Genomic DNA, 57671 nt, shown 5'->3' with positions numbered 1-57671 from the left:
CGCGACTGGCCGCAGCTCTCTGGTGGACAGCCGTTTGACTACTCCTTTCTGGATCAGGATCTGGAAGCCCGCTACCGGACGTACCGGCGCTGGATGACGCTGACCCAGCTGGCTACGGGCATTGCGCTGCTGATTGCGGCTTTGGGTCTGTTCGGGCTGGCCGGTATTCAGGCGGTGAACCGCATCCGGGAGGTGGGCATCCGGAAAGTGATGGGCGCCACCGTGGGGCAGCTGTGGCTGCTGCTGAATCGCCGGACGCTGACGCTGGTGGCCGCGGCCTTTGTGCTGGCCATTCCGCTGTCGACCTGGCTGATGAACCGCTGGCTGGAAAGTTTTGCCTACCGGATTCCGCTGACCTGGACCATCTTTGCGCTGGCGGGCGGTTTGGGCTTCTTCGTGGCGCTCGCGGCTGTCAGCTACCACTCGGTGCGGACGGCCCTGACGAATCCGGTGAAAAGCCTGCGGGCGGAATAAGACCAGGAAGGAGGAAAGGAAGAAGGGGTCATTCTCTCCTCCCTTATTCCCTTTCTCCCTTTATTCCCTTTCTCCTTTCATCCCTTCAACCTTCATTTCGTCCCCGCTTCGGCCAGCAGCACCAGCAGCACGTTTTGCAAACCGAGGTAGCCTTTGTCGTTCAGCCACCATTCGTTCAGGGCGTGGACATTGCCGCCAGTGCCTCCGCTGCCGATTGTGACGGCGGGAACACCCAGCGAAATCGGCGTGTTGGCGTTGGTCGATGAAACGTCCAGCCGGGGTTTGGCACCCAGGTAGGTGGAAACCGCCATCGCCCGCTGCACCAGCGGCATTGTCGGGTCGGTTTGGCCGGATGGGCGGTCGCCAATCTTTTTGACGTCGACGGTCAGATCCGGGCCGCTGCGTTTCAGGCGGTTTTCTTCCTGCAACGCCCGCTGAACGGCGGTTTTGAGTAACCGGTCGATGCCGTTGAGCCGCTCGGGGCTTTCGGAACGCATGTCAATTTCCATCCACGACTCAAACGGGATGGCGTTCACCGACGTGCCCCCGCCAAGGACGCTGACGCTGTAGGTGGTTTTGACGCCCTGCCGCGTGAAGGTGTCGGCTTCGCCCGTGAAGTAGTAAATGGCTTTGCCGAGTGCGCTGTGCGGGTTGACGATCCCGAACGCGCCGTAGGAATGCCCACCGGGCCCCCTGAACGTAATCCGGTAGCGGTAGGAGCCCAGCCCCCGGTGCACAATTTCGCTGATGCCGTCGCCGTCGACCGAGATGCAGGACGAAATCGTGGCCCGGTGCGTTTTAAACAGGTGTTTCATGCCGCGCAGATCGCCCAGCCCTTCTTCGCCCACGGTGCCCACAAACCAGACGTCGGCACTGGTTTCGATCTTTGCTTTCTCCAGTCCCCGCAAAACCGTCAGCAGCGCCACCAGCCCGCGGGTGTCGTCGCCCACGCCCGGGGCGTAGAGGGTGTCGCCTTTTTGCCTGACTTTCACGTCGGTGCCTTCCGGAAAAACCGTATCCAGGTGCGCTTCCACAACGACGGTTTTCTGCCCGGATTTTCCTTTGCGTTTGCCAATCACATTTCCCACTTCGTCGATCCAGACCGAATCAACCCCGGCTTCCTTCAGCATTGCGGCATATTTTCGGGCCTTCACGGCTTCCTTGAAGGGCGGAGCGGGCGTTTCGGTGAGCGTGATCAGGTCCTGTTTGGTCTGCGGTTCCAGTTCCGTGAACGTCTGAAAAACCGCCTTCACCGCCGGTCGATTCGCCAGCGTTTTGATTTCGTCCGTGTAGCGTTTATCGACGGCAGTGGCGTCCTGGGCGTATAGAGAGCGGACGAAAACAACAAGGAGTAGGAAACTAAAAACCGGTATATTGAGCCGTGGCGTCATGGAAGGAGTGATGAGGAAAACCGTAAGTACAGCCTAAAAATAGCGAATTGGCTCAGAAAGTTGCTAGGAATGCTCAATTCCGGCAACCCGATCGGCCGTTGACACCCGGTTTTCAGACGGTGTCCGAAAGTGAAAAAGAAAGCCGTCCGTTTGCGGACATAACCGCTTCCTTTGATAATTTAACCGGTTGGTAATCAATCGTGTGTTCTTTTTGGTATACCGTTTGGGATACGTTGTATACTGATTCGTGAACCTAAACGGCTATGTTAAAAAACTACATCAAAATTGCTTTTCGGAACCTGAGGAAAAACAAGATTTTTTCGGGTGTAAACATCGCCGGACTGGCGCTCGGCATCACGGCTTTCGGGCTGATTCTGGAATACATCAGTTTTGAGAAAAGTGTCAACGGTTTTCACCGAAACCTGCCCAGCCTGTACCGCATGGTTTGGGAGGGCAAAACCGGCGAGGTCTGGGCGGATATGCCCCCGGCCGCAGCGACCCTGATGAAGCAGCATTTTCCGGAAGTGAAAAAGTTCTGCCGGGTGGCCGATAACTCGATCTCGGGCATTGTCTCGACGGCCGAGCGGCAAAACCGCCAGGCTCCGAAAGCCTTTCGGGAAACCAGCATCGCCTATGCCGATGCGAGTTTCTTCACGCTGTTCACGTTTCCGCTCCGTCAGGGCGATGCGGCCACGGTGCTGACCCGGCCCAATACCGTGGCCATTTCCGAATCGTATGCCCGCAAATATTTTGGTGACGAGCCACCGTTGGGGCAAGTGCTGACCCTGAATAACCAGCTTGGCCAGACGGCGTATACGGTTACGGCGGTGTACGCCGATATGCCCCAACAGTCTGATTTGCAGTTTGGTCTGGTGTTTTCGTTGCAGACGCTGGCCAATCCGGCGAACCTGAACGGCAACGACTGGGCGCGGCTCGACGGTTTCGACGGAGGGTATCTGACGACATTTTTGCAACTGGCCGACGGAACGGACACGCGCCGGCTGGAGGAAAAATTTGATCAGCTAAAAAAGAAAATCCGTCCGCAGGGCGAAGAACGGATGCGGCTGCAACCGGCTGCCAACATTCACCTGGCCGCGTCGCTCAGCGACTCGTTTCCGACCACGGGCAACCTGAGTTTTGTGTATTTGCTGGGCGGTATTGCGGTGCTGATTCTGGCCATTGCCTGGTTCAATTACATCAATCTATCTACGGCGGGCGCGCTGAAACGGGCCAAAGAAGTGGGCGTCCGGAAGGTGGTCGGGGCTGGACAATGGCAGCTGGTCGGCCAGTTTCTGGGCGAATCGCTGCTTCTCAATCTGCTCGGTTTTGGGGTGGCGCTGCTCCTGATCAGCAGCCTTCAGGGCGCTTTCAATGCCCTGGTCGGTAAAGACCTGTCGCTGGGCCTTCTGTCCAATCCGGCCTGGCTGGCGGGGCTGGGCCTGCTGCTGGTTGGGGCGCTGGCGTCGGGTGGTTACACGGCTTTTGCGTTAGCCTCCTTCCGACCGGTTCAAACGGTAAAAAGAATGTTTGGGAGCCCGGCCACAGGCGGTTTGCTGCGGAAGTCGCTGGTGATCTTTCAGTTCAGCGTGTCGGTGGTCCTCCTGATCTGCACCTTTGTCCTGTACCGGCAACTGCGGTTTATGCAAAACCAGCGTCTGGGCGTCCGGCTGGAGCAACGGGTGGTGATTCACGGCCCGGAAGTGGGCAAAGACGACTCCTTTTCGTCGCGGACGGTGGCTTTTGAACACGATCTGGAGCAGCTTCCCTACGTGAAAAGCTTTTGCAACACGGGCACCGTGCCGGGAAATTATTACAATTTTTCCACCGATGGCATTACGCGGAACAACCCGCAGCCCGGTGAGAACAACAAAGTGTATTCGATTGGCTTCATCGACCACCGGTTTCTGGCAACCTACGGAATTTCGCTGGTGGCCGGTCGCAATTTTACCCGCCCCGAAGCGGAAGCCGGCTGGTCGGAAGGGACGCAGATGCTGCTCAACGAAACCGCCGTCCGGCACCTGGGCTTTGCGTCGGCTGCGGATGCGGTGGGCAAAACCGTCAACTGGGAAAAACCGTTTGAGGTGGTCGGCGTGGTGAAAGACTACCACCACCAGTCGCTGCGAGAAGCCATTGCCCCGCTTATTTTCATGCCCCAAAACCGGGGCAACTGGCTGACGGTCGAACTCACCACGGATCAGATACCGGCCCAGATGGCTGCGCTGGAGCGGCTCTACAAAGCCACGTATCCCGGCAATCCGTTCGAGTACTTTTTTGTGGATGAAAAGTACAACCAGCAATACCAGGCCGAGCAGCAGTATGGTCAGCTTTTCGTAACCGCGTCGCTGCTGGCGATTTTTATTGCCTGCCTGGGTCTGTTCGGACTGGCTACGTTCCTGACCGAGCAGCGCACGAAGGAAATTGGCGTCCGGAAAGTGCTGGGGGCCTCGGTGGGCAGCATTGTAACCCTGCTTTCGAAGGACTTTCTGAAACTGGTGCTGGTGGCGATTCTGGTGGCCGCACCGCTGGGGTGGTATGCCACCCGCCGGTGGTTGCAGAACTTCGCGTATCAGGTGGAACTGGAATGGTGGGTGTTTGCGCTGGCGGGCGGACTGGCGGTTTTGATCGCGCTGCTGACGATCTCGCTCCAAAGCATCAAAGCCGCTTTGGTAAACCCGGTTTCCTCGCTGCGCTCGGAATAAAAAGGGAAAAAGGGGCTCCGCCAACCGCCGGGCGGCCCCGGCTTCACTCTTAACGTTTTTTAACGCCCTGATTTTTCGGGTTGTCCGTACCTTGACGCGCAAATCATTGACGGATAATCATGCTACGAAATTACCTGAAAATCGCCTGGCGCAGCCTGCGGAAAAACCGGGGATTCAGCCTCATCAATATTCTGGGGCTGGCCGTCGGCATGGCCGTGGCCACGCTGATCGGCATCTGGGTCTGGGACGAACTGACCTTCGACCGGTTTTACGAAAATGAAGCGAACCTGTACCGGGTGATGCTGAACCGCACGGCCAACGGCGAAACCACCACCCAGTCCAACGCGGCCCTGCCGCTGCGGGAGGTGCTGAAAACCGAGGTTCCGGAAATCAAGCGGGTGGTGGAAACCTTGCCCACCCGGATGCAGAACGAAACGGCGCTCCAGGCGGGGGAACGAAAACTGCTGCGGACCGGTCAGAATGCCGGCGAAGACTTTCTGGCGATGTTTCAGTTGCCCATGCGGTCCGGCGACGGGCAGTCGGCCCTGCACGATCCCAATTCGGTGGTGCTGACCGAAGAAACCGCCCGGGCGCTTTTTGACGAAACCGATCCGGTCGGAAAAGTCGTACGGCTCGACAACCAGTTTGACCTGAAAGTCAGTGGCGTTTTGAAAAAGCTACCCGCCAACACCGCCTGGGACTTCGATTTTCTGGTTCCTTTCCGGCACCTCGAACTGAATCTGCCCTGGGTGCAGGACAGCCGTACCAACTGGAACAACAACCTGATTGAGTACCTGGTTGAACTGCACCCGAACGCCAACCGGGCCGCGGTGGATGCCAAACTGAAAGGCCTCATCAAACGCCATTATCCGGAATCGATCTTCGAGGCATTTCTGCATCCGGTGGCGAAATGGCATTTGTACGGCGAGTTTCAAAACGGAAAAAATACCGGCGGTTTTATCCGGTACGTGCGGCTGTTCGGGGTTGTGGGCCTGGCGGTGCTGCTCATTGCCTGCATCAATTTTATGAATCTGGCGACGGCCCGCTCCGAAAAACGGGCCAAAGAGGTGGGCGTCCGCAAGGCCGTGGGCTCCGTGCGCGCGCAGCTGGTCGGCCAGTTTCTGAGCGAATCGCTGCTGATTGCGGGCCTGGCCCTGGTCGTGTCGCTGGTGCTGGTGCTGGTGCTGCTGCCGGTTTTTAACGAAATCACGCAAAAGCAACTCGCCTTTCCCTGGCAGAAACCCGGTTTTTGGGGGCTGACGCTGGGATTCACGGTGCTGACGGGCGTTCTGGCGGGGAGTTATCCGGCTTTTTACCTTTCCGGTTTCAAAGCGGTTCGGGTGCTGAAAGGCCGGGTTCACGTCGGCCGGACGGCCAACTGGCCGCGTAAAGTGCTGGTGGTGGCGCAGTTTACGGCCTGCATTGCGTTCATCATCAGCGCCCTGCTGGTCTATCAGCAGATTCAGCACGCGAAAAACCGCCCGATGGGCTACAACCCGGACCGGCTGCTGACGGTTTCACTGACCAACGATCTGAGCCGGAATTACGAGGCCGTGCGCGACGAACTGCTTCGGTCGGGCGTGGTGGCCAGCGTTGCGAAAGCGTCCAGCCCGGCCACCACCATCACGGGCGACACGCGGGTGGACTGGTCGGGCAAAGCGCCCGACGAAATCATGCGCCTGAACCTGATTTCAGCGTCGCCGGAGTACCTGCAAACGATGGGCATCAACCTAAAAACCGGCCGTAATTTCAAGCCCGGCGGGGCCGATTCGCTGTCGGTGATTCTGAACGAAGCCGCCGTGCGGGCCATGCGCCTGAAGGAGCCGCTCAATCAGGAAATGAGTCTTGTCTGGGACCCGGGCCGGAAACTGCGGGTGGTGGGTGTGGTCGAAAACGCCATCATCGAATCGCCGTATACGCCCGTTCATCCGCTGCTGCTGCTGACGGGTTTGCCGTTCGAAAATTACCTGATTTTCCGGCTGGCGACCCGGACCAATACGGCGGAAGCGCTGGCCCGCATCGAACCGGTTTTTCAGAAGTTCAATCCGGCGTATCCCTTTGATTATCAATTTGTGGATGACGAATACAACCAAAAATTCAGGCAGGAAGAGCTGATTGGCAAGCTGGCGGGAATCTTTGCGGTTCTGGCGGTTTTTATCGCCTGTCTGGGCCTGTTCGGGCTGGCGGCTTCGCTGGCCGAACAACGGACGAAAGAAGTCGGGATCCGGAAGGTGCTCGGGGCCAGCGTCACGAGTCTGTGGGCCCTGCTCTCCCGCGAATTCCTGGGTCTGGTGGTCGTCTCCTGTCTGCTGGCCTCGCCCCTCACGGCGTATTTCCTGAGCGACTGGCTCCAGCAATTCGATTACCGCATCAGCCTGAGTATCTGGGTGTTTGTCCTGTCTGGCAGTTTGGCGATTTTAGTGGCGCTGGTGACGGTTTCGTTTCAAAGCATCAGAGCCGCCCTGATGAACCCGGTTTCCTCGCTGCGCTCGGAATGAGATAAGAGTTATGAGTGAGGAGTTCGGGAAGGCAATTGGTGGATCGCGCTTTTATTCGTACCTTTTCCCTGCACGAGCGGCCCGTCGAAAGCCTTACTTCACCAACGCAGGGGCGGCTCCGTCATAACGCATACCTTTTCACTGGTCTTATGAAAGCGCGGTGGTTGATTTGGGGAGTCGTGAGCCTGTTGATGGGACCTGTCGCCAACGGCCAGGTAAAGAAAATAAGGGCCAGCGGGCTGAAAGGCGAGTATTTCGACGGAACGAATTTCGAACGGAAAGTCTTTACGCGCATTGATCCGGCGGTCAATTTTGACTGGGAATACCGGGCAACGCCAGGACCGGGCATCGGGCGCTCGTTTTACTCCGTTCGCTGGACCGGAAAGCTGTACGCGCCCAAAACCGGGGTCTACAAATTTACGGCTACCGTTGACGATGGCATCCGGCTTTGGGTGGGCGGCAGGAAGGTCATGGATGTGTGGAGTCTCAACGATTCAAAGACGTTTCAGGGGCAAATTAGCCTGCGGGCGGGTCAGTACTACGACCTGCGGGTTGATTTTTTCAACGACATCTACGGCGGCAGCATCAACCTTTTCTGGGTGCCGCCCAACGAAACCGGCCCGGCGCCCCTGAGCGGTAATTTTTTATTTCAACCGGATCTGCCCCGGCCCGTACCGGCAAAAACCGCCCCGAAACCGGTTCCGCCGAAAACCGGGGGCCGTCCGCTGGTTGCCAAAACCGGGTTGAAGCCGAAGCCGGCAGCGGTGATCGCTGCGAAAGAAACGGTACCGATGAAAAGTCCGGAACGCTTTGCCGACCTGAAAACCGGCGATAAGCTGGTGCTGAACCAGGTTTTTTTCGAGCAAAGCGAGTACCGATTGCTGCCGGAATCGTACGCCGAACTGGACAAGCTGGTACGGGCGATGAGGCAAAATTCCGCCCTCCGGATTGAGATCAGCGGACACACCGACAACGTGGGCGACCCGCGCCTGAACCGGGCTCTGTCGGAAAACCGGGTCAGCGTGATTGCCAATTACCTGTACCGAAATGGGATTGAGAGTCAGCGCGTTGAAACAAAGGGCTACGGCGGCACACGGCCCGTGGCCGACAACACAACGGAAGCAGGCCGGTCGAAAAACCGCCGGGTCGAATTGATGGTCAAATGAAGTATGTCTTGATTCTGGTCCTTTTCGGTGTTAGCCCGCTCATCCGGGCGCAGCTACCGGCAAAACCGCTTGGGAAGACGCAATGGCCGGCGGGCGTTCCGGTGACCGGCGAACTGGTGAAAGCCCTGGGATGGAGCGATGCGTCGGGACGGCATTACGTGGTGGCCAGCACCACGGGGATTGAGGAAAAACCGGCGGCTGACGGCGAGGTTTACCGGTCGGCCCGGTTGTCGGTGAAGCAGTACCGGCAAAGCGGGGCGACAATGACGGTGGAGTGGGAGATCCGGGACGGTCTGGCGGATTGTCCGCTCGATGCCACGGCCCGGTTTGTGCCGGAGGCCATTCAGGTGACCGATCTCGACAAAAACGAGGTGCCCGAGGTGTGGGTCATGTACCGCACGGCCTGCCGGGGCGATGTGAGTCCGGCCACGCTGAAACTGATTCTGTACGAAGGGAAAACCAAATACGCCATGCGCGGAACGACGCGGGTTCCGGCGGGCGAAAACCGGTTTGTGGGGGGTAAGTACCGGTTCGATGCCGCGTTTGAACAGCGTCCGGCGGTTTTCAAAACCTTCGCGAAAAGCCTTTGGGCAAAATACCGGACCGATCCGCTGGACTAAAAACTTCGTTCTGCCTGTCCGCAAATGGCCGAAAAACCGTCCGTTTGCGGACATTTTATTTCATCAATGATAGGTTAAGATATTGATAGTTAATAGTTTGGTTTTTCTGGTATACCGTTTGGGAGGATAAGGTATAATCCTATTCTTCTTAACCATGCTCCAAAATTACATCAAGATTGCCTGGCGAAGTCTGCTAAAAAACAAGCTATATACTTTCATCAACATTTTCGGCCTGGCGCTGGGCATGTCGTGCAGCCTGCTGATTGGCCTCTGGGTGAAGGATGAATGGAGTTACGACCGGTTTTTTCCGCACCTCAACGACATCTTTTACGTACGGACCAACAGCGAATTCGAGGGGAAAATTTATACGGGAACGCTCACGCCCGGCCCGATGGCGGAGGTCCTGAAAAGCGATGTTCCGGAAGTTCAATACGCAACCAAGGTGCAATTTCCGGAGGAACTGCTGGTGAAGGTAGGCGAAAAATCGACGAAAGAACGCGGTTTTTACGCCACGAAGGATTTCTTTCTGGTGTTTGATTTTCCCGCGCTCGCGGGCAGTCCGCTCATGGCGCACACCAAACTCGACCAGATCATCATTACCCGAAAACTGGCGGAGAAGTATTTCGGAACTAGCAACGCGCTCGGAAAACGACTGCATTTCAACAACACGACCTTCTACACCGTCGGGGCCGTTCTGGAGGACATTCCCGGGAATTCGAGTTTTCAGTTCGACTGGATCATCAATTACGACGTTCAGGAACAGGACTGGAAAAAAACCTGGGGCAATAATTCGTTCATGACGTTTGTCCGGCTGGACGCCAGGGCCGAAGTGGCCAAAGCCGAGGCCAATATGAAGGGCATCTACCGCCGGAAGACCGATTGGAAAGAAGTGCCCACGCTGACGCTCCAGCCCGTGAAAGACATGTACTTGTACGCGGAGTATGAGAACGGAAAGGCCACTGGCGGGCGGATCGAGTACGTGCGGATTTTTGCCCTGGTGGCGGTTTTTGTTCTCCTGATTGCCTGCGTCAACTTCATGAATCTGGCGACGGCGCGCTCGGTCAAGCGGGCGAAGGAAGTGGGCGTCCGGAAAGTGGTGGGCGCGCTGCGCTCGTCGCTGATCGGGCAGTTTATGAGTGAGTCGATTCTGACGAGTTTGCTGGCGGTTTTTCTGGCGCTGGCCATCGTCGTGATGATTTTGCCGGTTTTCAATGCGGTTTTTATCAAGCAACTCAGTCTGAATCTGGCCGATCCAACGCTCTGGCTCGGCACGCTGGTGCTGGTGTTGATCACCGGCCTGATTTCGGGCAGTTACCCGGCCCTGTTTCTGTCGTCGCTGCAACCCATCCGCATTCTGAAAGGCACGCTGAAGTTCGGCGTCGGAGCCGCGCTATTCCGCCGGGCGCTGGTGATTTTTCAGTTTACGCTGTCGATTTTCCTGATCATCGGCATGCTCGCCGTGACCTATCAGATGGACTATATCCGCACCAAAAACTTAGGGCTCGACCGCGAAAACGTCCTCTACGTGCCGCTGGAGAGCGAAACCTACAACCGCATGGAAGCGTTTCGGCGGAATCTGATCCGCACACCGTCCATTGCGTCGGCGTCGGTCACGATGAGTTTGCCCATGAACATTCAGGGCACTTCCGGCGACCTGACCTGGCCCGGCAAGAAGCCCAACGCAAATGCCAACATTGCGACCATGTCGGTGGGGTACGATTTCATCAAAACCATGAACATTACCTTGGTGAACGGCCGGGATTTTTCGAGCGACCGGAAAGCCGATTCGGTTTCGTACATCATCAACGAAGCAGCCGCCAAAATGATGGGCATGAAAAATCCGGTGGGCCAGCAGGTCGGTTTCTGGATGGGCAAGGGGCCGATCATCGGGTTGATGAAAGATTTTCACCTGCAATCGCTGCACAGCCCGATCATGCCCCTGATTTTGACGCTTATTCCCGTGAATACGAGCTATTTGCTGGTGCGGACCGAGAAGGGAAAAACAACGGAAGCGCTCGACGAACTGGAACGACTTACCAAAGAATTTAATCCGAACTATCCGTTTGAATACCATTTTCTGGACGAAGCGCACGAGCGCATGTACCGCTCTGAGCAGCAGGTCAACACGCTTATCAACTACTTCGGAACGCTGGCGATTCTGATTTCGTGTCTGGGACTGTTTGCGCTGGCGGCTTTTACGGCCGAGCAGCGGATGAAAGAAATTGGGGTGCGGAAAGTGCTGGGAGCCTCGGTGGGCAGCCTGGTGAGCCTGATTTCCCGGGACTTTTTGAAACTGGTGCTGGTAGCGATGGTGCTGGCGTCTCCGCTGGCGTGGTGGGCCATTCAAAAGTGGCTGGAAACGTTTCAGTACCGGGTCGAACTGTCGTGGTGGCTGTTTGCCACGGCGGGTCTGCTGGCGGTTTTGATCGCGTTCCTGACCGTGAGCTATCAATCGGTCAAAGCGGCCCTGGCGAATCCCGTGAAGAGTTTACGAAGTGAATAACCGTCTTGAACTCGGATTCCACGGATTAAAGGATTTACGAAGAGGTCTACCGCAATCAGGCAATCTTTTGTATCCCCGTTAATCCTTTAATCCGTGGAATCCGAGTTCAAGACATTTATTACAATAACAACAATGCTGAAAAACTATCTCCTCACCGCTTTTCGGGCGTTTCGGCGCAACTGGAATTATTCCATCATCAACCTCATTGGCCTGACGCTCAGTCTGGCGTGTTGCCTGCTGCTGTTCGTGGTGATTCGTTACGAACTGAGCTTCGACCAGCACCACGCGAACGCCGACCGGACGTACCGGGTGATCCGGCACTTCACCAAACCGGAGGATGGCTACAATGTCGGAATGCCGCTGCCGGTTCTGGCCGCGATGCGCACCGATTTTCCCGAACTGAAACAGCAGGTGACGCTGATCAACGACATGCGAAATCCGGTGATAGCGACGGAAGATCGGCGGTTGAAGGGCAGCATCCGCCGGTTTCAGGAAGAGAACGGAGTCGTGGCGTTTGCCGGATCCGAATACTTCCGCCTGTTCGATTACGAATGGGTGAGCGGGGACCCGGCGACGGCGCTGAACCGCCCCGGCACGGTGGTGATTTCGGACGAAATGGCGCAGAAGTATTTCGGCGATGCCGAACCGGTGGGGCAAAGCATCCGGGTCAACAATAAGATGGATTTTCTGGTGACCGGCGTGGTGCAGAATCCGCCGGTGACGACCAGCGTCCCGTTTAAAATGCTGCTTTCACTGGCTTCCCTGAGGCAATACGGCGCCGAGACCAACTGGGACGACTGGGGCTCGTCGTACAGCGGGATGCAACTGTATCTGACGTTGCCAAAAAACGTGACGACGGCTGCGATGGAACAAAAACTGGTGGCGTTTCTCCGGAAATACGTCAGTGAAGAAGACGCCCGCGACCAGCGATACGAACTGCAACCGCTGACGGAAATTCATTACAATACCGACATGACGAACTACGCCGAACGCACCATCAGCAAACAGATGGTCTGGGCAATGGGGTTGATTGGCTTGTTTTTGCTGATTACGGCTTGCGTCAACTTCGTCAATCTGGCGACGGCGCAGGCCATTCGGCGGTCGAAGGAAGTGGGCGTCCGGAAAGTGCTGGGCAGTTCGCGGATGCAGCTGGTGCGGCAGTTTCTGGGCGAAACCGGTTTTCTGACGGTCTGGGCGGTTTTGCTGGCGCTGCTGATTGCCCAGGTCTCGCTCTCGTCCGTGGCCGAACTGCTGAACGTGAAAATCCCGACGAGCCTGTTTACTGATCCGCTGGTGCTGGTGTTTCTGCTGGCGCTGGCCGGTTTTACCACGGTTCTGGCCGGTTTTTACCCGGCGCTCGTCTTGTCGGGTTACCAGCCGGTGCTGGCCCTGAAAGGCAAAATGAAAGGAACGGGCAGCGGCCAGCTGGTACTTCGCCGGAGCCTGATTGTTCTGCAGTTTACCATTTCGCAGACGCTGATTATCGGGACGGTTATTGTCTACAACCAGATGGATTATTTCCGGAAAGCGGATCTGGGTTTCCGGAAAGAATCGGTGGTGATGATTCCGATTCCGGAGAAAAAACCGGGTCAGCTCGAGTCGTTGGAGGCTAAACTAACGGGCCTGCCCGGCATCGGGTCGATGAGTTTCGGTTTTTCATCGCCTTCGTCGCGGGGGAACTGGTGGACCGGTTTTCGGTATGAAAACCGCGAGAAAGAAGAAGGTTACGCGATTGTGATGCGCCCCGCCGACACGTCGTACGTTCATACCTACGGACTGAAGCTGATTGCCGGCCGGATCTACCTGCCCGCCGATACCATGCGGGAAGCTGTGGTGAACGAGCGGTTTGTGGCCAAACTCGGTTTTCAGACCCCCGGTCAGATTCTAAACAAAACGATTTTGCTGAACGGCCGCCGGTTGCCGATTGTGGGCGTTGTCAGGAATTTCAACACGTTCTCGATGCATCAGGAAACCGAACCCTGCGTGCTGACCACCCACCGGAGCATGTACGGCAACCTGGGCATCCGGGTGACGGGAAGTTCGGCGCAGGTGACTAAAATGCTCGCCCAGGTCGAAACCGCCTGGTCGCAAACCTTCCCCGAATTCCTGTTTAAATACGAATACCTGGACAAAACGATTTCGAATTTCTACGCGAGCGAGGAGCGGCAGTATGCGCTGTTCCGCCTGTTGGCGGGCATCGCTATTTTCATCGGCTGTCTGGGGTTGTACGGCGTGGTGGCGTTCATGGCCGAGTCGCGCACGAAGGAAGTGGGCATCCGGAAAGCGCTGGGCGCATCCACGGCGCACATTTTTGGTCTGTTCTCGTTCCAGTTCCTGAAACTGGTGCTGGTTGCGCTGCTGCTGGCAGCCCCGATTGCCTGGTACTTTACGGACAAATGGCTACAGGGTTTCGCCTATAAAATTGCGGTAGAGTGGTGGATGTTTGCCGTTGCGGGGCTGATGGCGGGCGTCATCGCGCTGGTGACGGTCTCGTTCCAGAGCATCCGGGCGGCTTTGATGAATCCGGTGAAAAGTTTACGGAGCGAGTAAAAAGCGGGGAGGACCGGAAGAAGGGATGAACGGATAAAGGCACGCACGTAGTCCTTCTTTCGTCCTTTCCTGCTTCATAAAAAACCATTCAAATCGAGTTGGAGGATGTCGGAGAAGGCGGTTTTTTCGGTCAGGCCACCGTCGTCCTTGCGATACCGGAACCAGTCATTGGTTTTGTAATTGTAAACGAAGCCTTCGAGAATACCGAAATCGCCTTCGTCGATGAGCCGTATAAGTTTATTGAGGTCGTGTTTCTGACCGTTTGTTTGGCAAATTTCGACAATAATGCGGGTCTGTTCAGCTTCGTAGTCGTACAAGATCAAATCGGGCACCGGTGTCGCATAGCCTTCGGTGAGCATCATTTCGGGGAGTGGTTCAAACGGAATAGTGCCTGATTTGTACAGTGGATAGAGTCCGGCCGTGAGCTGGGCGATGGTCCGCTGGTGGATGAACGGCGCATTAACGCCCATTTCATCCTCGCGAGCCATTGACGGCGGTGGATAGCTTGATTTGTACATGGCTTGTCCGGAATAAAAACGAATTTGATTAAACAAACATACCCAAAAAGCGTATGCTTCGCAATTACCTCAAAACCACGCTGCGCAGCCTGCTTCGAAACCGCAGCTACGCGCTGATCAACCTCACCGGCCTGACGCTGGGACTGGGCGTAGCGATTGTGTTGTTCTGGATTGTGCGGTTCGAATACAGCTTCGACACCTACCACGCGACGACCGACCGGCTGTACCGCATCATTTCAAATGACAAGTACGGTGAAAAAAGTACGTACGTTCCGCAGGGTGTCATCAAGGCGCTGAACGAGCGGATTCCGGGCGTTGAGAACGCGGCCAGCGTGTACGGCACCGAGTCCAGTGGCTTGCGGGTCGGGCAGATGCTTTTTGACGTGAAGAATGTCTTTTTTTCGCCCCCGCAGTTTCTGGAAATGATCGACGTGGCGTGGGTGGCCGGCTCGGCCCGGACGTCGCTCAGTCGGCCCGATCAGGTGGTGATTGACGAACCCACGGCCCGGCGGTTTTTTGGCGGGGGCGCAGCCATGGGCAAAACCCTTCGGCTGAATAACCAGATCGACCTGGTGGTGTCGGGAATCATTCGCAAAATGCCGGTCAATACCGAATTTCAATTCCAGGTGGTGGCTTCCCGCGAGACGCTGAAACGAATCCGGCAGGAATTCAAGAACGAAGAACACTGGGGCGGGGGCGATTCGATGCACCACGGGTACGTGGTGTTAAAACCGGGGGTCTCGGCGGCTGCCGTTGAAGCGGCCCTGACCAAAATGGCCCGCCAGCACCAGCGCGAATCGAGCACGGTCGGATACGGTCTGCTGCCCATCACGGACATCCACCGCAACACGGAAAGCGACCCCGATCCGTTTAATTACGTCATTGCGCCGTGGATGCTTAACACCCTGATCGCCATTGGTCTGTTTCTGATCGTTATTGCCTGCATCAACTTTATCAACCTGGCCACCGTGCAGGCCGTGCAGCGGAGCCGCGAAATTGCCGTCCGGAAAGTGCTGGGCAGCAACCGGCAGCAACTGATGGCCCAGTTTTTCGGCGAAACCGCCCTGCTGGTGTTTATCGCCATTGGCGCCGGTGGTTTGCTGGCGGCCCAGTTGATCCGCTACGCCGATCAGTTGCTGAATACGCAGGTTGGGCAGTCGAACGTCTGGGACGGCAACACCCTGGCGTTTCTGCTGGGGCTGGGGCTAATCGTAACCGTTTTGGCCGGCAGCTATCCGGCGCTCGTGCTGTCCGGTTTTCAGCCGGTAAAGGTGTGGCGGGGGCGGTTTGCTTTTACGCGCGCCAAAGGCATTTCGCTGCGCTCATCGCTGGTGGTCACGCAGTTTGTGATCGCCCAGGTGCTGGTAATCTGCACGGTGATCGGCACCAGGCAAATCCGGTATTTCTACGAAACCGATCTGGGGTTTGATAAAAAAGCGGTGGTGACGGTCGCCATGCCGGAAATGGGCAATGGCGTAGCGCGGGGGCGGCTGCGTCGGCAGTTGCTCGAAAATCCGGCCATCAAAGACGTGGCGTTTGCGCTGACCACGCCCTCAAGTGACCACAACTGGTGGTGGGAAACCGTGAACCACCGCAACCTGCCCAACGGCGAAACCGTCTTTCGGATGCAGTATGTGGATACGAATTACTTCCATTTTTTCAAGATTCCGCTGGTAGCCGGTCGGTCGTGGACGCGTGCGGACACCAGCGCCGTCGTGGTCATCAACGAAAAAGCCGCCCGGGATTTCGGCTACCAAAATCCCGAAAAGGCGATTGGTGAACAGGTTAAAGTCAACGGCAATCAGGTGTTTACGGTGATGGGGGTGGTGAAAGATTACCATTCGCAAAGCCTGCGCTCGACCCTTGTGCCGCACCTGTTTCTGTATGCCGACTGGAACTTTCAACTGGCCAGCATCCGCATCGACCCGCACCGGCAGGCCACGGCCCTGGAGCACATTGCCCGGGAGTGGAAGGCGGTTTTTCCGAACTATTACTTTGATGCCCATTTTCTGGATCAGGACATTCAGGCGTTTTACGACGACGAACGGAAGATCACCAATTTCCTGACGCTCTTTGCCGCCGTCGGCATTTTGATTGGCTGCCTGGGGTTGTTCGGGCTGGTGTCGTTTGTGGTCACGCAGCGGACCCGCGAGATTGGGGTTCGGAAAGTGCTGGGGGCCACCGTCGCCAGCATCGTTTCGCTGTTGTCGAAAGATCTTTTGAAGCTGGTGCTGGTGGCTTTCGCCCTTGCCGTGCCGATTGGCTGGTACGCCATGAACCGATTTTTAGAGGACTATACCTACAGGATCGAGATCGAATGGTGGATTTTTGCATTAGCCGGCGGTTTGGCCGGTCTGGTGGCCCTGCTGACGGTTTCGGTCCAATCGGTGAAAGCGGCCTTGACGAATCCGGTAACCTCACTGCGTTCGGAATGAGGGACGATGAAAAGGCGTCAACCCATTCATCGTTCATCACTCCTCATTCATCATTCACATTCTAACAACTATGCTACGGAACTACCTCAAAATTGCCTGGCGAAACTTGTGGAACAGCAAGGTTTTTTCAGCCATCAACATCATCGGACTGGCGGTCGGGATGGCGGCCTGTATTCTGATTATGCTGTTCGTCACGTACGAAAACAGCTTCGACGGGATTCACAAAAAGAACCTGTACCGGCTCGACGAGGTGCAGAAATTTCCGGGAATGGTGGCGCCCCAGAACGTGGCCCTGTCCATGTTTCCGATGGGCCCGACGCTGGTTCAGGAATATCCCGAAATTCGGAGTTTTGTCCGGGTCCGGCCCAACCAGAACGTGCCGCTGACGTACGGGGAGAAAAAGATAGTCCTGCCCCAGATCCTGTGGGCGGACTCGACGTTTCTGGACCTGTTCGATTATAAATTACTGAAGGGCGACCGAAAAAGCATCCTGAAAAGTCCGAACAGCGTGGTGCTGACGGAAGAACGGGCGACGGCTTTTTTTGGCAACGACGACCCGATCGGGAAAACGCTGGTGGTGTACAGCTCCGACACGACCTCGTTCAAAGTAACCGGCGTGATTGAAAATGCCCCCAAAAACTCGCATTTGCAGTTCGATGGCCTGGTGTCCTTCAACTCGTTCGTCAAAGCCGACGCCATGAACAACTGGGGCGGTAACTGGCTGGTGACGTACCTGGAGCTGGCGGACAACGCGGACGTCGCTGCGCTGGAGAAAAAATTCCCGGCTTTTCTCAAAAAACACATCAAGAACGAGGGCGCGAGCTTTTACGAACTATTTCTCCAGCCCCTGCGCGCAGTCCACGGCGACTCGACCGACATCACGCACGATTACATCAATTTTCACAAATTCGATCAGAAGTATACGTACGTCTTTTCGATCATTGCGCTGATTGTGCTGCTGATTGCCTGCATCAACTTCATGAACCTTTCGACGGCCAAATCCGCCGGTCGGGCCAAGGAGGTGGGCATCCGGAAATCCATCGGCGCCCAGCGGATGCAGTTGTCAATGCAATTTATGGGCGAGTCCGTCCTGCTGTCGTGCATTGCCCTGGTGTTTGCGCTGCTGCTGGTGACGTTATTTCTGCCCTACGTCAACGACCTGAGCCAGCGGGAACTGGATCTGGGCCTGTTCAGCAACCCGGTATTGCTGCCCCTCTTCGTGGCTTTTGCGGTTTTGATCGGCGTTATTTCCGGCATGTACCCGGCTTTTTTTCTTTCCTCTTTCCAGCCGGTCAAGGTGTTGAAAGGCACGCTGGAAAGCGCCAGAAACAAGGGCGCTTTCCGCAATATGCTCGTCATCGGGCAGTTTACCGGGGCGGTTTTTCTGATTATTGCCACGGCGTTTGTGGTTCGGCAGTTGCGGTTTATGCAGCAGCAGAATCCGGGTTTTTCGCGCGATCAGGTGATTATTATTCCTCTCAATTCGGTCACGAATCCGAAATACGATGCGCTCAAACAGGAATTTCTGGCGAATCCGCTGGTCGCGGCCGTGACGGGTTCGCAGCAGCGGCTGGGCAACAACCTGCACCAGACCGGCGTGCGGTTTCACGGCGACGGGCCGGTGCGCGAAATGGCGACCTCGCAGGTGATTGTCGATCCGGATTATCTGACGCTCTACAAAATCCCGATTCTTTTCGGCCGGAATTTTTTGAAAGACAGCCAGACCGACAACGGAAAAGCCTACATCATCAACGAAACGCTGGCCCGCGAGCTGCTCAAAGAACAACCCAAAGCCACCATGCAATCGCTGATCGGCCGGAATTTTGGCTTCGGCGGGCTGGATTCGCTGGGCCGGATTGTCGGGATTTCCAAGGATTTTAATTTCAATTCGCTCCACCACAAAATCGAAACCCTCTGCATTTTCAACCAGAAAGACTGGGGCTACAGCGAGCTGTCGGTGCGGATCAGTGGCAAAAACACCCCGGCAGCCCTGGCGCACCTCGAAGCCGTCTGGAAACGGATTGCGCCCACCCAGACGTTTGAGTACTCGTTTCTGGACGAGCATTTTGCGGAGCTCTACCGCGCCGACGGGCAGGTGAGCGAAATCGTCGGGATTCTGGCGTCGCTGGCCATCGTTATTTCCTGCCTGGGTTTGTTCGGACTGGCCTCGTTTTCGGCGGAACGGCGCGTCAAGGAGATTGGCATCCGGAAGGTGCTGGGAGCTTCCATAACCGGTATTGTGGCGCTGCTGTCCCGGGATTTTCTGAAACTGGTGCTCGTCGCCATCCTGATTGCCTCGCCCCTGGCCTGGTACACGATCAATCGCTGGTTGCAGGATTTTGCTTACCGCATCGAGATTGACTGGTGGGTGTTTGTGCTGGGCGGGATGCTGGCCATCCTGATTGCGCTGCTGACGGTTTCCTACCAATCCATCAAAGCGGCACTGATGAATCCGGTGAAAAGCTTAAAAGCGGAGTAAAGGAGGAGGGGATGAAAGGAGGAGAGGAGTGCGTACTTTTCTTTCTTTCATCCCCTCCTCTCTTCTCCTTTCCTTCTCCTCCTTATGCTAACCAACTACGTTAAAATCGCCTGGCGCAATTTGCTGCGCAACAAAACCTTTTCGCTGATCAACATCCTGGGGTTGGCGCTCGGTATGGCCTGCAGCCTGGTCATTTTGCTGTGGGTGCAGGACGAACGGGCCATGGACCGGTTTCACGCGAAGGACGACCGGCTTTTTCGGGTCATGGAAAACCAGGCCTGGGCGGGGCAGGATGTGGGCACCACGCCCGCAACCCCCGGTATTCTGGCCGAAAGCCTGAAGAAAGATTTTCCGGAGATTGAAAAAGCCGCTACGATGACCTGGGAAAACAACCTGCTGCTGACGGTGGGCAACACCTTTGGCAAAGAGAAAGGCCGGTTTGCCAGCGGGGATTTTCTGAGCATCTTCTCGTTTCCGCTGCTTCAGGGCGACGCCCGGACGGCGCTTGTCCGCCCGGAAAGCATTGTGATTTCCGAAAGCCTGGCCCGCAAATATTTTCCCAACCAGAAAGCGCTCGGCAAAACGATTCGGGTTGACAACAACATGGATCTGATGGTGACGGGCGTGATGGCCGGATTTCCGGAAAATAATTCGCTGAAATTCGACTACCTGATTGCGTGGGAGCAGTTTTCCAAACGGAACCAGTGGGTGAAAGAGTGGGGAAACAACGGCCCGCGCACGTTTGTCCGGCTGAGCGAAAAGGCCGATCCGGAAAAGGTGTCGGCCAAGATCAAGGATTATATCAAGCTGAAAACCAACCGGCAAACGAATAACATTGAGCTGTTTCTGCAAAAATACAGCGACAGTTACCTGCACTCCAACTTCAAAAACGGCAAGCTCAACGGCGGGCGGATCGAGTACGTGCGGTTATTCATCATCGTGGCGGTTTTTATTCTCATCATTGCCTGCATCAACTTCATGAATCTGGCCACGGCGCGCTCGGTCAAGCGGGCGAAGGAAGTGGGCGTTCGGAAGGTGGTGGGCGCGGTGCGGCAGGCGCTGGTGGGTCAGTTTGTGGGCGAATCGCTGCTGATTTCGACGCTGGCCCTGCTGGTGGCGCTGCTGATCGTGGTGATGCTGCTGCCGGTTTTTAACGAACTCACGGAAAAACACCTGAGCTTTCAGTTTGCCGACCCGGTTTTGTGGCTGATTCTGCTGGCGCTGACAGTGCTGACCGGTTTGCTATCGGGCAGCTACCCGGCCTTGTTTCTGTCGTCGCTGCGGCCGGTTGTGGTCCTGAAAGGCGTTCTCAAGTTCAAGCCCAGCGCCACGTTTTTCCGCAAAGGACTGGTGGTTTTTCAGTTTTCCCTGTCCATTATCCTGATTGTTGGGATGATTGTCATTTACCGCCAGATCCGGTACATCCAGACCAAAAACCTGGGCTTTGACCGGGAAAATCTGATTTATATGCCGCTGGAAGGCGATCTGAAGAAGAATTACCAGACTTTTCGCAGCGAACTGCTGACCCAGCCCGGCATCCGGGAAGTCTCGGCTTCGTGGTCCGATCCGCTGGAAGTGGGGAGTTCGACCATCGGCGTGGGCTGGCGGGGCAAAGACACCACGCAGCGAATCCTGTTTAACCAGACCGCCGTGCACTACGGTTTTCTGAAAGCCATGAACATCCGGCTAAAAGAAGGCCGGGATTTTTCGCCCGACTTCAGCACCGACACCACCAACTACATCATCAACGAAGCCTCGGCCCGGAAGATCGGCTACAAAAATCCGGTGGGGCAGGAGCTGACGTTCTGGGGGCGCAAGGGCGTAATTGTGGGCGTGGTGAAAGACTACCACATCAATTCGCTGCACGTGGCCATCGAACCGCTTATTCTGCACATGCAGCGAAATGAGTTCGACGGCGTGGTGATGGCCCGGACGGAGCCCGGTCGGACGCAGGAGGCCCTGACCAGCCTGGAAAAGACGTTCCGACGGTTTAATCCGAAATACCCGTTCGAGTACAAGTTTACCGATCAGGAGTTCGGCAACAACTACAAGAGCGAGAACATCATCAGCAAACTGGCCAATTACTTTGCCTTTCTGGCCATTTTTATATCGTGTCTGGGCTTGTTCGGGCTGGCGGCTTTCACGGCCGAGCAACGCACGAAAGAAATTGGGATTCGGAAAGTGCTGGGGGCCAGCATTAGCAACATCGTGCTGATGCTGTCGAAGGACTTTCTGGTGCTGGTGCTGGTGTCTTCCTTCGTCGCCCTGCCGGTGGCCTGGTGGGCGATGAACAACTGGCTGGAGAAGTTTGCGACCAACCGCATCGACATCGAATGGTGGATGCTGGCCGTAGCGGTGGCCGCTTCGCTCTTCATTGCCCTTTTCACCATCAGCTTCCAATCCATCAAAGCCGCCCTGATGAACCCGGTGAAAAGTTTGAAAACGGAGTAAATGGAGGAAGGGAGGAGGGGATAAAAGGAGGATCGATTATCACGAACTGCCTGGGTAACCCCGCCGGATTACGCGGATGAAACCGGGCCGGAGCGGAATTACTAGGCTGAAAAAGATTAGATTACGCAGCCATCTTCCTTAATCCATTAATCCAGGTAATCCAACGGGGCCGCCCGGGCGGTTCAAGACAAATGGCAAACACCCGCAGATCCTTCCTCCGGAAAAGCACTTCACTGGCCGCCCTGACCGTAGGCGGTTTTCCTTCGGCGCAGGCTCGTGCGTCACCCGGTCCGGAAAAACCGGGTGTTCAATCCGCCGGTATCAAAGATGCCGGAATGCAGCTCTGCGAAGCTTATTTCTGGGGACTGGAGGAGCAAAAAATCGCCCTGACCAAACAGATGGACGTGTTCGGCGCGGTGGGCAGCATCAATCCGGGCATGGTGGGCCTCAGGGACGTGAAACCCTGGGAACTCAAAGCCGTGCAGGCCGTAAAAGAGGCCTGGGAGAAGGTTGGACTGAAACTGAGCGTGATTGAAGGTCCGCCCGCACTCGGCGAGAAAACCAAGCTGGGCCTGGAAGGACGCGATGAGGAAATCGCGAATTTCATCACCCTGATGAAAAACCTGACGCAAGTCGGGATTGACACCATCTGCTACAACTGGATGCCGGTGATTGGCTGGTACCGCACCCAGAACGACAAACCGGGTCGGGGTGGGGCGCTGGTAACGGCATTTGAGTACGAAGCGGTCAAAAACCTGCCGCCGACCCAGTACGGCACGGTGTCGCAGGAAACGCTCTGGAAAAACCTGACGTATTTTCTGAAAGCCGTGGTGCCGGAAGCCGAAAAAGTCGGCATGAAACTGGCGATGCACCCCGACGATCCGCAGGTGGACAGCCTGCGGGGCATTGGCCGGATTATGAACACCGTTGACGCCTTTAAACGACTGCTGGAAGTCTACCCGAGCCCGAGCAACGGCATTACGATGTGTCAGGGCAATTTTGCGCTGATGGGCACCGATATTCCGAGCCTGATCGACTACTTCGGGAAACGAAAGAAAATCCATTTTGTCCATTTCCGGAACGTGCGGGGTGACAAGTTTGCCTTCGAGGAAACCTTCCACGATGAGGGCATCATCGACATGTACCAGGCCATGAAAGCCTATTACGACATCGGTTTCAGAGGCCCCATCCGCCCGGACCACGTCCCGACGATGTTTGGCGACAGCAACCAGCACCCCGGCTACAGCACCATCGGCACGCTCTACGCGCTCGGTTACATGCGCGGTTTGATGGAAGCCGTAAGCAAGCGGAAAGCCTGAAGATAAGCGATGCGTTAGGAACGATGAACGATGAATAGGTACCGCGGAGTTACTGCGTCAGCCTATTCATCATTCCTAACGCATCGCTCATCATTTAAAAATAAACGGGCTGGAGGCTGAGACGTCCCGGTGGTCTTTCAGGTAGAAAAAACCGTATTTGAAGCCTTCTTTCGGGGTCGGGCTGGTGACGGTGCGGTTTTTTGGATCGATCGTCACTTTTTGCTTCGACCAGACGCGCTGCTCGTTGAGCGAGGTTGTATCGTTGGAATAATGGAATTCGGCGGTCAGCACCGAAACCGGCGACTGGTACGACAACCGGAGCGTTGAATCCTGCACCAAAACCGGGGCCACCTGCACCAGCGGCACGGCGTCGTTGAGCACACTCTCGAAAAAATACCGGATTTCGTGCGGAATCCAGCCCGCTTCGTGGCCGTGTTTCATGTCCGGAATCAGGCAGATCGTGCGTTTGTCGGCAGCAACCAGGCTGTACGTTTTGTGGTACGGAACGACGTTGTAAAACCGGTCGGTATTGCCATTGACAAACAAAAACCGGGCTTGCGCAAACGGCAGATACGTCGACGGATCGAAGAACTTCATCCACTTCCGGTGGCCCTCCGCCGAAAGCTGGCTGATCGGTTTTTTGAAGATATCGGATTCGTCGTAAAAACCGCAGCCGTACACCGGTGCGGCTGCCTTGAACCGGTTGTCGAGACTGCCCACCAGACAGGTCAGATAACCGCCCCAGCTAATGCCCGTCACCGCCGTGCGGGATGCGTCCACTTCGGGCCGGCTCAACAGCAGCGAGTGCGCCAGCAGGACGCTCGACACGGCCTGGTAGGTCCACATGTCTTTCAGCGGGGCTTTTTCCAGCTTGGCGAATTTATCGACATCGCCCTGATCGGGTCCGGCCTGCGCCAGTCGCTGCCTGTCGGGGCCTTTTCCGGCCAGATCCATCGCAATGGCGGCATAGCCGTCGGCGGCCCATTTTTCCACCCACTCCTGAAACGCTTTCCCGCCCCCGCCGTGAATCAGCACCACGCCCGGAAACCTCTGTTTTCCCGCCGGTTTTCCCCGAATCAGATCGGGATTGGAATAATAGGCAAAGACCTGCGTCGGTTTGCCCGCGTAATCGACGCTTCGGTAGAGCAGCGAGTGAACCGGGCCGGTTTGCGTCAGCCATTCGACCGACGGCGCTTTGCTTAGGGCCTTAACATCCCAGAGCAGCGAATCAACGTTGATGACACTGGCGTCAATGACCGGTACGGTTTTCTTTTGCGCAAAGCCTGCCGTGATACCGAGCAGGAAAAACAGGAGCATGGGTTTCATTTTCAGGAGCCAAAAAGGCGGTTCAGGAATCAAAAACAAAAGGGGAGAAGCCCGCCGAAATACTGTTCACGCCCGGTTTGCAACCTGTTCACAAGCGGACAAAAACTGTCCGAAATCGTACAACGGCTTGCGAAATACCCCGCTAAAAACCGCTCAGAGGGCGGTTTTTGGGACTTGGCAAGACATTTGATCAGCAAAACTAGAACTAATGAATCGCGATGAAAGGCAGTTACTTAGGGGAGTTTGAAGAAATCGTTCTGCTAACCGTGGCCGTCATGGAAGGCAAAGCATACGGCGTGGCGATTACGCACGAAATCATCGAGCAAACCGGGCGCCCGGTGCGGCTGAACCAGATTCATTCGGCCCTGGAACGGCTGGAGGAGAAGGGGATGCTGAAGTCGGAAATGGGCGAGCCCACGGCCGAGCGCGGTGGTCGGCGGAAGCGGTTGTTTCGCGTCACGGCCTATGGTCGGCGGACGCTGGAGGAAATTCAGGAAGTCCGCGTCAGTTTCTGGAGCCGCCTGCTGCACCCGTTCAAACCGGCTTTGTAAGAATGCCGAATGATAAACGATGGACGATGCATTCCTGCCAACTCTTACCACCCTGTTATACTGACGCTTCATTCATCACGCTTAACTATGAAACCGCCCCGCTTCGCTGATCGCTTACTTGAACTCTTCTGCGCGCCCGAGCGGCTGGAGGAGGTGCTGGGCGATTTGCACGAAGAGTTTGTCTACCAGCTTCGGCAGGGGGGCGAACGGCGGGCCAGAAGGCAGTATTGGCGGGCCGTGTTCGGCTTCATGAAACCCTTCGCCATCAAACGAAAACCGCAGTATCCAACAACAGACTCCATGAACCCAACCATGATCGGTAACTATTTCAAAATCGCCCGCCGGAATCTGATCCGCAACAAAGCTTTTTCGGCCATCAACATTCTGGGGCTGGCGCTGGGACTGGCCTGTAGCCTGCTGATTCTGTTGTGGGTGCAGGACGAACGCAGCGTCGACGGTTTTCACGCCAACGGCCCGCACCTGTACCAGATTTACGAACGCTCGTATTATGACGGCAAAGTGGAGGCTGCCTATTTCACGCAGGGCCTGCTGGCCGACGAACTCAAGCGCGTGATTCCCGAAATTCAGTACGCCAGCGCCCTGGAGTGGGTCCGGCCGGCCACGTTTACCGTGGGTGACAAGGTAAACAAAATGGCGGGAACCCAGGCCGGAGAAGACTTTTTCAGGATGTTCAGTTATCCGCTGCTGGCCGGAACGGCCGAAACCGCCCTGACCGTTCCGAACGGCATCGCCATTTCCCGCACCATGGCCGAGCAGTTTTTCGGTAGTCCGGAACAGGCGCTGGGTAAAAGCGTTCGGCACGAAAACCGCAGTAACCTGACGGTCAGCGCCGTTTTTGAAAATTTACCGGCCAATTCGTCGCACCAGTTCGATTTTCTGACGCCCTGGAGCGATTTTGTCAAGGAAAACGAGTGGACGAAACGCTGGGGAAACACGGACCCGCTGACGATGGTGCAACTGCGCGCCGACCGCAACGGCAATCCGATTGACCCGGCGAAGGTCGAAGCCAAAATCAAGGATTTTATTTACCGGTACACCGACAAAACACCCGGTTTACGGATGGAACTGGCCTTGCAGCCCTATCCCGAAAAATACCTGCACTCGACTTTTAAAAACGGTCAGCTCGACGGCGGACGCATCGAATACGTGCGGCTTTTTAGCCTCGTGGCGGTTTTTATCCTCTTGATTGCCTGCATCAATTTCATGAATCTGGCCACGGCCCGCTCGCAGAAACGGGCGAAGGAGGTGGGTGTGCGGAAGGTGGTTGGGGCGGCCCGGCTGGCGTTGATGGGGCAGTTTCTGAGCGAAGCCGTTCTGCTCACGTTTTTCGCCATCGTCATTGCGCTGGGGCTGGTTGGTCTGCTCTTGCCGGCCTTTAATGAACTGACCGGCAAGCAACTGGCTCTGCCGTTTACGGAGCCGGTTTTTGGGCTGAGTCTGGTCGGCCTGCTGCTGCTGACCGGTTTTGTCGCCGGCAGTTACCCCGCGCTGTTTCTCTCGTCGCTCCATCCGATCCGGGTTTTGAGAGGATCGCTGCGGTTTAGCGGAGGGGCTACGGTTTTCCGGAAAGGGCTGGTCGTGTTTCAGTTTTCATTGTCGATCATGCTGATGGTGGGCATGATTGTGATTTACCGCCAGATGAATTATTTCCAGTCGAAAAACCTGGGGTTTGACCGGCAAAATCTGGTGTACGTTCCGCTGGAAGGCGATCTGCTCAATAAATATGATCTGTTTAAGGAACAGGCCGGGAAGCTGGACGGGATTGCCACCATTTCCCGCATGGAAGAAGCGCCGACGGGTCTGGGTCACCACATCAACGATGTGAAATGGACGGGCAAAGATCCGAACCTGATCACGTCCTTTTCCAATACGTCGGTTGGCTATGATTTTGTGAAAACGCTGAATCTGAGTCTGGTAGCCGGTCGGGACTTCTCGGATGCCTACGGAACCGATACGGTCAATTACATCATCAACGAAACGGCCGCGAAAAAAATCGGCTACCGGCATCCCGTCGGCCAGCCGTTGAGCTGGGGAAACCGCCAGGGCACCATTGTGGGCGTACTGAAAGATTTTCACTTCAATTCGATGCGGCAAACCATCGAACCGCTGATTATCCGGCTCCGGAAAAGCCCCCGCTGGGGCACCATTCTGGTCAGGACCGAAGCGGGCAAAACCCGGGAAGCGCTGGCGAGTCTGGAGAAAGTCTCCAGGGAACTGAATCCCAACTTCCCGTTTAGCTACCAGTTTTCGGATCAGGAATACACAAAGCTGTACCGCAGCGAGCAGGTCGTCAGTCAGTTGTCCAACTCTTTTGCCTTTCTGGCCATTTTCATTTCGTGCCTGGGCCTGTTCGGGCTGGCGGCTTTTACGGCCGAGCAGCGCACGAAAGAAATTGGCGTCCGCAAGGTGTTAGGTGCCTCCGTATCCAGCATCGTGGCGTTGCTTTCGGGCAATTTCCTGAAACCGGTCGCCATCGCCATGTTGATCGCCTTTCCCACGGCCTGGTACGCCATGAACCAGTGGCTGGACGGGTTTGCGTATCAAATCGAGATGGAGTGGTGGATGCTGGCCGGAGCGGGTTTGCTGACGGTTTTGATTGCCCTGCTGACGGTAAGTTTCCAGAGCATCAAAGCCGCCTTGATGAATCCGGTGAAGAGTTTAAAAACGGAGTAAAGGAGAAAGGGAGGAAGGGATGAATGGAAAAAAAAGAAACTTCCTCCCTTTCTCCTTTACTTCCTTCCTCCTTTCCTCCCTTCATTCCTTTTTTATGAAACCGCCCCGCTTCGCTGACCGCCTTCTGCAACTTTTCTGCTCGCCCGAGCGGCTGGAGGAGGTGCTGGGCGATTTGCACGAGGAGTTTCAACACCAGGTTCGGCGGGTGGGCCAACGGCGGGCGCGACTGCGCTATTGGCAAGAGGTGCTGGGCTTTTTTAAACCCCGGTTTGGGCCTAAACGACACTTAAAAAGACACGCGAAAAGTAATCAGGTAAACCCGCTTATGATCCAAAGTTATTTAAAAATCGCCTGGCGAAATGTGGCTAAAAACCAGACCTACGCCTTGATTAACGTCACCGGCTTAGCCCTGGGCATTGGCGCTGCCCTGTTGATTTTTGCCCTGGTGCGGTACCATTACTCGATTGATAAACACCATCAGAAACAGGATCGCATCTACCGGGTAACCACACAGTTTGTCACGCCCGAGGGCCATTTTGATATAGCCGGTGTTCCTTATCCGCTGGGAAGGGCGCTCCGGAACGACCATCCCGACATCGAAGCAATAGCGATGATTGATCAGTACCGGGATCCGCTGGTCACCATACCGGAGCAGGGGAAAGCGGACCGGAAGTTTAAAGAGGCTCACCAGTTGGGGGCTTTCGTTCAGCCGGCTTTTTTCAGAATTTTTGATTATCGGTGGGTTGTGGGCGACCCCGCTGAACTGACGCAGCCGAACACCGTGGTCATCAGCGCCGAAAATGCCACCAGGTATTTCGGTACAACGCAGGTAATTGGCAAACTGATCCGGCTCAATGCGCGGCTGGACGTCCGGATTGTGGGTGTTTTTGAGAATTACCGGGATAATACCGATTTCGCTTTCCCGATTATGGCTTCTTGGGCCAGTTTGAAGGCGTTTCACGGGCATTCGTTGCCCGAAGATTTCGACGGCATCAACGGCGACACCCAGTGTTTTGTGAGCCTGGATCATCGGTTCACCAAAGCCGACTGGGACCGGCAGATGCTGGCTTTTGTCCGGAAGTATAAACCGCATGGCGTCAAGGACACCCGGTTTTTGATGCAGCCCCTGCACGCCATACACTTTTCAACCGATACCGGCGGAGTCAGCCAGGGACTGATCTGGTCGCTGTTTGCCATTGGTGTTTTTCTGATCCTGACGGCCAGCATCAATTTTGTCAATCTGGCCACAGCCCAGGCGCTGAATCGATCCCGGGAGGTGGGCGTTCGGAAGGTGCTGGGCAGCACCCGGGGCCAGTTATTCTGGCAATTCATTGGGGAAACCGCTTTGCTGACCCTGGTGGCCACGCTACTCGCCCTGCTGTTTTTTCAAATCGGCCAGCAATTCGCGCAGGAAAAGTTACACGGCGCTTTTCGGTTTACGTTCTACTATGATGCCTCCGTCCTGGGCTGGCTGGCCCTGATTGTGACCGGGGTTATTTTCCTGTCCGGACTGTATCCGGCGCTGGTGCTGGCGGGCTTCAAACCGGCCCTGGCGCTGGCGGGCCGAATCACCACGCAGCAGGTAGGCGGTTTTTCCATTCGCCGGAGTCTGGTTATCACCCAGTTCGCTATTTCCCAGATGCTGATTGTCGGTATGGTGGTCGTAGCCAGTCAGTTGCAATACATCCAGACGAAAGACCTGGGTTTTCGTCAGCAGGCGATTCTTACGGTTGCGCTTCCCGATTTGCCCCAGCAGGATATCGATAAAATGAACCGGTTCAGGCAGCAGGCGCTGGCCATTCCGGAGGTGAAAAAGGTGAGCTATTCCGTCAGCGGGCCGCCCCAGTCGGGCTGGATCAGTCAGACGATGATCAAATTCGATACCCGTCCCGAACCCGAAAAGTTTGCCACCCAGCAACGGTTTATCGATGCCAGTTTTGTGGATGTGTACGGATTAAAACTGGTGGCGGGTCGTAACCTGCAACCCGCCGACACGTCGCGGGAAGTGCTGGTCAACGAAGCTTTTGTCAAGGCGCTGGGGGTGCGTGATCCGGCCCAGGTGTTGGGCAAGCTGATTCACAACGGACGTGGGCTCGAAATTGTGGGCGTGCTGAGAAACTTCAACGTGAACAACCTGCGAAATGACATTGCCCCCCTGTTCATGACCACCCGGGCAACCAGCTATCATTACGCGAACCTGGAACTGCACAGCGGAAATTTCGGGCGCGTGATTCGCCAGCTGGAAACGAACTACAACCAGATTTACCCGGAGAGCTACTTTTCCGCCCAATTTGTTGACGAACAATTGCAGCAGGACTATGTCCAGGAGCAAACGATGGCAAAGCTGGTCAACTTCTTTGCCGGTATTGCCATCGTCATCGGCTGCCTGGGCCTGTACGGGCTGGTGTTGTTTATGGCGACTCAAAAAACCAAAGAAATTGGCGTTCGGAAAGTGCTGGGGGCCAGCATTCATCAGATTTTGTGGCTGTTTGGCAAAGAATTTACCCGCCTGATCGTCGTGGCTTTTGTAATTGCGACACCGGTTTCCTGGTGGGTGATGAGCCATTGGTTGCAGGAATTTGTCTACCGCATTGAAATTGGCCCCGGCATTTTTGCAGTAGCCCTGCTGGCGACGGTCATCGTGGCGGCCGCGACGGTAAGTTTCCAGAGCATCCGGGCGGCTTTGATGAATCCGGTCAAATCCCTGCGCTCGGAATGAGGGCGAAGAATGATGAATGATATTACGATGAATGATGAATTAAACTCGCAAAAGCCCACCTGTTAACGGTCATTTCCACCACATTTATCATTCATTATTGACAATGACTCCGCCCCGTTTCGCCGACTGTCTTTTAAAATTTTTCTGCGCTTCGGACCGGCTGGAGGAGGTGCAGGGTGATTTGCACGAGGAATTTCAGTATCAGCTCCGGCGGGTGGGCCAACGGCGGGCCCGGTTCCGGTATTGGCGCGATGTGCTGGGATTTTTCAGGCCGTTTGCCACCAAAACAAAATCAAGGGATAATCCAAAAACCGTACCGTTCGATATGTTCCAGAATTATTTCAAGATCGCCTGGCGGAATCTCTGGCGAAAAAAAGGCTTTTCGGCCATCAACATTGTTGGTCTGGCCATTGGTCTGGCAACCTGTCTGCTCATTGTCCTGTTTGTGCAGCATGAACTGAGCTACGACCGTTACAACACGAAAGCCGACCGGATTTTTCGCATGACCATGCACGGGACCATGGGCGGCAAGGAAGTCAATATGGCCTACGCACCTTCGCCCGCCGGACCCGCCATGCAGCACGATTATCCGGGCGTTGAATCCTTTACGCGGCTGGAAGAACAGGGCACGTTTGTGGTCAGATACGGCAAGGAACGGTTTAAGGAAGAACGGGTTGCCTTTGCCGATTCTACCTTTTTCGAGATTTTCTCGATTCCGCTGCTGAAAGGAGACAGGAAGACGGTTTTGGCCGAACCCAAAACCGTGGTGCTGACCGAATCAACCGCCCGGAAATATTTTGGTGGTCAGAATCCCGTTGGCAAAAGCCTGACGCTGGGCGACCAGGGCCTGTTCCGGGTGACGGGTGTTTGCCAGGACGTGCCGTCCAACTCGCATTTTCACTACGACTTTTTTGGCTCTTACCGCTCCCTTCGTTCGGGCGAGAAGTGGCTGTCCAGCGGGGCCAACACCTACCTGTTGCTGCGGAAAGGCTATTCGATAGAGAGCCTGACGGCCCAGATTCCGCAAATTGTCCGGAAGTATGTCGGCCCCGAAGTGCAGGAGTTTCTGGGAATGAGCTACGATGAATACGTCCGCAAAGGCGACCGACTTGGGTTTCAGTTCCAGCCCATTACCGCTATTCACCTGGGGTCGAACTGGGAGGGCGAGTTGGAACCGAACAGCGACGTGAAATACGTTTATATTTTCTCGGCTATTGCGGTTTTTATCTTGCTGCTGGCCTGCATCAATTTCATGAATCTAAGCACGGCGGGGTCGGCCAACCGCGCCAAGGAGGTCGGCATTCGCAAGGTGCTGGGGTCGGTGCAGCAACAGTTGATCCGTCAGTTTCTGTCCGAATCGGTCTTGATCACCTTTCTGGCGCTGCTGGTGGCCTGCGGACTGGTGGTCGCTGTGCTGCCGAGTTTCAATCAACTGGCTGACAAAGATTTCAGTCTTAGTACGTTGTTAAACACGCGGATGATCGCCTACACACTGGCGGGCTGCCTGCTGGTGGGCTTGCTGGCCGGAAGCTATCCGGCGTTTTTTCTGGCATCGTTTCGCCCGGTCAGTGTGCTGAAAGGACGGTTGCAGGGCGGAATGCGGAGTGGCTGGCTACGAAACACGCTGGTTACCATTCAGTTTGTGGTGTCCATCGGCATGATTATTAGCACGCTGGTCGTTTATCAGCAACTCCGGTTTATCCAGAGCAAAAAAGTCGGTTTTGACAAAGAACAGGTCTTGATTCTGCACGATACGTACGTGCTGGGCGACAAGCTGGCTGCGTTTAAGAAGGAGCTGGAAAAACAAGCACAGATTGTCAGCGCAAGCTCGGCGGGTTATCTACCGGCGGGGAATTCAAACCAGGGCGTCGACGGTTTTCGGGATATAAATGCTCCCGCCGAACGAACGCCCTTCCGGTTGAAAACCTACCGGATCGACGATCAATATCTGCCGACGCTGGGGATTCGGGTGGCACTGGGCCGCAACTTCTCCAAAGCATTTTCGGGCGACAGCGCGGCTGTGCTCGTCAACGAAGCCGCCGTCCGGCAGTTTGGCTGGAAAAATCCGATTGGGCAGCGCGTCGCAACCGTCGGCAACGGCAGTCCGGAAGACCGACATACCTACACGGTTGTCGGAGTCACCCGCAACTTTCATTTCGAGTCGCTGCACCAGCACATTGCGCCCCTGATTATGCTCTACGGCGGAGATCACTACCAGATGGCCCTGCGAATCCGGACGGACAACCTACCAGCCTTGCTTCACAACCTGGAAAAGACCTGGAAAGCCGAAACCGACAACCCGTTTTCGTATTCGTTCCTCAACGAGCGGTTTAACAAAATGTACCAGTCGGAGCAGCGAATCGGGGAGTTGTTCGGCATTTTTGCGGGGCTGGCCGTTGTCATCGCCTGTCTGGGCTTGTTCGGCCTGGCGGCTTTCACCACGCTTCAGCGGACGAAGGAAATCGGCGTCCGCAAGGTCTTAGGCGCGTCGGTTGCCAGCATTGTGGCGCTGCTTTCCAAAGATTTTCTGCGGTTGGTGTTGGTTGCCATTGTCATTGCTACACCCCTGGGCTGGTATGCAATGGACCAATGGCTGGCGGATTTTGCCTACCGGGTCGATCTCGCCTGGTGGATCTTTGCGCTGGCCGGTTTGCTGGCGGTGGGCATTGCCCTGCTGACGGTGAGCTATCAAAGCATCAAAGCCGCGCTGGTGAATCCGGTGAAGAGTTTAAAAACGGAGTAAAGGAGAAAGGGAGGAAGGGATGAATGGAAGAAAAAAAGAAACTTCCTCCCTTTCTCCTTTACTTCCTTCATTCCTTTTTTATGAAACCGCCCCGCTTCGCCGACCGTATCCTCCAACTCTTCTGCTCGTCCGAGCGGCTGGAGGAGGTGCAGGGTGATTTGCACGAAGAGTTTGCCTGGCAAGTCCGGCGGGTGGGTGAAAACCGGGCCCGAATTCGCTACTGGTGGGATGTGTTGGGCTTTTTAAAACCGTTTGCCGGAAAACGTAAAATCGGTGCTGATCCGTTTCGTTCTACCCCTAACCCAATTATGCTACGCAATTACTTTAAAATTTCGCTGCGAAACCTGTGGCGAAACCGGCTTTCGAGCGCGGTCAGTACGGTCGGTCTGGCGATTGGACTGGCCAGTGGCTTGCTGATTTTTCTGCTGGTAAACTGGTTGTTCAGTTTTGACCGCTACCACGCCAAAGCCGACCGGACCTACTGGGTTGTGACGGACCTCCGACACGAGCAGGTGATCCCGAGCGACGCGACGCCCCGGCCCCTGGCCGAGGTTCTGCGCCGGCATTATCCGTTCGTGGAAAGCGCCGTTCGGATCGAGCTGGCGTTCGGGAAAATCATCAGAATACCGGACGGACGGGGCGGTTTGGCCAAAAAGTTTGAAGAGTCGCGCAACGTCGGTTTTGTTGAACCCGAGTTTTTCGATGTTTTTGACGTGGACTGGGTCAAAGGAAATCCGAAAACCGCCCTGTCCGCGCCGAACACCGTGGTGTTGTCGGAGCGTTACGCCCGGAACTATTTTGACGGTGCCGACCCGGTCGGGAAAACCGTACGGCTGGATAACCAGACTAATCTGACGGTGACGGGCGTCATCCGGAACCCGCCATCCAATACGAAGCTCCCGATGGAGGTGCTAATTTCGTACCGCACCCTGCCCGGTTTAGCGAACGACCCGGGTTTACTGCAACGCTGGGGCAGCCCGAGTGCGCTGTGCTTCGTGGCCCTTCGCGAAGGCGCCCCCGTCGAGCGGCTCACCAGCGCCTTTCCCGCCATTCGCCGGACGTATCTGACGGCCCCGGATGCGAAGCTGCTTGATTTTAAAGCCCTTCCGCTCAGCGACCTGAATCATAATCCGCAATACGGCGGTCATGCTCCGCGCCCCATCCTGTACGCCATGATCATCGTGGGCGTGTTTCTGGTGGTGGCATCCTGCATCAATTTCATCAACGTTGCCACGGCCCGGGCCATCCAGCGATCCAAAGAAGTGGGCGTCCGGAAGGCCATCGGCAGTACCCGGCGTCAGCTGATCGGGCAGTTTCTGACCGAAACCGCCCTGCTGGTGCTGGCCGCCGTGCTTGTCGCGCTGGGACTGGTTCAACTCAATTTGCCGTTGCTCAACGACGCGCTGGCCGTGTTGCACGCGGATCTTTCGGTCCTGAACGTGTTTCGCCCCGATTCGCTGCTGTGGTTTGGCGGGCTGGTCGTGGCGGTTATTCTGCTGGCCGGTTTTTACCCGTCCGTCGTCTTGTCGCGCTTCAATCCGGTGGCGGCTTTGCGCGGGCGACTGACGACGCAGCAGGTGGGCGGGGTGTCGGTTCGGCGCGGCCTGGTGGTGGTGCAGTTTTTCATCACCCAGCTTTTTGTGATTGGCGCCATCGTCATGACGCGGCAGGTGCGTCATATGCAACAGGCCGATCTGGGTTTCAATAAAGAGTCGGTGTTGACGGTTCCGGTGCCGACCACCAGTTTTTCCCGGCAACAAACGCTGCGCGAGCAGTTGGGGCAGATTCCGGGCGTTGAGCAGGTGGCGCTGGCGGGCGATCCACCGGCTTCGCACCGCCGACCGCCGGTTCCGTTTACGTTCGACCGCCGGACCGCACCGGAGAAGTTTCCGGTGAGTGTGAAGATGGGCGACAAAGCCTATGTTCCGCTGTTCGGACTGACGCTGGTGGCCGGGCGGAATTTGCGGTCCAACGACTCGACGAGCCACGAAGCGCTGGTGAACCAGGCCATGGTCAAACAACTGGGGTTGCGGACTCCCACCGACATTCTGGGCAAACGCCTGACGGTTTTTGGCACCGAAAAGACCGTGGTGGGCGTGATGAATGATTTTCAACTGGGCGAAGCGCAGGGCAGCATTCCGCCAACGGCCCTGCTCAATCTCCACCCGAGCCTGGCCATTGCGGCCCTGAAAGTAGCCCCCGGTAATTTGCCCGCGACGGTTCAGGCGGTTGAGAAGGTTTGGAACGGGCAGTTTCCGGAGAACGTCTTTAAGGCGGTTTTTGTGGACGATCTGGTCAATCAGTTTTACCTCACCGAACGGATTTTGCTGGGGCTGATTCAGGCGTTTTCGCTGATTGCCATGCTGATCGGTTGCCTGGGAATTTACGGCTTGGTGGCGTTTATGGCCGAGTCGAAAACCAAGGAAATCGGCGTTCGGAAAGTGCTCGGTGCCACCCGCGCCCAGCTTCTCTGGCTGTTTGGCCGGGAGTTTGGCAAACTGATGGCAGTCGGTTTTCTGGTGGCGGCTCCGCTCGGCGGGTGGCTGATGACCGGCTGGCTACAGCGGTACGAATACCGCATTGATCTGGACTGGTGGATTTTTGCCCTGGCCTTCCTGCTGACGGCCGGAATCACCCTGCTCACGGTTTCGTACGAATCCATCAAAGCCGCCCTCACCAATCCCGTTGTCTCGCTGCGCTCGGAATGAAGGAATTTAGAATGATGAGTGATGAACGATGAATGCGTCAGCCAATTCATTCATCGTCCATCATTCATCGCTCATCGTTTATCACTCACCACTCCCCACGCGGTAGGTTAGCGAGACCAGCCCGGTTTCGTACGGTTTTGTTTCCAGCAGGCTCAGGTTGATGCGGTTTTTGAGATTGGCGAACAAGGGTTTACCCGCGCCCAGCACCAGCGGGTGAACGGCCAGAAAGAGTTCATCAACCAGCCCTTCGTTCAAAAGGGCGTTCGTGAGGTCGGCCCCGCCGAAAAGCCAGATATCTTTGCCGGGTTGATTTTTGAGGGCGGTCACCTGCGTTTTGAGATCGCCACGAATGAGTTCTTCGTTGTCGCCAACTTCCTTCAGAGTCGTTGAAAAAACGTATTTTTTGTAGGCCGCAAACGGATTGCTGCCGGCCAGCTCGTTCGGGCTGTTCAGGACAGTGTAGCTTTTCCGCCCGACGAACAGGGCATCGATTCGCTCCAGAAAAGCTGTCAAGCCATAATCCTGATCGGTAAAACACCAGTCATACTCGCCATTGGGCCCTTCGATGTAGCCGTCGAGACTGACGGCCACGCATAAAATTACCTTGCGCATGGTTAAAAATGGTTTGGATGGTTGAAATGGCTGGATGGTTAGAAATGGCTGAATAAATTATAAAATCATTTAACCATTCCAACCACCTCAACCCATTCAGGACCCAAAATTGCGAAGGGAAAAACCGGCATAATTGTAGAAATCGGACATCAGCACAGAACGTGATTACTGGCCAGCAGTTGGCTCGGCGTCAGGCCGGTGTAATCGCGACAGGCGTGAATGAAGTGAGACTGGTCGTAGTAACCGCTTTCGTGGGCAATTTCGGTCAGGCTCAGGCGGGGGTGTTTTTTGACGTGTTTCAGGGCATTCAGAAAAACCGTCATGCGGGCAAATTCTTTGGGGGACAGTCCAATGCGCTGATTGAACCGCCGGATCAGTTGCCGGCTGCTGAGGCCGGTGCGGTCGGCCAGGGTTTCCACCGAAAGCAGGCCCTGCGCCTGCCGGATCTGGCGCAGGCAAAAATCAACCCCCGGATCGCGGCTGTTGAGGTGCTGAAGCTGCGCAATCAGGTGCTGCTGAATCAGGTGCACCCGCTGATCGGCGGTTGGGGCCGTTTCGACGCGTTCCTGCATCGGGTGGTTCCAGTCTTCCCACAACTCGCCCAGATCGATGAGCTGGTTGGCGAGGTTGTGCATGGGCACCGGAAAAAACCGGTAGGCCTGGCCTTCCGCGAAGCAGACCGACACGAACCGCACCGGCCCCGCTGTCCAGACATCCATGAAGTGATTCAGGCGGGCGGTGATGAAGCTCCGACCGGACGAAGCCGCCCGGCCATTCGCCGAAACCACGCGCTGGGGCTCGCAAAAATTGACGAAAAGCTCCACGCAGGTATCGGGCAACACCCGAATTGGCGGAGGCAGCACCGCCGGCGCGTCCGTTTCCAGCGCGCAAATGGCTTTGACGAAGGGCTTCAGCCGTGGATCAATCGTGAAAAACCGGTAGGCCATACCGCAAAGATAACCATTTGCCGGCTGCCAAAATACCGCCCGATGGTCATTCCTCCGCAGTGTCCGTTTTGCGGACAGTTTATGTCCGATTCTGGACAGTTTCGCTTTCGTTTATTTTCAAAAAACCGCATTTGAACCGTAATCAGGCCCTTTTCTACGGGCTGGCACTGCATTTGTTCGGCATTATCGTATAAAATCAGGGCAGCATGAAAAGGGCTTTTTTGGGCGAGTTTGAAGAGGTCGTTTTGTTAACGGTTGCCGTGCTGGGCGAGAGCGCGTACGGGGTAACGGTTACGCAGGAGATCGAGCAGAAAACCGGGCGGGCGGTGGGCTTCAGCACCGTGCACACCACGCTGCAACGGCTGGAAGAAAAAGGCTATCTGTCGTCGAAAATGAGCGGGGCCACGGCCGAGCGCGGTGGTCGCCGGAAGCGGTTTTTTACGGTCACGGCCGCCGGTCGGAAAGCCCTGGTGGAAGTGAAAACGATCCGGGAGCAGTTGTGGGATGCGCTTCCCCCGCAAACTTTGCAATTGATGGGAGGGTGATTCGTAATCAACAAGAAGAAACGACTACTTAACAAGGATGGATCCGATTATGAACTCCTCATTCTGCATTCGAAGACGCGCTTATTCATTGTTTATTATTCCCTGTTCCTTATGAAAAACCGCCCTCCCCGCTGGGCCGTCTGGCTGCTGGAAGCCTTCGGGCATCCGGATTCTGTGGAAGAAGTGCAGGGCGACTTGCTGGAGCTGTATGCCTACTGGGCCGAAACCGTGGGGGAGCGGCAGGCCCGCTGGCGGTATGGCCTGAATGCCCTGAAACTGGTGCGACCTTTTGCCAAACGAACAACCGAGTACTATTCAACCCCTTCTTTTCTAGGTGCTACTATGATCCGGAATTACTTTAAAATCGCCCTGCGGAACCTTGTCAAATACAAAGGGTATTCGGCCATTAACATTACGGGGCTGGCCGTCGGGATGGCGGTGGCCATGCTCATTGGTCTGTGGATCCACGACGAACTATCGTACAACAAATACCACAAGAGTTACGAACGGGTGGCGCAGGTGATGCAGCACCAGACGGTCAACGGAAAAATTTATTCCGGAACCGCCATGCCGTTTCCAATGGGCAAAGAACTGCAAACCCGGTATGGCAGCAATTTCAAGTACGTGGTGATGTCTTCGTGGGAGGGCGAACACTTCCTGACGCTGGGGGAAAAGAAAATTTCCCAACCGGGCGCTTTCATGGACGTGGCTGCGCCCCGGCTGCTCACGCTGGAAATGGTGAAAGGCTCCCACGAGGGACTGAACGAACCCAACTCCATCTTGCTGGCTGAATCGACCGCGAAGGCGCTTTTCGGCGAGCGCGATGCCCTGAATCAACTGCTTAAAATTGACAACAAAATGGATGCCCGGGTCACCGGGGTTTATAAAGACATCCCGCACAACGCACAGTTTCACGACCTGTCTTTCATTGCTCCCTGGGAGTTGTATGTTTCGTCGGAAAACTGGATCAAACACGCCCGCGACGAGCAGCAGTGGGGCAATAATTCATTCCAGGTTTTCGTCCAGATTGCCGATAAGGCGGATTTTGCGCTGGTCGATAAAAACATTCGGAACGCCAAACAAAACAACGTGGCGCCCGAAGAAAAAAAATACAAAGCGGAAATATTTCTGCACCCGATGCGGGACTGGCGCTTGCGCTCGAGTTGGGACAACGGCGTCAAAACCGGCGGGATGATCGAATACATCTGGCTATTCGGTTTCATTGGGGTGTTTGTGCTGCTGCTGGCCTGCATCAACTTCATGAACCTGAGCACGGCGCGGTCGGAAAAACGGGCCAAAGAAGTGGGCATCCGGAAAGCCGTGGGCTCGGTCCGCAGCCAGTTGATCAGCCAGTTTTTTAACGAGTCACTGCTGGTGGTGGGCTGCGCGTTTGGGCTGGCGTTGCTGCTGGTGCTGTTGATTCTGCCCTGGTTTAATCAGGTGGCCGACAAACAAATCGTGATGTTGTGGGGAAATCCGCTGTTCTGGCTGTTTGGCATCGGGTTTACGCTCTTTACCGGTTTTGTGGCCGGGAGCTACCCCGCGCTGTATCTGTCGTCGTTTCAGCCGGTCAAGGTTCTGAAGGGAACCTTCAAAGCCGGGCGGTTTGCCTCGCTGCCCCGCAAGGTGCTGGTGGTGGTGCAGTTTACGGTTTCGCTCACGCTGATCATCGGAACGATCATTGTTTACAACCAGATTCAGTATTCCAAAAACCGCCCCATTGGCTACAACCGCGACGGGTTGGTGATGATTCAGATGAAGTCGCCGGATTTTTACGGCAAGTTTGAGGTTCTCCGCTCGGACCTCAAAAAGGCGGGGGCCATTCAGGAACTGGCCGAATCGTCGAGTCCGTTGACCAATGTCTGGTCGAACAACGGCGGTTTTCACTGGCCGGGCAAAGACCCGAACCTGGACACCGACTTTGCAACGATCTGGGTGACGCACGAATTTGGCAAAACCGTAGGCTGGCAGTTTAAGGAGGGCCGGGATTTTTCGCGGGAGTTCTCGTCGGACTCGGCTTCCATTGTGCTGAACGAAGCCGCAGTGAAATTCATGGGGATCAAAAACCCGGTCGGCAGCATCGTTCGCTGGGGCGAAGGCAAGGACATGGGCGAATTTAAGGTGATTGGCGTCATCAAAGACATGCTGATGCAGTCGCCGTATGAACCCGTCAAGCAGACGATTTACCTGATGAATTACGACAATGTAAACTGGATCACCCTGAAAATGAATCCGGATAAAAGCGCCAATGAATGCCTGACCACCATCGAAGCGGCTTTCAAAAAATACATTCCGTCGGCGCCGTTCGAATACCAGTTTGCGGACGTGGAGTTCGGGAAAAAATTCGCCCACGAGGAGCGCATCGGCAAGCTGGCCACCTTCTTTGCGGGCCTGGCGATTTTCATCAGTTGCCTGGGGCTGTTTGGCTTAGCTTCCTTCATGGCCGAGCAGCGCACCAAGGAAATTGGTGTTCGGAAAGTGCTGGGTGCCAGCGTGCTGGACCTGTGGAGCCTGTTGTCGAAGGATTTTGTGCTGCTGGTTATCATCGCCTTCTGCATCGCAACGCCGGCGGCCTGGTATTTCATGAGCAACTGGCTGCAAAAATACGAGTACCGTTCCGAGATTTCGTGGTGGGTGTTTGCCATTTCGGGGGCCGGCGCGCTGCTCGTCACCCTGCTGACGGTTTCGTTCCAAAGCATCAAAGCCGCACTCGTAAATCCGGTGAAGTCCCTGCGGTCCGAATGACGACGGAGGCCGCCCGGGCGGTTAAGCGTACGGAATGATAAGTGGTGAATTAAACGTCGGACCCATCCAGCATTGAAAAACCGGTCGCCTAATATCCTTTAACCGGTCGGGCGGCCCCCTCATCATTCCTCCTTATGAAAACCCCTCCCCGCTGGGCCGTCTGGCTGCTGGAAACGTTCGGGCATCCGGATTCTGTGGAAGAAGTGCAGGGCGACCTGCTGGAATTGTATGCCTACTGGGTGGAAACCGTGGGGGAACGGCGGGCCTGCTGGCGGTATGCCCTGAGTGTTTTGAAATTGCTGCGGCCCCTGGCCCGGCGAAAAGCATCAAGTGACTATTCTCAACCCTTCCTGTTTGGTCCTGCTATGATTCGGAATTATTTCAAAATCGCCATTCGCAACCTGCTCAAACAGCGGGTGTACAGTGTGTTCAACCTGGTGGGCCTTGCCTTGGGCATTTCGTGCGGGCTGTTGCTGACGCTGCACATTAAAGAAGAACTGAGTTACGAAAAGGATTTTCCGAATCATGAGCGGATTTACCGAGCCGCAACGACGGAATGGTCGAAGTCGCAGCCCCCGCTGGCGGGCGAAATGAAAGCTTTTTTTCCGGACATCGAGCACATCGTACGGTTTGTGGGCCGGGGTACGCAGGTGGTCAGCTCGGCGTTTAATCAGCAGGGTGAAAGCACCGGTTTTTTCGCGGACTCGACGGCAGTGCCAATTTTTAGCCTGAAACCGGTAGTGGGCGATCCGGTCCGGGCGTTGACCGAACCGGGCTCGATGGTGATTTCGCGGAGCATGGCGACCCGGTTTTTCGGGCAACGCGACCCGCTCGGTCGCAAGCTGATTTTCGACAACAAGGAGGAATTGTTTGTCCGGGCCGTCATCGAGGATTTGCCCCACAATACGCACCTGAAATTCGACTACCTAGTGTCGATGCCTACTTTCAACAATTCCGTACCGGAAGACCTCAAAAACAACAAAGGCTGGATGTTTGGCTGGACGTACGTCTTGTTTCGGGATAAAACCGCCGTGGCCAAAGCCGAAAAACGACTGCCCGATTTTTATCTGAAGTATTATGCGCCCACGACCGAAGCGGATCGGAAGGACAAAATGGCGTTTGCGGCCACCGCGCGGTTTCAGCCGCTGACCGACATCCACCTGAAGTCGAATCTGATTCAGGAAATGGGCCCGAACAGCAACATTCTGTACGTTTATATTTTTCTGGCGGTCGAAGTGCTGATTCTGATCATTGCCTGCGTCAACTTCATTAACCTGTTTACAACCCAGGCGCTGAAGCGGGCCAAGGAAGTGGGCATGCGGAAGGTGCTGGGTGCGCGGAAAACGCAGGTGATCGGCCAGTTTCTGGGCGAAGCGTTCATTCTGACCTTGCTGGCCAGTCTGGTGGCGGTGGTGATTTACGAACTGGCGCTGCCTTTTTACAACAGCATCGCGGGCCGGCAGGTCGCCGGGTGGGAAATCCTGCGCCCGGAAAATCTGCTGACGATCGGCCTGATCGTGCTTTTTGTCGGCTTGTTGGCCGGCTTGTTTCCGTCGCTTTTTATCGCCCGGTTTGAACCCATCACGTCCCTGAAGGCGGATAAACTGCCCAAATCCTCGGCCAACGTACTGCGCAAAAGCCTGATTGTGGTTCAGTTTGTGGTGTCGGCTTTCCTGATTATCTCAACCGTTCTGATTGCGCAACAGATGAAGTTGCTCCGCAATCAGCAACTCGGTTTTGACAAAGAGCAGGTGCTGACGGTTAAACTGTACGGGAATCTACGGGAAAAACTGTTGCTGAATCCGGCTCTTTTCAAAAACGAACTGCTGCAACACTCATCCATTCTGGCCGTTGGGCAGTCGTCGAACCTGATTGGGGACGATTTGAGCGTTGAGACGGTAACACCGCTGAATCCGCCCGCCGGGAGCGAGTATCCGCCCGTCAAAGTGTCGCGGGTCGATGAAGATTACCTGAACGTGTTGCGGATCAAACTGAAGGAGGGCCGCAATTTTTCGCGGCAGTTCAACGACTCGGCCTCGTTTATCATCAACGAAAAAACCGCCCGGCTGCTGGGCCTGAAAAATCCGGTGGGCGAGATTGTCGTAAACCACGCCATGCACCTGCAGGGCAAGATTATCGGCGTGATTCGCGACTATAATTTTGCCTCGCTTCACAACCAGGTCGAGCCGCTGGTGCTGGAATACCGGCCGAAATGGTCTGGGAATCTGCTGGTCAAAATCAAAGCCGGAGATCCGCAGGAAACGATTGCTTTCCTGAAAAACACCGTCGAAAAACTGGCTCCCAACACCTTGTTTCAATATAGTTTTCTGGACGAGCGCGTGGCGGCTTTATACAGCAAGGAGGACCGCATGAGTCAGATTCTGAACGTATTTGCCGGTCTGGCGATCGTGATTTCGTGTCTGGGTCTGTTTGGCGTGGTGGCGCATGAATCCAAAATCCGGACGAAGGAAATCGGCATCCGGAAAGTGCTGGGCGCTTCGGTCGGCAGTCTGGTGTCCATGCTGGCGGGAAGTTTCCTGAAACTGGTGCTGCTCGGTATTCTCATCGCTTCCCCGCTTACCTGGTATGCAACGGACCAATGGTTGCAGGGTTTTGCGTACAAAGTCGATATTCAGTGGTGGATCTTTGTGCTGGCCGGTATCGTTATTCTCGCCGTTGCCCTGCTGACGGTTGCGCTGCAATCCATCCAATCTGCCCTCATGAACCCGGTTCGCTCGCTACGTTCGGAATGATGAGTTAAGAATTAAGAGTGATGAGTTGAAAAATAGACGCGTCCATTCATGATCAAGAAAAACCGCTCTCACCTGACCCTCATCATTCATCATTCATAACTCATTCCTCTTATGAAAACCCCTCCCCGCTGGGCCGTCTGGCTGCTTGAAGTCTTTGGTCATCCCGATGCGCTGGAAGAGGTGCAGGGTGACCTGCTGGAACTGTATGCCTACTGGGTGGAAACCGTGGGGAACGGCGGGCCCGCCGGCGGTATGCCCTGAGTGTTTTGAAATTGCTGCGGCCTTTTGCCCCATCGAATCCACCTTCGTCACCTTCTTTTCTGCGTCCTGTTATGATCCGGAATTATGTCAAAATCGCCTGGCGGAACCTGAGCCGCAACCTTGCGTTTAGTACGATCAATCTGCTGGGGCTGGTGTTGGGCCTGACGGCCGCCCTGGTCATTTTTCTGGTGATCCGGCACGAAACCGGCTACGACCAGAACCAGTCCAACGGCGACCGGATTTACCGGGTCGAAAATCACAACCTGAAAGAAGGGCACCAATACCCGGGCACCTACACCGGGACGGCGGTTGCCTTCCGGAATGAAGTGCCCGAAGTCGAGCTGGTCGTTCCGTTGCTGAAGGTGGGCGGCAGCACGCTGTCCGTGCCCTCGGCCGGAAAGCGGTTTAAAGAGCCGCTGGTCTTTGCCGGCAATGAACTGCTCCGCTTGCTGGATTACCGCTGGCTGGCGGGCGACGCCCGGACGGCGTTGTCGCAACCCAATACCGTGGTGCTGACCCGCACCCAGGCCGGGAAGTATTTTGGCACCGCCGAAGCGGTTGGCAGGGTCCTGCGGCTCGACAACAAACAGGATTTGCAGGTGGTCGGGGTGCTGGAAGATTACCCGACCACCACCAGTTTTCCGTTCGACATTCTGGTTTCGTTCCCAACCATCAGGAACACCAATCTCGACTACAACCTGAACCAGTGGAACGGCTGGAATGACAATTTCCAGGTCTTTGTTCTCCTCAGAAAAGGTGCAAAACCGGAACAGGTCACCGGGCGCTCGGCGGCCATCCTGGCCAAATACCGCGGTGCCGAACACGCCCAGGACCAGCAATTTGCGCTCAACCCGCTGGCCGAAGTCCATTATTCGGCCAACATGGGCGGTCGGACGGCCAATCGCAAACTGCTCAATATTCTGTCACTCATCGGTCTGTGCGTGCTGCTGATCGGGTGCATCAATTTCATCAACCTGACCACCGCCCAAGCCTTTAAACGAGCCCGGGAGGTAGGCATCCGCAAAGCCGTGGGGAGCAATCGCTGGTCGCTGGTGTACCAGTTTCTGACCGAAGCCGGTCTGATTACGTTCGCAGCGGTGGCTTTGTCGGTGCTGATGGCGTGGTTGGGGCTGCCCCTGGTGGTTGATACGCTCGGCATTCCGCTGCGTTCGGCGGATCTGTTTTCCGGAAAAACCGCCTTGTTTCTGGTGGCGCTGTTTGCCTTGACGGCTTTGCTGGCTGGTTTGTATCCGGCGTTCCGCTTGTCGGGAATGGCGCCGATCTGGGCGTTGAAAAACCATAAAATGCCGCAGGGGCGGCAAACCGTTTCGCTGCGACAGGGGCTGGTGGTGGTGCAGTTTGCGGTTTCGCTGGTGCTCATCAGCAGTTCATTATTGATCAATCAGCAATTGCGGTTTTTCCAGAATGCCGAGTTGGGCTTCAATAAAGAGGCTCTGGTTACCGTCGGATTACCCGACAACAGTCCGGCCAAACTGGGCGAGCTGCGGAATCGGCTGGGACAGTCGACGCAGATCCGGGAGGTTAGTTTTTCGTTCAACAGCGCATCGGCGGAAAGCAACTGGATGCAGAACATGCAGTACCGGAACGGCGCGAAAGTCACCGACATCAAGACGCAGCTGAAAATGGGCGACGCCCATTACCTGAGCACCTACGGCATCCACCTGCTGGCGGGCGAGGGCCTGAAGGAGCGCGATTCGGCGGTTTCCAAAGTGATCGCCAACGAGGTGTTTCTCAGTCGTATGGGCATTGGCCGACCGGCAGATGCCATTGGCCGGCAGGTGTATTACGGCGATGGACAGGAGTTTGCCACCATTGTCGGGGTGGTGAAGAACTTTAACGTCAATTCGCTGCACCAGAAAATCGATCCAACCCTGGTTCAGGTCGTCCCCAAGCATTTTTATCAGGCGGGGATCAAACTCCAGGCCGAAAAACCGACTACGGAATCCCTGCAAGCAGCTTTGTCGGACATTGAAAAGGCCTGGACGGCCACGTATCCCGACCAGGTGTTCGAGTACGATTTCCTGGACGAGACGCTGGCTCAGGCTTACCAAGCCGAAACCCGCACGGGGAAACTGATTGCCACGGCCACGGTTTTAGCGATTCTGATTGCCTGTCTGGGCCTGTTCGGCTTAGCGGCTTTTACGGCGGAGCAGCGCACGAAGGAGATTGGCGTTCGGAAGGTGCTGGGCGCATCGGTTGCGGGCATTGTGCTGCTGCTTTCCAGAGACTTTCTGAAACCGGTGCTGGTGGCCCTGCTGATTGCCGTGCCGGTGGCCTGGTATGCGATGGACGAATGGCAGCAGAACTTTGAGTTCCGGGTCGGCATGTCGTGGTGGGTGTTTGCGCGGGCGGGCTGGCCATTCTGGTTGCTTTCCTGACGGTTTCGTTTCAAAGCATCAAAGCCGCGTTGATGAATCCCGTCAAGAGCTTGCGAAGTGAATAAGGAGGCAGAAGAGAAACAGGGGCGACAGGGAGGAGGTCAGGACACACGTTCCTGCCTTCTCCCTGTCGCCTTTTTGGCCTCCTCGATTTAAATAAAAAACCGTGTCCAGCAGCGTACGTTTCCTGTCCGTTTGTGGACAGAAACTACCCATACGGTTTTAGAAAAACGCTCTTTTTAGGCGGAATAGGCCGGTTTTTGATTCTGGCAAGACATTTGTTATACATTTACATAACTAATGGAAGCCAATGAAAGGAACCTATTTAGGCGAATTTGAAGAGGTTGTTTTGCTGGCCGTAGCGATCCGGGCGGGCGACGCCTACGGGGCCGCCGTGGTCACCGAAATCGAGCAGCAGATGAATCGTCCGGTGAATTTGGGGGCGGTGCATTCGGCGCTGAACCGGTTGCAGGAAAAAGGGCTGGTCAACTCCCAGATGGGCGGCATGACGGCCGAGCGCGGTGGACGCCGGAAGCGGCTTTATGCCGTGACCACCGCCGGCCGGCGGGCGCTGGAAGAAATCCGCCAACTCCGCAACCAGATGTGGAGCGCCATTCCGAACACCGCCTGGTTCTAGGGCAATTACTGATGAACAATTGACAATGAATAAACGATTTAATTAAGTCCTTGATAATAAACTGTTTGTTTGTAATAATTCATAATTCATAATTCATAATTCATAATTCATAATTCATAATTCATAATTCATAATGAACGCCCCTCCCCGCTGGGCAACGCGCCTGCTTCACTGGTTTTGCGCCCCGCATCTGGTCGAAGAACTGGAGGGCGATCTGGACGAACTCTTTCGGCAGCGGATCGAATTGCTGGGAGTACCGAAAGCGCGTCGCCGGTATGTTCGGGATGTGCTGAGCATGCTACGGCCCTCGGTTATCAGACGAAAAGCCGGTGAGTTTCCTTCTCCAGCCCCAACCACCATGCTACGCAATTACCTGAAAATCGCCTTCCGGAACCTGAGTAAACACCCGGTTTACTCGATCATCAACATCGGCGGCCTGGCCGTCGGAATGGCAGTGGCGCTGTTGGTGGGGCTCTGGATTTACGATGAGTTGTCGTTCAACACCTACCATCAGAACTACCCGCGCATTGCGCAGATTCTACAGAATCAACACCGGAACGGCGAAATGCACACGTCTCGTTCGCTGCCTTATCCGTACGTTAATGAATTAGAAACGAACTACAAAAGGCACTTCAAGCGCATTGTGGTTTCGTCGCAAAACCGCGATTGCGTGCTGACGGCGGGCGACACCAAACTGACGAAAAAAGGGCAATACATCAGCGCCGATGCGCCGGAAATGTTCACGCTGAACATGCTGCGGGGCAGCCGGGCCGGTTTGCAGGACCCGCAATCGATTTTGCTGGCGGCATCGACCGCCAAAGCGCTGTTTGGGGATGCAGACCCCCTGGGCAAACCGGTGAAAATCGATACCGACCTGCTGGTGAAGGTGACCGGCGTGTACGAAGATTTGCCGCACAACACCCAGTTTCACGAGGTCCAGTTTCTGGCGTCCTGGGCGTACTTTCTGGCGACGAATCCGCACATGAAAGCAAAAAAATGGGACAACCACGCCCTCTGGATTTTCGTCGAAATCCGGCCGGAAACGAATTTTGAGCAGGTTACGGCGAGCATCAAAGATTCCGAAATCAAGGTGATCCGGCACCTGGACGGCATGCAGGAAGAAGCGGCCACCAACCCGCAGATGTGGCTGCACCCCATGCGCGACTGGCATTTGTATTCCAGTTTTAAAAATGGCTCGGTCAACACGGGGCCGGTTTCGTATGTCTGGACCGTGGGCCTGATCGGTTTTGTGGTGTTGCTGCTGGCCTGCATCAATTTCATGAACCTGAGCACGGCGCGCTCCGAAAAACGGGCCAAAGAAGTGGGCATCCGGAAAGCCATCGGTTCGCTGCGCGGGCAACTGATCGCGCAGTTTTTCAGTGAGTCCCTGTTGGTGACATTCCTGTCTTTTCTGCTGGCGCTGGTCCTCGCGCTGGTTTTCTTACCGGGCTTCAACGATCTGGCCGCCAAGCAGATGACGTTTCCGTGGGCCAATGGCTCCTTCTGGTTGTTGAGTCTTGGGTTTATTGGGCTGACGGGTCTGCTGGCGGGGAGTTACCCGGCTTTGTACCTGACTTCCTTCCAACCGGTAAAGGTTCTGAAAGGGTCGGGACTGGGGCGGTTTTCGGCGGGCCGGTTGGCGTCGCTGCCGCGCAAGGTGCTGGTGGTGACGCAGTTTACGGTTTCCATTACGCTGATGATCGGTACGGTGATCGTTTATCAGCAGATTCAGTTTGCCAAAAACCGCCCGGTTGGGTACTCGCGGGAGGGTTTGTTGATGATGCCGATGCAAACCGGCGATTTTTCCGGGAAAGCGGATCGGTTGCGGGCGGAATTGAAAGCTACCGGCGTCGTCGTTGAACTGGCCGAATCCCAAAGTCCGATTACGGGCGTTTGGTCGACCAACGAAGGCTTTAGCTGGAAAGGCATGAAAGCCGGGCTGAACGAAAATTTTGCCACCCTGACCGTGACGCCCGAATACGCGAAAACAGTGGGCTGGCAGTTCGTGACCGGACGAAATTTCTCGCGGGATTTTAGCTCGGATTCCAGCGGTTTTATCATCAACGAAGCGGCCGCCCGGCTTTTGGGTTTCCCGAATCCCGTGGGCGAAACCGTCCGCTGGAAAAGCCAGTGGATGACCAACAACATCGAAAAGCCGTTCCGGGTGATCGGCGTGGTAAAAGACATGGTGATGGAATCGCCGTTTGAACCCATTCGACCCACGGTTTTTATTTTGTTTGGCGGGGCCAACTGGATCAACATCAAAATCAATCCGGCGGTGAGTGCCAGCGCTGCGTTGCCCCAAATCGAAGCGGTTTTCAAACGGCTGATTCCCGCTGCGCCTTTTGACTACAAATTTGCCGACGCCGAATACGACGCCAAGTTCCGGGCCGAAGAACGCATCGGCAGGCTGGCGTCGCTCTTTGCGGTTTTGGCCATTTTTATTTCCTGCCTGGGGCTGTTTGGGCTGGCCTTGTTCGTCGCCGAACAGCGCACCAAGGAGATTGGGGTGCGAAAAGTGATGGGCGCTTCCGTGCTCAACCTGTGGGGTCTGCTGTCGAAAGAGTTTGTGGTGTTGGTGGTGGTGGCCTTTGCGATTGCCGTACCAACCGCATCGTATTTCCTGATTGCCTGGCTTCAGAAATACGAATACCGCACCGAACTGTCGTGGTGGGTGTTTGGCGCAGCGGGTTTGGGGGCATTGCTGATCACCCTGCTGACGGTAAGTTTTCAATCCATCAAAGTCGCGTTGATGAATCCGGTGAAGAGTTTACGAACGGAATAAGCGGCTCGGTCGGAGTGCGGTTTTACCGGTGGCTACCCCGGCCCTGTTTCGCCTTTTTTCTGTTCATCTGCGGACAGCAAGTTGTCCGAAACCGTACAGGGAAAACCGTATTTATTGGCTAACATACTGTCGTTCAGATAGTTGATATGGGCGGCATGAAAATTGAAAGAAGATGGGTGGCCTACTCTCTTCCAACTCTTTTTATGCTGAAAAACTATCTGACCATTGCCTGGCGAAACCTGCTGAAGGATAAATTCTACAGCCTGATCAATATTCTAGGCCTGACCATTGGCGTCACCTGTGGCCTGCTGCTGCTGCTCTACGTGACCGATGAACTGAGCTTCGACCGGTATCACGAAAAGGGAAGCCGGATTTACCGCATCGTTTCGAACATCACCGAACCGGACAAAATCAACCACTGGGTGAGCACGCAGCCCCCGCTGGTGAAAACCCTGAAACAGGATTATCCGTTTGTCGAAAACTACGTCCGGTTTTTTCCGAACGGTCGGGTGATGTTCCGGCAGGGCGAGAAGCGGTTTTACGAAACCGACGTTTATGCCGCCGACTCGACGGTTTTCGATGTGTTCAGTTATAAGTTCGTGGAGGGAGATCCCAAAACCGCGCTGGATCAGCCGGGCAGCGTGGTTCTGACGCAGACCACGGCGCAAAAATTCTTCGGAAACCGTCCGGCGGTGGGGCAGTCGCTGCAAACCAATGACACGACGTTCTACAAAGTAACGGCGGTGCTTGAAGACGTTCCGAAAAATTCGCACTTCACCTTCAACGCCCTGTTCTCGCTCAGCACGGATGCGCGGCAGGCCAACGGCTGGGGCGGTTTTTACATCGTGAGTTACCTGCTGCTGCCCGAGAAATTTGACACGAAGATTCTGGAAAGCAAATTTCCGCAGTTGTACGACAAACACATGGCGTCGATTTTTCAGCGGATGGGCATCAAAATTACCTACGAACTCCAACCGCTGACCGACATTCACCTGCATTCCAAAATGGACGGCGAAGCGGGGGGGGACATCAGCTACGTCTACATTTTTAGTGCCGTTGCGTTTTTTATGTTGCTGATTGCCAGCATCAACTACATGAACCTGTCGACAGCCCGCTCGGCCAAACGGGCCAAAGAAGTGGGCTTGCGGAAAGTGATGGGGTCGCTCCGAAACGCGCTGATGGCGCAGTTCCTGACCGAGTCGGTTTTGATGACGGTTCTGGCACTGACGGCCAGCCTGATCTTTGTAGCGTTGCTGTTGCCGTTTTTCAACACGGTTTCGGGAAAAGCGATTCAGTTCCGCGAATTGCTCCAGCCGCAATTTCTCCTGATTGCGCTGTCCATTGTCGTTTTCACCGGGTTTGTGAGCGGGAGTTACCCGGCTTTCTACCTGTCTTCGTTTGAGCCCGCAACGGTTTTGAAGGGCTCGTTCAACGCCAAAGGAGGCAGCTTTTTCCGGAAAACGCTGGTGGTGGCGCAGTTTGCGATTTCGCTGATCATGCTCATCTGCACCTGGATCGTCTACCAGCAACTCAATTACATGCGCAACAAGGACCTGGGCTACAACCGGGAACAGGTGCTGACGGTCGATTACCAGAACGGGCAGCCCCGAGCCCGTTACGACGCCCTGCGAAGCGCTCTGCTGGCAAACCCGAGCATCCGGAGCGTGGGCACGGCTTCCTCGCCCACCAGCAACATCGGCGGACGGATCATTTTTGGGGTCGAATCCAATGCCGGCCTGAAAGAAATGGGTTTCAAACCGATGGGAATCGACCACGATTACCTGAAAACAATGGGGATGAAGGTGGTTGCGGGCCGTGATTTTTCCGCCGACATTCCGGCCGATACCCTGAACGGCGTTCTGATCAACCAGGCGGCTGTGAAGCGGATGGGCTGGAAAGAACCCATCGGCAAAAAAGTGTTGCTCGGCGGGTTGCCCCAGGCCGGTCAGCCTGCTCCGCCGACGGCGAAAGTGGTGGGCGTGGTGAAGGATTTTCACCAGCAGTCGCTGTATAGTCCCATTGAGCCGATGATTATGTTGTACCGTCCGAATAATGCGGTGGTGCACATCAAAATTGACGCGAAGAACGCCGACAAAACGCTGGAGTTTATCGGCAAAAAATGGCGGGAAACCTACCCCGACCGCTTGTTTGAATACACGTTTCTGGACCAGGATTTTGAGTCGGCCTACCGGGCTGACGAGCTTCGGGGCCGGATTTTTACGGCGTTCTCGGGGCTGACGATTCTGATTGCGTGTCTAGGTCTGTTTGGCCTGGCGACGTTTACCACCGAGCAGCGCGTGAAGGAAATCGGCGTCCGGAAGGTCATGGGCGCTTCGATTTCGAGCGTGGTGCTGCTGCTTTCCAAGGATTTCACGAAGCTGGTGCTGTTCTCGTTTCCGATTGCTATTCCGGTGGCGTGGTATTCGATGGACCGCTGGTTGCAGCATTTTCCGTATAAAACCGACATTGGCATCGGCGTTTTTGTGGCGGCCTGCGTGCTCACGCTGCTCATCTGCTGGATGACGGTTATTTACCAATCCTTAAAAGCCGCCGTGGCCAATCCGGTGAAATCACTGCGGAGTGAATAAAAACGTCTGAACCGGATTACGCCGATGAAACCGTCTGCTCATGTTCAAAAACTACCTCAAAATCGCGCTGCGGAATCTGGCTAAAAACCGGTTTTATTCCGTCATCAAAATTGCCGGGCTGGCCGTCGGGCTGGCGGCTGGCATTCTGATCGCTCTGTTTGTGTACGAGGATTTTTCGTACGACGGTTTTAACGAAAAGAAAGACCGGATTGTGCGGGTGCTGACCATCGACCAGGCCGAGGGCGTCAAGAGCAAACGGGTGGGTGTGAGTTACCCCGGTTTGGCCCAGGCTCTCACGCGGGATTTGCCCGAAGTGGTCAACAGCGTCCGGATTTCCAGTCAGGGCCGAGTGCCGCTGAAAGTGGGAGAGACGCTCATCAGCTCCGAAGGAACGTTTCGGACCGAAAGCGCCTTCTTTGAGATTTTTGACTACAAGGTGCTGAGCGGGCCGTCGAAAGGCATTCTGGACGAGCCGGAAACCGTCATTCTGACCGAGACCCTGGCGAAGAAGCTCTTTGGCAACGAAAATCCGGTGGGCAAATCCATCAGGTCGGGAACGCTGGATCTGCGCGTCAAAGCCGTTATGGCCGATCCGCCCACCAATTCGCACCTTCAATTTGACATGCTGCGGTCAATGGTACCGGCGCGGGGTGACACCAGCTACGCCCAGTATCTGAATTCCTTCAACGGCATCAGCGTTTACAGCTACCTGCTGCTGGATCGTCCGCGGGATCTGAATACGATTATTCCAAAGCTAAAACAGGTCGCGGATAAAAACCAGGGCTACGCGTTTTTTGTCCCGACCCTGCAATACCTGAACGACGTGCATTTGCGGTCGGGCGAAATTCTGTTTGAACACAATACGGCCAAAACCGACGCGGCAAACCTCTACGTCCTGGCGACCATCGCGCTGCTGGTGGTGTTGCTGGCTGCGGTCAATTTCATGAATCTGGTGACGGCCCACGCCACCGGGCGGGCCAAGGAGGTCGGTTTGCGCAAAGTGGCCGGGGCGGTACGGTCGCAACTGATCGGGCAGCATCTGCTCGAATCGCTGGTGGTGACGGTTGTGTCGGCGCTGCTGGCTTTCGCGCTGGCGGCACTGGCGCTGCCGCTGCTGAATAGTATCTACCAGCGGAATGCCCGTTTAGAATCACTGTTGAACCCGGGGGTGATGCTGGGTATAATCGGGTTTGTGTTCCTTCTTGGGGTGGTGGCCGGGAGCTACCCGGCGTTTGTGCTGTCGAAGTTCCGTCCGATTACGGTGTTGAAAGGGGCCTTCAAAAATACCGACAGCGGCATCCGGCTGCGGCAGTCGCTGGTGGTCGTACAGTTTACGATTTCCATTGCGTTGATGGTTGGGACCGGCTTGGTGTTCCGGCAAATGCGCTACATTCAAAACAAAGACCTGGGGTTTAGTCGTGAACAGATCCTTTCCATTCCGTTCAAAGGGCCGTTGGCGGTAAATCGTGCCCGGACGTTTCAGGCCGAATTAAAGCAGAATCCGAACGTACTCGGCACCGGTACGACCACCAACCGGATGGGGCAGCAGTTGGGCCGGACAACGTTTGTGCCGGAGGGAAAACCGACTACGACCAATTACATTGCCAGCGCGATGTCGGTCGACGAATCGTTTGTGCCGACGATGGACATGAAAGTCCTGAAAGGGCGTAACTTCTCGCTTAATTTCCCCGCCGATTCTGCCTCCTCCCTGCTGATCAACGAAGAGATGGCCAAACTGCTCCACTGGAAGGAGCCCATTGGAAAAATCATCCGGTTGCCATCGGGCCCCAATCCGACGGATGCGACAACCTACACGGTCGTGGGACTGATCAAGGATTTCAACTTTGCCACCATTCGGCACAAGGTGGAACCGTTGATGATGCTTTACAACCGAAATAACAACCAGCTGGCCGTCAAGATCAACACCGCTAACGCGCCCGAAACGCTGGCGTTTATCGAAAAAACCTGGAAGCGGATTAATCCGGAAACGCCGTACGACTACACGTTTCTGGATGAGGACTTTGGCAAGCTGTACCGCAGCGAACAGGCGTTTGCCACGATGTTCAGCCACTTTACGGTTTTGGCGTTGTTCATTGCGGTGCTGGGCTTGTTCGGGCTGGCGGCCTTTACGGCTGAGCAACGCCGGAAAGAAATCGGAATTCGCCGGGTGCTGGGCGCCGAAACCGGGTCGCTGTTGTATCTGCTGTCCCGCGAATTTATCAAGCTGGTGTTGATTTCGTTCGTAATTGCGTCACCGCTGGCCTGGTACCTGATGAACCGCTGGCTGGACGGTTTTGCCTACCGCACCGACCAGAGCGCCATACTCTTTGTCGTCGCGGGGGTGGCCGCCGTCCTGGTTACGCTGATTACGGTGAATCTCCAGGTCTTTAAAACCGTCAATGCGAATCCGGTGAAGTCACTGCGTTCAGAATAAAAGGAGGAAGGAGAGAGGAAGAAAGGAGAACGCTTCAACGCCATTATCCCTTCCTCTTTTCTTCTTTCCTCCATTAATCCTTTATTCTATGTTAACCAACTACCTCAAAATCGCGCTGCGGAACCTGCGCAAACAACGTGGGTTTACGTTTATCAACATTTTCGGACTGGCGACGGGACTGGCCTGCTGCCTGCTGATTACACTTTACGTCGCGGACGAACTGAGCTACGACCGGTTTCACGAAAAAGCCGACCGGATTTACCGGGTCAACTCCGACATTATGTTCGGCGGCAACGACATGCACATGGCCGTGTCGCCCGATCCGATGGGGCCGACTCTGCTGAAGGATTATCCGCAGGTCGAGAACTTTGTGCGGCTGCACGGGCGCGGAACGTGGCTCGTCAAACGGGCGGGCCAGCCGAACAGTCTGCGGGAAAAAGACATCCTCTTCGCCGATTCGACCCTGTTCGACGTGTTTACGCTGCCGCTGCTGGCCGGAAATCCGAAACAGGCGCTGGTGGAACCCAATACCGTCGTGATCAGTGAGTCGGCGGCTCAACGGCATTTTGGCACCCAGAATCCAATCGGGCAAACGCTGGTGTTCGACAACAACCTGACCTGCCGGGTAACGGGTGTCATGCAGGATATGCCCACAAATTCGCACTTCCGGACCGACTTTTTTCTCGGTATGCGGAGTGATCAGTACGACTGGGGGCGTTGGCTGAGCAACAACCACCAGACCTACATTGTCTTAAAAGAAGGGGTTGACTACCGGGAGTTTAATAAAAACTTTGAAACCATCATTCAGAAATACGTTGGTCCGCAGGCGGTTGCCTTCATTGGAACCTCCATCGAGCAGTTTCGCAACTCCGGAAACCGGATCAGTTACTGGCTGATGCCGATGACCGACATTCACCTGCGTTCCAAACAGAACATCGAACTGGCTCCCAACAGCGATATTCAGTACGTCTACATTTTCTCGGCCGTGGCGGTTTTTATTCTGCTCATTGCCTGCATCAATTTTATGAACCTGTCGACGGCCCGCTCGGCCAACCGGGCCAAAGAGGTGGGCGTCCGGAAAGTGCTGGGATCGGTGCAGCGGCAACTGATCGGGCAGTTCATGACCGAATCGGTGCTGATGGCGATTCTGGCGATGGGACTGGCTTTGTTTCTGGTGGCGCTGGCGCTGCCCCTTTTTAACGATATTTCGACCAAGCCACTGAACATCAACAGCTTGTTCGTTCCGAAATTTCTACCGGTTTTACTGGCGCTGCCGCTGGTGGTCGGTTTGCTGGCGGGGAGCTATCCGGCTTTTTTTCTGTCGTCGTTCCGGCCCATCAGCGTATTGAAAGGCAAGATCAACCTGGGGCTGAAAAGCGCCGGTTTGCGCAGCGGACTGGTGGTGTTCCAGTTCATGATGTCGGTGATTCTGATTGTTGGTACGATGGTCGTTTACCGGCAGATCAACTTTATCCAGACCACCAAAATCGGTTTCAAGCGCGATCAGGTCCTGACCATCAACGAGGTTTATGCACTGGGCAACCAGGCGGAGGCTTTCAAGGAAGAAGTGCTGAAATTGCCGGGCGTCGCGTCGGGCTCGTTATCCAGTTTCCTCCCCGTTCCGTCGGACCGGAGCGATAGCGCGTTGTTTCCGGAAGGCCAGATGGACCAAAGCAAGGCGGTTTCGGCGCAGCAGTGGGGCGTCGATGCGGATTATATACCGACGCTGGGGATGGAACTGGCGCAGGGCCGGAATTTTTCGCGGACGTTCGGCTCCGACTCCTCGGCCATTATCCTGAACGAAACCGCGGCCAAACTCTTTGCTTTTAAAGATCCGATCGGCAAGCGAGTAATGCGGATGATGGATAATGAGGGCAAAGTTTTCAAAACCTACACGGTGGTTGGGGTCGTCAAAAACTTCCATTTCGAATCACTGCGGCAGAACATTGGCTCGGTGGTGCTCTTCATGGAACCTTCGCGGGGGGCGGTTTCGTTTCGGCTCACCAGCCAGGACATACCGGGTCTGGTGAAACAGGTGGAAGCCAAATGGCGGCAAATGGCGCCGGGCATGCCGTTCAATTACGCGTTTCTGGAAGACAGTTTCGATACGATGTACCGCGCCGAACAGCGCGTCGGGCAGATCGTGCTGACGTTTTCCGTGCTGGCCATTCTGATTGCCTGCCTGGGCCTGTTCGGGCTGGCGGCTTTCATGGCCGAGCAACGCACCAAGGAGATTGGCGTCCGGAAAGTGCTGGGGGCCAGCACCACCAGCATTGTGGGGCTGCTGTCGAAAGACTTTTTAAAACTGGTCCTGATTGCCATTCTGATTGCGACGCCCATTGCCTGGTACGGAATGAACCAGTGGCTGGAAGATTTTGCGTATAAGATTGACGTGCCGTGGTGGATGTTTGTGCTGGCCGGGCTGGCCGCTATCCTTATTGCGTTCGCAACCGTATCGTTCCAGTCGATCAAAGCCGCTCTGACCAATCCGGTGAAGAGCCTGCGGGCGGAATAAGGTTCTGAACCCGGTTTTAATCGGTATAATCCGAGTGCAAAACATTTACTGAAAAACCGTGCAACTTTCCCTGCTGATTCAGCATCTTTTGAACACAACGCTTAAACAATCGCTAACACAAATACCATGAAACGTTCATCTTTCCTCTTAACGACGATGTGTGCAGTCGCGCTGGCTTTCAAGGGTCTGGCGCAGGACAAGGACGAAACCCCGTACGATACCAAGAATTTCAGCGGCAATCTGAACAACGTTCGGGTGGAGACCTCCGGCGGCAGCATCTCGGTGGAAGGCGGCCAGTCGAGCGGGGTCAAAGTAGAAATGTATGTGCGGCCCAACAACTGGCCGAGTAATAAACTTTCCAAAGACGAAATCGAAGAGCGTCTGAAAGAATACGAAATTAAGCTGGGCACCGAAGGCAACACGGTGGTGGCAACGGCTAAACGCAAAAACCGGGACAACTGGGACTGGAAGCGCTCGATCAATATTTCGTTCAGGGTATACACGCCCAAAAACTTTGCCACCGACCTGCACACCAGCGGGGGCAGCATCCGGCTGAACAACCTGGTGGGGAGCCAGAATTTTGCCACCAGCGGAGGAAGTCTGCAC

General features: G+C 55.6%; 32 protein-coding genes (2 of these 32 only partly in view). 27 read left to right on the top strand and 5 right to left on the bottom strand.

Annotation, left to right across the window (positions count from 1 at the left end):
- Positions 1-474 carry the 3' end of an ABC transporter permease gene (locus ACYVHX_RS03545; RefSeq protein ID WP_460670213.1) on the top strand. The gene continues 1992 nt to the left of window position 1, outside the view, so only the last 474 of its 2466 coding nucleotides appear in the window; its start codon lies off the left edge, out of view; it ends in the stop codon at positions 472-474.
- A gap of 92 nt (positions 475-566) precedes the next feature.
- Here ACYVHX_RS03545 and ACYVHX_RS03540 read toward each other — a convergent pair whose 3' ends face one another.
- The gene (locus tag ACYVHX_RS03540) at positions 567-1865 is read right to left on the bottom strand and encodes a M20/M25/M40 family metallo-hydrolase (protein ID WP_460670212.1); all 1299 of its coding nucleotides are present in this window, start codon (positions 1863-1865) and stop codon (positions 567-569) included.
- Between the two features lie 263 nt (positions 1866-2128).
- On the opposite strand from ACYVHX_RS03540, the gene ACYVHX_RS03535 reads away from it, so the two are divergent.
- From ACYVHX_RS03535 to ACYVHX_RS03510, 6 genes are all read left to right on the top strand, one after another.
- Positions 2129-4564, top strand: a complete 2436-nt coding sequence (locus ACYVHX_RS03535; RefSeq protein ID WP_460670211.1) for an ABC transporter permease — start codon at positions 2129-2131, stop codon at positions 4562-4564.
- A gap of 119 nt (positions 4565-4683) precedes the next feature.
- The gene (locus ACYVHX_RS03530) at positions 4684-7062 is read left to right on the top strand and encodes an ABC transporter permease (RefSeq protein WP_460670210.1); all 2379 of its coding nucleotides are present in this window, start codon (positions 4684-4686) and stop codon (positions 7060-7062) included.
- A gap of 149 nt (positions 7063-7211) precedes the next feature.
- On the top strand, positions 7212-8228 hold the full coding sequence (locus ACYVHX_RS03525) for an OmpA family protein (RefSeq protein ID WP_460670209.1): 1017 nt from the start codon (positions 7212-7214) through the stop codon (positions 8226-8228).
- Positions 8225-8848 (top strand): M949_RS01915 family surface polysaccharide biosynthesis protein, encoded by a 624-nt coding sequence (locus tag ACYVHX_RS03520; protein ID WP_460670208.1) that lies wholly within the window; start codon positions 8225-8227, stop codon positions 8846-8848. Before ACYVHX_RS03525 ends, ACYVHX_RS03520 begins: the two co-directional genes overlap by 4 nt.
- 154 nt (positions 8849-9002) lie before the next feature.
- Positions 9003-11351 (top strand): ABC transporter permease, encoded by a 2349-nt coding sequence (locus ACYVHX_RS03515; RefSeq protein WP_460670207.1) that lies wholly within the window; start codon positions 9003-9005, stop codon positions 11349-11351.
- Between the two features lie 132 nt (positions 11352-11483).
- The gene (locus tag ACYVHX_RS03510; protein WP_460670206.1) at positions 11484-13901 is read left to right on the top strand and encodes an ABC transporter permease; all 2418 of its coding nucleotides are present in this window, start codon (positions 11484-11486) and stop codon (positions 13899-13901) included.
- Positions 13902-13975: 74 nt separating this feature from the next.
- Here ACYVHX_RS03510 and ACYVHX_RS03505 read toward each other — a convergent pair whose 3' ends face one another.
- Complete coding sequence (locus ACYVHX_RS03505) at positions 13976-14389, bottom strand: hypothetical protein (RefSeq protein WP_460670205.1); 414 nt, start codon at positions 14387-14389, stop codon at positions 13976-13978.
- An 83-nt stretch (positions 14390-14472) separates the two neighbouring features.
- On the opposite strand from ACYVHX_RS03505, the gene ACYVHX_RS03500 reads away from it, so the two are divergent.
- The 4 genes from ACYVHX_RS03500 (at position 14473) to ACYVHX_RS03485 (ending at position 23103) form a co-directional block, all read left to right on the top strand.
- A complete protein-coding gene (locus ACYVHX_RS03500) occupies positions 14473-16854 on the top strand; it encodes an ABC transporter permease (RefSeq protein ID WP_460670204.1) in 2382 nt (793 codons plus the stop codon).
- Positions 16855-16924: 70 nt separating this feature from the next.
- Positions 16925-19333, top strand: a complete 2409-nt coding sequence (locus ACYVHX_RS03495; RefSeq protein WP_460670203.1) for an ABC transporter permease — start codon at positions 16925-16927, stop codon at positions 19331-19333.
- Between the two features lie 84 nt (positions 19334-19417).
- The gene (locus ACYVHX_RS03490) at positions 19418-21784 is read left to right on the top strand and encodes an ABC transporter permease (protein WP_460670202.1); all 2367 of its coding nucleotides are present in this window, start codon (positions 19418-19420) and stop codon (positions 21782-21784) included.
- A gap of 191 nt (positions 21785-21975) precedes the next feature.
- Positions 21976-23103 carry a mannonate dehydratase gene (locus ACYVHX_RS03485; protein WP_460670201.1) on the top strand — a complete coding sequence of 376 codons (1128 nt, stop codon included), beginning with the start codon at positions 21976-21978 and terminating at the stop codon, positions 23101-23103.
- A gap of 90 nt (positions 23104-23193) precedes the next feature.
- Here ACYVHX_RS03485 and ACYVHX_RS03480 read toward each other — a convergent pair whose 3' ends face one another.
- Positions 23194-24420, bottom strand: a complete 1227-nt coding sequence (locus ACYVHX_RS03480) for an alpha/beta hydrolase family protein (protein ID WP_460670200.1) — start codon at positions 24418-24420, stop codon at positions 23194-23196.
- Between the two features lie 227 nt (positions 24421-24647).
- On the opposite strand from ACYVHX_RS03480, the gene ACYVHX_RS03475 reads away from it, so the two are divergent.
- The 5 genes from ACYVHX_RS03475 to ACYVHX_RS03455 all read left to right on the top strand — a co-directional run bounded on the left by ACYVHX_RS03475 (position 24648) and on the right by ACYVHX_RS03455 (position 35844).
- A complete protein-coding gene (locus ACYVHX_RS03475) occupies positions 24648-24980 on the top strand; it encodes a PadR family transcriptional regulator (RefSeq protein WP_460670199.1) in 333 nt (110 codons plus the stop codon).
- A gap of 87 nt (positions 24981-25067) precedes the next feature.
- Positions 25068-27674 (top strand): ABC transporter permease, encoded by a 2607-nt coding sequence (locus ACYVHX_RS03470; protein ID WP_460670198.1) that lies wholly within the window; start codon positions 25068-25070, stop codon positions 27672-27674.
- A gap of 94 nt (positions 27675-27768) precedes the next feature.
- Positions 27769-30393 (top strand): ABC transporter permease, encoded by a 2625-nt coding sequence (locus ACYVHX_RS03465; protein ID WP_460670197.1) that lies wholly within the window; start codon positions 27769-27771, stop codon positions 30391-30393.
- A 103-nt stretch (positions 30394-30496) separates the two neighbouring features.
- Entirely contained in the window at positions 30497-33136 is a 2640-nt protein-coding gene (locus ACYVHX_RS03460; RefSeq protein ID WP_460670196.1) for an ABC transporter permease, read from the top strand.
- Between the two features lie 80 nt (positions 33137-33216).
- A complete protein-coding gene (locus tag ACYVHX_RS03455) occupies positions 33217-35844 on the top strand; it encodes an ABC transporter permease (protein ID WP_460670195.1) in 2628 nt (875 codons plus the stop codon).
- Positions 35845-35925: 81 nt separating this feature from the next.
- On the opposite strand, the gene ACYVHX_RS03450 is transcribed toward ACYVHX_RS03455, so the two are convergent.
- Both ACYVHX_RS03450 and ACYVHX_RS03445 read right to left on the bottom strand, forming a co-directional pair.
- Positions 35926-36456 (bottom strand): dihydrofolate reductase family protein, encoded by a 531-nt coding sequence (locus tag ACYVHX_RS03450; RefSeq protein WP_460670194.1) that lies wholly within the window; start codon positions 36454-36456, stop codon positions 35926-35928.
- Between the two features lie 149 nt (positions 36457-36605).
- Complete coding sequence (locus tag ACYVHX_RS03445; RefSeq protein ID WP_460670193.1) at positions 36606-37403, bottom strand: helix-turn-helix domain-containing protein; 798 nt, start codon at positions 37401-37403, stop codon at positions 36606-36608.
- A gap of 206 nt (positions 37404-37609) precedes the next feature.
- Here ACYVHX_RS03445 and ACYVHX_RS03440 point away from each other — a divergent pair, with 206 nt between their 5' ends.
- The 11 genes from ACYVHX_RS03440 to ACYVHX_RS03390 all read left to right on the top strand — a co-directional run.
- Positions 37610-37948 (top strand): PadR family transcriptional regulator, encoded by a 339-nt coding sequence (locus ACYVHX_RS03440; RefSeq protein ID WP_460670192.1) that lies wholly within the window; start codon positions 37610-37612, stop codon positions 37946-37948.
- Between the two features lie 111 nt (positions 37949-38059).
- Positions 38060-40693: an ABC transporter permease gene (locus ACYVHX_RS03435; RefSeq protein ID WP_460670191.1), complete on the top strand. Its 2634-nt coding sequence runs from the start codon at positions 38060-38062 to the stop codon at positions 40691-40693.
- Positions 40694-40827: 134 nt separating this feature from the next.
- Positions 40828-43446: an FtsX-like permease family protein gene (locus ACYVHX_RS03430; protein ID WP_460670190.1), complete on the top strand. Its 2619-nt coding sequence runs from the start codon at positions 40828-40830 to the stop codon at positions 43444-43446.
- 111 nt (positions 43447-43557) lie between these two features.
- On the top strand, positions 43558-43707 hold the full coding sequence (locus tag ACYVHX_RS03425; RefSeq protein ID WP_460670189.1) for a permease prefix domain 2-containing transporter: 150 nt from the start codon (positions 43558-43560) through the stop codon (positions 43705-43707).
- 71 nt (positions 43708-43778) lie between these two features.
- Complete coding sequence (locus ACYVHX_RS03420) at positions 43779-46106, top strand: ABC transporter permease (protein WP_460670188.1); 2328 nt, start codon at positions 43779-43781, stop codon at positions 46104-46106.
- Positions 46107-46416: 310 nt separating this feature from the next.
- Positions 46417-46743 (top strand): PadR family transcriptional regulator, encoded by a 327-nt coding sequence (locus ACYVHX_RS03415; protein WP_460670187.1) that lies wholly within the window; start codon positions 46417-46419, stop codon positions 46741-46743.
- A 133-nt stretch (positions 46744-46876) separates the two neighbouring features.
- Entirely contained in the window at positions 46877-49528 is a 2652-nt protein-coding gene (locus ACYVHX_RS03410) for an ABC transporter permease (RefSeq protein WP_460670186.1), read from the top strand.
- Positions 49529-49731: 203 nt separating this feature from the next.
- Complete coding sequence (locus tag ACYVHX_RS03405; RefSeq protein ID WP_460670185.1) at positions 49732-52116, top strand: ABC transporter permease; 2385 nt, start codon at positions 49732-49734, stop codon at positions 52114-52116.
- A gap of 40 nt (positions 52117-52156) precedes the next feature.
- On the top strand, positions 52157-54550 hold the full coding sequence (locus tag ACYVHX_RS03400) for an ABC transporter permease (RefSeq protein ID WP_460670184.1): 2394 nt from the start codon (positions 52157-52159) through the stop codon (positions 54548-54550).
- A gap of 88 nt (positions 54551-54638) precedes the next feature.
- Complete coding sequence (locus tag ACYVHX_RS03395; RefSeq protein WP_460670183.1) at positions 54639-57065, top strand: ABC transporter permease; 2427 nt, start codon at positions 54639-54641, stop codon at positions 57063-57065.
- A 126-nt stretch (positions 57066-57191) separates the two neighbouring features.
- A protein-coding gene (locus ACYVHX_RS03390) for a DUF4097 family beta strand repeat-containing protein (RefSeq protein WP_460670182.1) crosses the window boundary here: on the top strand, positions 57192-57671 show its start. Its footprint extends 561 nt past the window's final position; only the first 480 of its 1041 coding nucleotides appear in the window; its start codon is at positions 57192-57194; the stop codon falls past the right edge of the window.

Source organism: Larkinella ripae (genome assembly GCF_054780775.1).
The sequence above is the reverse complement of the archived record's forward strand: the minus strand, read 5'-3'. Positions and strand labels throughout refer to the sequence as shown.

What these genes read in the sequence shown, in the direction of transcription:
- ACYVHX_RS03420 (WP_460670188.1), top strand. Translation starts at nt 43,779, where the DNA reads ATGATCCGGAATTATGTCAAAATCGCCTGGCGGAACCTGAGCCGCAAC.
- ACYVHX_RS03520 (WP_460670208.1), top strand. Translation starts at nt 8,225, where the DNA reads ATGAAGTATGTCTTGATTCTGGTCCTTTTCGGTGTTAGCCCGCTCATC.
- ACYVHX_RS03415 (WP_460670187.1), top strand. Translation starts at nt 46,417, where the DNA reads ATGAAAGGAACCTATTTAGGCGAATTTGAAGAGGTTGTTTTGCTGGCC.
- ACYVHX_RS03435 (WP_460670191.1), top strand. Translation starts at nt 38,060, where the DNA reads ATGAAAAACCGCCCTCCCCGCTGGGCCGTCTGGCTGCTGGAAGCCTTC.
- ACYVHX_RS03500 (WP_460670204.1), top strand. Translation starts at nt 14,473, where the DNA reads ATGCTTCGCAATTACCTCAAAACCACGCTGCGCAGCCTGCTTCGAAAC.
- ACYVHX_RS03450 (WP_460670194.1), bottom strand. Translation starts at nt 36,456, where the DNA reads ATGCGCAAGGTAATTTTATGCGTGGCCGTCAGTCTCGACGGCTACATC.
- ACYVHX_RS03440 (WP_460670192.1), top strand. Translation starts at nt 37,610, where the DNA reads ATGAAAAGGGCTTTTTTGGGCGAGTTTGAAGAGGTCGTTTTGTTAACG.
- ACYVHX_RS03425 (WP_460670189.1), top strand. Translation starts at nt 43,558, where the DNA reads ATGAAAACCCCTCCCCGCTGGGCCGTCTGGCTGCTTGAAGTCTTTGGT.
- ACYVHX_RS03540 (WP_460670212.1), bottom strand. Translation starts at nt 1,865, where the DNA reads ATGACGCCACGGCTCAATATACCGGTTTTTAGTTTCCTACTCCTTGTT.
- ACYVHX_RS03465 (WP_460670197.1), top strand. Translation starts at nt 27,769, where the DNA reads ATGAAACCGCCCCGCTTCGCTGACCGCCTTCTGCAACTTTTCTGCTCG.
- ACYVHX_RS03490 (WP_460670202.1), top strand. Translation starts at nt 19,418, where the DNA reads ATGCTAACCAACTACGTTAAAATCGCCTGGCGCAATTTGCTGCGCAAC.
- ACYVHX_RS03455 (WP_460670195.1), top strand. Translation starts at nt 33,217, where the DNA reads ATGAAACCGCCCCGCTTCGCCGACCGTATCCTCCAACTCTTCTGCTCG.
- ACYVHX_RS03430 (WP_460670190.1), top strand. Translation starts at nt 40,828, where the DNA reads ATGAAAACCCCTCCCCGCTGGGCCGTCTGGCTGCTGGAAACGTTCGGG.
- ACYVHX_RS03525 (WP_460670209.1), top strand. Translation starts at nt 7,212, where the DNA reads ATGAAAGCGCGGTGGTTGATTTGGGGAGTCGTGAGCCTGTTGATGGGA.
- ACYVHX_RS03515 (WP_460670207.1), top strand. Translation starts at nt 9,003, where the DNA reads ATGCTCCAAAATTACATCAAGATTGCCTGGCGAAGTCTGCTAAAAAAC.
- ACYVHX_RS03400 (WP_460670184.1), top strand. Translation starts at nt 52,157, where the DNA reads ATGTTCAAAAACTACCTCAAAATCGCGCTGCGGAATCTGGCTAAAAAC.
- ACYVHX_RS03470 (WP_460670198.1), top strand. Translation starts at nt 25,068, where the DNA reads ATGAAACCGCCCCGCTTCGCTGATCGCTTACTTGAACTCTTCTGCGCG.
- ACYVHX_RS03395 (WP_460670183.1), top strand. Translation starts at nt 54,639, where the DNA reads ATGTTAACCAACTACCTCAAAATCGCGCTGCGGAACCTGCGCAAACAA.
- ACYVHX_RS03505 (WP_460670205.1), bottom strand. Translation starts at nt 14,389, where the DNA reads ATGGCTCGCGAGGATGAAATGGGCGTTAATGCGCCGTTCATCCACCAG.
- ACYVHX_RS03405 (WP_460670185.1), top strand. Translation starts at nt 49,732, where the DNA reads ATGCTGAAAAACTATCTGACCATTGCCTGGCGAAACCTGCTGAAGGAT.
- ACYVHX_RS03530 (WP_460670210.1), top strand. Translation starts at nt 4,684, where the DNA reads ATGCTACGAAATTACCTGAAAATCGCCTGGCGCAGCCTGCGGAAAAAC.
- ACYVHX_RS03495 (WP_460670203.1), top strand. Translation starts at nt 16,925, where the DNA reads ATGCTACGGAACTACCTCAAAATTGCCTGGCGAAACTTGTGGAACAGC.
- ACYVHX_RS03535 (WP_460670211.1), top strand. Translation starts at nt 2,129, where the DNA reads ATGTTAAAAAACTACATCAAAATTGCTTTTCGGAACCTGAGGAAAAAC.
- ACYVHX_RS03445 (WP_460670193.1), bottom strand. Translation starts at nt 37,403, where the DNA reads ATGGCCTACCGGTTTTTCACGATTGATCCACGGCTGAAGCCCTTCGTC.
- ACYVHX_RS03410 (WP_460670186.1), top strand. Translation starts at nt 46,877, where the DNA reads ATGAACGCCCCTCCCCGCTGGGCAACGCGCCTGCTTCACTGGTTTTGC.
- ACYVHX_RS03510 (WP_460670206.1), top strand. Translation starts at nt 11,484, where the DNA reads ATGCTGAAAAACTATCTCCTCACCGCTTTTCGGGCGTTTCGGCGCAAC.
- ACYVHX_RS03460 (WP_460670196.1), top strand. Translation starts at nt 30,497, where the DNA reads ATGACTCCGCCCCGTTTCGCCGACTGTCTTTTAAAATTTTTCTGCGCT.
- ACYVHX_RS03475 (WP_460670199.1), top strand. Translation starts at nt 24,648, where the DNA reads ATGAAAGGCAGTTACTTAGGGGAGTTTGAAGAAATCGTTCTGCTAACC.
- ACYVHX_RS03485 (WP_460670201.1), top strand. Translation starts at nt 21,976, where the DNA reads ATGGCAAACACCCGCAGATCCTTCCTCCGGAAAAGCACTTCACTGGCC.
- ACYVHX_RS03480 (WP_460670200.1), bottom strand. Translation starts at nt 24,420, where the DNA reads ATGCTCCTGTTTTTCCTGCTCGGTATCACGGCAGGCTTTGCGCAAAAG.